The organism is Paenibacillus mesophilus (assembly GCF_005938385.1).
GTDB lineage: Bacteria > Bacillota > Bacilli > Paenibacillales > NBRC-103111 > Paenibacillus_AB > Paenibacillus_AB mesophilus.
The window spans coordinates 1-57671 of the sequence record NZ_VCRA01000024.1 but is presented as its reverse complement, the minus strand read 5'-3'; the positions used below and the strand labels follow the sequence as shown (position 1 = coordinate 57671).

Annotated in this window: 35 protein-coding genes (1 of these 35 running past the window's edge); 22 read left to right on the top strand and 13 right to left on the bottom strand. The window is 55.3% G+C overall.

The genetic code is table 11. The features are described from left to right. The 4 genes from FE783_RS28950 to FE783_RS28935 all read left to right on the top strand — a co-directional run. A protein-coding gene (locus tag FE783_RS28950; protein ID WP_138882876.1) for an amino acid adenylation domain-containing protein crosses the window boundary here: on the top strand, positions 1–5135 show its 3' portion. It extends 2095 nt beyond the left edge of the window; the window shows 5135 of its 7230 coding nt (coding positions 2096–7230); its start codon lies beyond the left edge, outside the window; the stop codon is at positions 5133–5135. Continuing rightward, complete coding sequence (locus FE783_RS28945) at positions 5119–5337, top strand: MbtH family protein (protein WP_138882875.1); 219 nt, start codon at positions 5119–5121, stop codon at positions 5335–5337. The genes FE783_RS28950 and FE783_RS28945 overlap by 17 nt, the downstream gene beginning before the upstream one ends. A gap of 455 nt (positions 5338–5792) precedes the next feature. After that, positions 5793–6110: a helix-turn-helix domain-containing protein gene (locus FE783_RS28940; protein ID WP_138882874.1), complete on the top strand. Its 318-nt coding sequence runs from the start codon at positions 5793–5795 to the stop codon at positions 6108–6110. Continuing rightward, positions 6077–6973 carry an IS3 family transposase gene (locus FE783_RS28935; protein ID WP_138882873.1) on the top strand — a complete coding sequence of 299 codons (897 nt, stop codon included), beginning with the start codon at positions 6077–6079 and terminating at the stop codon, positions 6971–6973. The genes FE783_RS28940 and FE783_RS28935 overlap by 34 nt, the downstream gene beginning before the upstream one ends. 102 nt (positions 6974–7075) lie before the next feature. Here FE783_RS28935 and FE783_RS28930 read toward each other — a convergent pair whose 3' ends face one another. From FE783_RS28930 to FE783_RS28920, 3 genes are read right to left on the bottom strand one after another with little or no spacing between them, the layout of a single operon-like run. Continuing rightward, the gene (locus FE783_RS28930) at positions 7076–7765 is read right to left on the bottom strand and encodes a 4'-phosphopantetheinyl transferase family protein (protein ID WP_138882872.1); all 690 of its coding nucleotides are present in this window, start codon (positions 7763–7765) and stop codon (positions 7076–7078) included. A 33-nt stretch (positions 7766–7798) separates the two neighbouring features. Continuing rightward, entirely contained in the window at positions 7799–8527 is a 729-nt protein-coding gene (locus FE783_RS28925; RefSeq protein ID WP_138882871.1) for an HNH endonuclease, read from the bottom strand. A gap of 59 nt (positions 8528–8586) precedes the next feature. Further along, positions 8587–9570 (bottom strand): HD domain-containing phosphohydrolase, encoded by a 984-nt coding sequence (locus tag FE783_RS28920; RefSeq protein ID WP_238403296.1) that lies wholly within the window; start codon positions 9568–9570, stop codon positions 8587–8589. A gap of 309 nt (positions 9571–9879) precedes the next feature. On the opposite strand from FE783_RS28920, the gene FE783_RS28915 reads away from it, so the two are divergent. Further along, positions 9880–13578, top strand: a complete 3699-nt coding sequence (locus tag FE783_RS28915) for a heparinase II/III domain-containing protein (RefSeq protein ID WP_138882869.1) — start codon at positions 9880–9882, stop codon at positions 13576–13578. 107 nt (positions 13579–13685) lie between these two features. Here the strand turns inward: FE783_RS28915 and FE783_RS28910 are convergent, their stop codons facing one another. The 3 genes from FE783_RS28910 to FE783_RS28900 are packed head-to-tail and all read right to left on the bottom strand — an operon-like array spanning position 13686 to position 17421. Next, positions 13686–14837 carry a Ger(x)C family spore germination protein gene (locus FE783_RS28910; RefSeq protein WP_138882868.1) on the bottom strand — a complete coding sequence of 384 codons (1152 nt, stop codon included), beginning with the start codon at positions 14835–14837 and terminating at the stop codon, positions 13686–13688. Next, complete coding sequence (locus FE783_RS28905) at positions 14834–16318, bottom strand: spore germination protein (RefSeq protein WP_138882867.1); 1485 nt, start codon at positions 16316–16318, stop codon at positions 14834–14836. Before FE783_RS28905 ends, FE783_RS28910 begins: the two co-directional genes overlap by 4 nt. Beyond that, entirely contained in the window at positions 16315–17421 is a 1107-nt protein-coding gene (locus FE783_RS28900; RefSeq protein WP_138882866.1) for an endospore germination permease, read from the bottom strand. Before FE783_RS28900 ends, FE783_RS28905 begins: the two co-directional genes overlap by 4 nt. Before the next feature lie 302 nt (positions 17422–17723). Here FE783_RS28900 and FE783_RS28895 point away from each other — a divergent pair, with 302 nt between their 5' ends. Both FE783_RS28895 and FE783_RS28890 read left to right on the top strand, forming a co-directional pair. Then, the gene (locus tag FE783_RS28895; protein WP_138882865.1) at positions 17724–19052 is read left to right on the top strand and encodes an ABC transporter substrate-binding protein; all 1329 of its coding nucleotides are present in this window, start codon (positions 17724–17726) and stop codon (positions 19050–19052) included. An 80-nt stretch (positions 19053–19132) separates the two neighbouring features. Further along, positions 19133–21970: a stalk domain-containing protein gene (locus FE783_RS28890; protein WP_158302085.1), complete on the top strand. Its 2838-nt coding sequence runs from the start codon at positions 19133–19135 to the stop codon at positions 21968–21970. 84 nt (positions 21971–22054) lie between these two features. On the opposite strand, the gene FE783_RS28885 is transcribed toward FE783_RS28890, so the two are convergent. Next, a complete protein-coding gene (locus tag FE783_RS28885) occupies positions 22055–22870 on the bottom strand; it encodes an AraC family transcriptional regulator (RefSeq protein WP_138882863.1) in 816 nt (271 codons plus the stop codon). A 222-nt stretch (positions 22871–23092) separates the two neighbouring features. Further along, positions 23093–24163, bottom strand: coding sequence for a cytochrome D1 domain-containing protein (locus FE783_RS28880; protein WP_138882862.1), 1071 nt, complete (start codon positions 24161–24163; stop codon positions 23093–23095). Positions 24164–24301: 138 nt separating this feature from the next. Here FE783_RS28880 and FE783_RS28875 point away from each other — a divergent pair, with 138 nt between their 5' ends. From FE783_RS28875 to FE783_RS28860, 4 genes are read left to right on the top strand one after another with little or no spacing between them, the layout of a single operon-like run. Then, positions 24302–25267 carry a sulfurtransferase gene (locus tag FE783_RS28875; RefSeq protein WP_138882861.1) on the top strand — a complete coding sequence of 322 codons (966 nt, stop codon included), beginning with the start codon at positions 24302–24304 and terminating at the stop codon, positions 25265–25267. 13 nt (positions 25268–25280) lie between these two features. Further along, entirely contained in the window at positions 25281–25676 is a 396-nt protein-coding gene (locus tag FE783_RS28870; RefSeq protein ID WP_138882860.1) for a rhodanese-like domain-containing protein, read from the top strand. Continuing rightward, positions 25673–25933 carry a sulfurtransferase TusA family protein gene (locus FE783_RS28865; RefSeq protein ID WP_138882859.1) on the top strand — a complete coding sequence of 87 codons (261 nt, stop codon included), beginning with the start codon at positions 25673–25675 and terminating at the stop codon, positions 25931–25933. The genes FE783_RS28870 and FE783_RS28865 overlap by 4 nt, the downstream gene beginning before the upstream one ends. 31 nt (positions 25934–25964) lie before the next feature. Further along, the gene (locus FE783_RS28860) at positions 25965–27083 is read left to right on the top strand and encodes a YeeE/YedE family protein (RefSeq protein WP_138882858.1); all 1119 of its coding nucleotides are present in this window, start codon (positions 25965–25967) and stop codon (positions 27081–27083) included. A gap of 891 nt (positions 27084–27974) precedes the next feature. On the opposite strand, the gene FE783_RS28855 is transcribed toward FE783_RS28860, so the two are convergent. Next, positions 27975–28799 carry a helix-turn-helix domain-containing protein gene (locus FE783_RS28855; RefSeq protein ID WP_138882857.1) on the bottom strand — a complete coding sequence of 275 codons (825 nt, stop codon included), beginning with the start codon at positions 28797–28799 and terminating at the stop codon, positions 27975–27977. Positions 28800–28927: 128 nt separating this feature from the next. Between FE783_RS28855 and FE783_RS28850 the strand changes: the two genes are divergently transcribed. Together FE783_RS28850 and FE783_RS28845 are read left to right on the top strand one after the other, a co-directional pair. Continuing rightward, positions 28928–30229, top strand: coding sequence for an ABC transporter substrate-binding protein (locus FE783_RS28850; protein ID WP_158302084.1), 1302 nt, complete (start codon positions 28928–28930; stop codon positions 30227–30229). A gap of 139 nt (positions 30230–30368) precedes the next feature. Further along, a complete protein-coding gene (locus FE783_RS28845; RefSeq protein WP_138882855.1) occupies positions 30369–35357 on the top strand; it encodes a cadherin domain-containing protein in 4989 nt (1662 codons plus the stop codon). 119 nt (positions 35358–35476) lie between these two features. Here FE783_RS28845 and FE783_RS28840 read toward each other — a convergent pair whose 3' ends face one another. Beyond that, positions 35477–36352, bottom strand: coding sequence for an AraC family transcriptional regulator (locus FE783_RS28840; protein WP_138882854.1), 876 nt, complete (start codon positions 36350–36352; stop codon positions 35477–35479). Positions 36353–36522: 170 nt separating this feature from the next. Between FE783_RS28840 and FE783_RS28835 the strand changes: the two genes are divergently transcribed. Beyond that, on the top strand, positions 36523–37863 hold the full coding sequence (locus tag FE783_RS28835) for an ABC transporter substrate-binding protein (protein ID WP_138882853.1): 1341 nt from the start codon (positions 36523–36525) through the stop codon (positions 37861–37863). A gap of 63 nt (positions 37864–37926) precedes the next feature. Here the strand turns inward: FE783_RS28835 and FE783_RS28830 are convergent, their stop codons facing one another. Continuing rightward, complete coding sequence (locus FE783_RS28830) at positions 37927–38745, bottom strand: AraC family transcriptional regulator (RefSeq protein WP_138882852.1); 819 nt, start codon at positions 38743–38745, stop codon at positions 37927–37929. Between the two features lie 134 nt (positions 38746–38879). Between FE783_RS28830 and FE783_RS28825 the strand changes: the two genes are divergently transcribed. Then, positions 38880–40202 (top strand): ABC transporter substrate-binding protein, encoded by a 1323-nt coding sequence (locus tag FE783_RS28825; protein ID WP_138882851.1) that lies wholly within the window; start codon positions 38880–38882, stop codon positions 40200–40202. Positions 40203–40264: 62 nt separating this feature from the next. After that, on the top strand, positions 40265–43921 hold the full coding sequence (locus FE783_RS28820; protein ID WP_138882850.1) for a cadherin-like beta sandwich domain-containing protein: 3657 nt from the start codon (positions 40265–40267) through the stop codon (positions 43919–43921). A gap of 125 nt (positions 43922–44046) precedes the next feature. Here the strand turns inward: FE783_RS28820 and FE783_RS28815 are convergent, their stop codons facing one another. Then, positions 44047–46278: a helix-turn-helix domain-containing protein gene (locus FE783_RS28815; protein ID WP_158302083.1), complete on the bottom strand. Its 2232-nt coding sequence runs from the start codon at positions 46276–46278 to the stop codon at positions 44047–44049. A 319-nt stretch (positions 46279–46597) separates the two neighbouring features. Here FE783_RS28815 and FE783_RS28810 point away from each other — a divergent pair, with 319 nt between their 5' ends. From FE783_RS28810 to FE783_RS28800, 3 genes are read left to right on the top strand one after another with little or no spacing between them, the layout of a single operon-like run. Next, complete coding sequence (locus FE783_RS28810; protein WP_158302082.1) at positions 46598–48250, top strand: extracellular solute-binding protein; 1653 nt, start codon at positions 46598–46600, stop codon at positions 48248–48250. 39 nt (positions 48251–48289) lie between these two features. After that, positions 48290–49243, top strand: coding sequence for a carbon-nitrogen hydrolase family protein (locus FE783_RS28805; RefSeq protein ID WP_138882847.1), 954 nt, complete (start codon positions 48290–48292; stop codon positions 49241–49243). A 37-nt stretch (positions 49244–49280) separates the two neighbouring features. After that, on the top strand, positions 49281–50603 hold the full coding sequence (locus tag FE783_RS28800) for an ABC transporter substrate-binding protein (RefSeq protein ID WP_138882846.1): 1323 nt from the start codon (positions 49281–49283) through the stop codon (positions 50601–50603). Between the two features lie 594 nt (positions 50604–51197). Here the strand turns inward: FE783_RS28800 and FE783_RS28795 are convergent. Continuing rightward, complete coding sequence (locus tag FE783_RS28795; RefSeq protein ID WP_158302081.1) at positions 51198–53510, bottom strand: helix-turn-helix domain-containing protein; 2313 nt, start codon at positions 53508–53510, stop codon at positions 51198–51200. 169 nt (positions 53511–53679) lie between these two features. On the opposite strand from FE783_RS28795, the gene FE783_RS28790 reads away from it, so the two are divergent. The 3 genes from FE783_RS28790 (at position 53680) to FE783_RS28780 (ending at position 57184) form a co-directional block, all read left to right on the top strand. Beyond that, a complete protein-coding gene (locus FE783_RS28790) occupies positions 53680–54669 on the top strand; it encodes an ABC transporter permease (RefSeq protein ID WP_138882844.1) in 990 nt (329 codons plus the stop codon). Positions 54670–54685: 16 nt separating this feature from the next. Further along, positions 54686–55552: a carbohydrate ABC transporter permease gene (locus FE783_RS28785; protein WP_138882843.1), complete on the top strand. Its 867-nt coding sequence runs from the start codon at positions 54686–54688 to the stop codon at positions 55550–55552. Between the two features lie 105 nt (positions 55553–55657). Continuing rightward, a complete protein-coding gene (locus tag FE783_RS28780; RefSeq protein ID WP_138882842.1) occupies positions 55658–57184 on the top strand; it encodes an extracellular solute-binding protein in 1527 nt (508 codons plus the stop codon). Positions 57185–57671 lie beyond the last annotated feature (487 nt).

Below are 57671 nucleotides of genomic sequence, written 5' to 3'. Positions count from 1 at the left end.
AGCGGATCGCGGGCAGCGGGGCGACGATCATGCAGGCGACGCCGACGCTCTGGCACGCGCTCGTGTCACACGATCCCGAGTGCATTCGGGGACTGCGCGCGCTAGTCGGGGGCGAGGCGCTGCCGATCGGATTGAAGCTGGCGCTGGAGGCTGTCGATTGCCGGGTGACGAATTTGTACGGACCGACCGAGACGACGGTTTGGTCAACCGCCGCACTGCTGCTTGCCGAGCGGGCGGGAACGCCGCCGATCGGCCGGCCGATCCACAATACGCGAATGTACGTGCTCGATGGCGGCCTGCTGCCGGTTCCTCCGGGTGTCGTCGGCGATCTGTACATTGCCGGCTCCGGTTTGGCCCGCGGTTATTTGGGGCGGCCGGACTTGACCGCCGATCGGTTCGTGGCCGACCCGTTCGGACCTCCGGGCACGCGGATGTACCGGACGGGCGATCTGGCCCGCTGGCTTCCCGACGGCTCGCTGGACTATGCCGGACGATCCGACCATCAGATCAAAATCCGCGGCTTCCGCATCGAGCCGGGCGAGATCGAAGCGCTTCTCGCGCGGCATCCGGCTATCGCGCAGGCTACGGTTGCGGTGCGCGAGGATCAGCGCGGCGACAAGCGTCTCGTCGCCTATGCCGTTCCCGCCGAGGGGGCGGTGATCGACCCGGCCGAGCTGCGCCGCCGCGTCTCCGCCGGTTTGCCCGACTATATGGTGCCTTCCGCGTTCGTGATACTGGACGAGCTGCCCTTGACCCCTAACGGCAAAATCGACCGCAAGGCGCTGCCTGCTCCCGACATGTCCGCCGCGGCAGCCGGCCGGGCACCGCGGACGCCGCAGGAGGAAATGCTGTGCGTCCTGTTCGCCGAGGTGCTCGACTTGCCCAAAGTCGGCATTGACGACGGTTTTTTCGATCTCGGCGGCCATTCGCTGCTTGCAGGACGGTTGACGGCGCGTATTCGCGAGGCGTTCGGCGTAGAGTTGGGTATCGGCCAGCTTTTCGAAGCGCCGACCGCGGCTGGCTTGGCCAAGCGGCTCGATCAGGCGCATGCGGCCCGGCCGGCGGTGAAGCCCGCGGTGCGGCCGGAGCATATTCCGCTTTCGTTTGCCCAGCGCAGGCTGTGGTTTCTGTATTGCATGGAAGGGCCGAGTCCGACCTACAACATTCCGCTCATCGTCCGTCTGACCGGTCCGCTGGATCGGGAGGCGCTTGCCGCCGCTCTCGTCGATGTGGCCGGTCGGCATGAACCGCTGCACACGATTTTCCCGCAAACGGCAGGCACGGTACGACAGCATGTGCTGCCTGTTGATGTGGCGCGGCCTGTTCTGCACGTATCGGATATTGCCGAAGAAGGACTGTCCGAGGCGCTTGCCGCCGCCGTGCGCTACAGCTTCGAGCTGTCTCGGGAGCCGGCGTTCCGCGCCGAATTGTTCGAACAGTCCGGCAACGAGCGGGTTCTGCTTTTGGTCGTGCACCATATCGTCGGCGACGGCTGGTCGTTGACGCCGCTCGCCCGCGATTTGGCCGCCGCCTACGCGGCGCGCCGCCGGGGCGAGGCTCCCGCGTGGACGCCGCTGCCCGTGCAGTACGCCGATTATGCGCTCTGGCAGCAGCAGCTGCTCGGCAGCGAGAACGATGCGGACAGTCTGATCGCAAAGCAGCTGGCCTTCTGGAGCGGGGCGCTGCGCGGCCTGCCGGAGCAGCTCGAGCTGCCTGCCGACCGTTCGCGGCCGTTAGAGGCTAGCTATCTCGGCGGCACGGTCGATTTCCGGATCGAGTCCAAGCTGCACGATCGTCTGCTCGGGCTGGCCCGCGACGGCCGTGCGAGTCTGTTCATGGTGCTGCAGTCGGCATTGGCCGCCCTGCTTACCCGGCTTGGCGCAGGCACCGATATCCCGATCGGCTGTCCGATCGCCGGCCGCAGCGACGACGCGCTGGACGAGCTTGTCGGATTGTTCGTCAATACGCTCGTGCTCCGTACCGACACGTCCGGCGATCCGACCTTCCGCGAGCTGATCGCCAAAGTACGGGAGGCGGACCTGGCCGCCTACGAGCATCAGGACGTGCCGTTCGAACGACTCGTCGAAGTGCTGAACCCGATCCGTTCCCGTTCCCGGCATCCGTTGTTCCAAGTGATGCTGGTGCTGCAAAATACGCCGGACGCCGTACTGGATATGCCGGATCTGGATACAAGTCTGCGCATCGGCGGCGTCGGCTCGGCGAAGTTCGATTTGACGGTTGAGCTCGGCGAGCGTCGTACGGCGGACGGGGCAGCCGACGGTCTGGACGGTCTTGTCGAGTACAGCGCGGATCTGTTCGAGCCCGCCACCGCCCGGACGATGGCCGAGCGGTTCGTCCGCCTGCTGGAAGCGGCCTCGGCCAACCCCGATGTGCCGATCGGAAGTCTGGACATATTGGCGCCCGATGAGCGCGCGCATATGCTCGCCGAATGGAGGGAATGCGCCGTGTCCCGGCCCGATGCGAACCTGCCGGAGCTGTTCGAGGCGCAGGCGGCGCGCAATCCCGAGTCGGTCGCTGTCGTATGCGGAGACGAGGCGCTCAGTTACGACGAGTTGAACCGCAGTGCGAACCGGCTGGCTCATCGGCTGATCGCGCAAGGGGTCGGACCGGAACAAGTCGTCGCACTCGCTCTGCCGAGATCCGCGGAGCTCGTAATCGGACTGCTGGCCGTGCTGAAGGCCGGGGCGGCGTACTTGCCGCTGGACCCGGAATATCCGCAAGACCGTCTGGCTTTCATGCTCCGGGATGCAACGCCAGCTTGCATGATCGCTGACAGGCAGACCGTCACCAAGCTGCCCGGGGACAGGGCGGTTCGGGTGCTCGTGCTCGACGAGCCGCAGACGATCGCCGAACTCGGCAATTACCCGGACACCGATCCGACGGATGCCGATCGCACGGACCGTCTGTCGCCGCTTAGCCCCGCCTATATCATCTACACGTCGGGCTCTACGGGAGTCCCGAAGGGCGTCGTCATCCCGCATGCGAACGTCGTCCGGCTGTTCGGCGCGACGGAAAGCTGGTACGGCTTCGGCCCCGACGATGTATGGACGCTGTTCCATTCGTATGCGTTCGATTTTTCCGTGTGGGAGCTTTGGGGCGCGCTGCTGTACGGCGGCCGTCTCGTCGTCGTGCCGCATACGCTCAGCCGCTCGCCTGCCCAGTTTTTGCGCCTACTCGCGGACGAGCGCGTAACGGTTCTTAACCATACGCCGTCCGCGTTTTATCAGCTGATGCAGGCCGATTCCGAGCATCCGGCCGTAGGCCGGGAGCTGTCGCTGCGCTATGTCATCTTCGGCGGCGAAGCGCTCGAGCTCGGTCGTCTGGCGGACTGGTACGGGCGCCATGAGGACGACGCCCCGACGCTCGTCAACATGTACGGCATTACCGAGACGACAGTGCACGTCAGCTACAAGGCGCTCAACCGGCACGCCGCCGAACTCGGGGCATCGAGTCTCATTGGCGTGCCGATACCGGATTTGCGCGTATACGTGCTTGACGGTCGCCTGCAGCCGGTACCTAGGGGTGTTGCCGGAGAAATGTATGTCGGCGGGAGCGGGCTGGCTCGCGGCTATTCGGGGCGGCCGGGCTTGACGGCCGAGCGCTTCGTCGCCGACCCGTTCGGCCCCCCGGGCTCCCGCATGTACCGGACCGGCGATCTCGCCCGCCGTCTGGCCGACGGCTCGCTCGACTATATCGGGCGCGCCGATCAGCAGGTGAAAATCCGCGGCTTCCGGATCGAGCCGGGCGAGATCGAGGCGGTGCTGTCGCGCCATCCCGCCGTCGCCCAAGCCGTCGTCGTCGTGCGCGAAGACAAGCCCGGCGATAAGCGTCTGGCCGCTTATATCGTTCCCGTCCAAGGAGTCGTTCCCGATCCGTCCGAGCTTCGCCGGCATGTCATGGGCAGCTTGCCGGACTACATGGTGCCTTCCGTGTTCACAACGATTGCGGCATTGCCGTTGACATCCAACGGCAAGCTGGACCGCAAGGCGCTGCCGGCACCGGATATAAGCGTGACCGCCGGCGGCCGAGGTCCCCGCACGCCGCGCGAGGAGGTGTTGTGCGACCTGTTCGCCGAAGTGCTGGACCTGCCGCGGGTAAGCATCGACGACGGCTTCTTCGATCTCGGCGGCCATTCGCTGCTCGCGGTTCGCCTGATGAGCGGCATCCGCGATGCGCTTGGCGTCGAGCCGGGCATCGGCCTGCTGTTCGAATCGCCGACCGTAGCCGGTCTTGCCGAACGGCTGGAGACGGGAGATAGCCAAGGAGCGCTCGACGTGCTGCTGCCGCTCAGGACGAGGACGAACACGGAGCGCCTCCCGCTGTTCTGCGTTCACCCGGCAGGAGGCTTGAGCTGGTGCTACGCCGGTCTGATCAAGGCGCTCGGCTCGGACGTGCCGATCTACGGGCTGCAGGCGAGGGGCATTGGCAGGCGGGAGGAGCTTCCCGGTACGCTTGAGGAGATGGCGGCCGACTACATCGCCCACATCCGTGCCGTTCAGCCGGTCGGCCCCTATTGCTTGCTCGGCTGGTCGCTCGGGGGGAATGTCGCCCAGGCGATTGCCGTCCAGCTGCAGAGCGAGGGCGAGGAGATCGCTTTACTCGCGATGCTCGACGCTTATCCAAGCCATTTTCTGCCGCTCAAGGGAGGACCGGATGAGGAGGAGGCGCTCATTGCGCTGCTGGCGCTAGGCGGCTACGATCCCGACGGGATGGGGGACGAACCGTTGACGCAGGCGGCGGCAGTCGAAATTCTTCGCCGCGACGGCAGCGCGCTCGCCAGTTTGGAAGAAGCGACGATCATGAATTTGAAAGAAACTTACGTCAACTCGGTTCGCCTGCTGGGAGCATACATTCCGGGCAACTACAAGGGAGACCTGCTGTTTTTCCGCTCGACCGTCATTCCGGACTGGTTCGAACCGATCGAGGCGGAAACGTGGGCCCCTTATATCGAAGGGCGCATCGAGCGGCACGATATCGAGTGCAGGCATAAGGATTTGTGTCAGCCGGGGCCGCTTGCCGAGATCGGACAGGTGCTCGCCGCGAAGCTGAACGGCTTGCAGGGCGAAACATCGCGACCGAATGGGAGGGAAATGATCTATGAGCAATCCTTTTGAACAAGTGGATGGCGTGTATCACGTGCTGGTCAACGCCGAAGAACAGTATTCGCTGTGGCCTGCTTTCGTGGACGTGCCGGCAGGCTGGACCGTCGTCTGCGAGCGGCAAAGTCGCCAAGCCTGTCTCGACTTTATCGGCGCGCAATGGACCGACATGCGGCCGCTCAGCTTGCGGCAATCTTTAAATCCTTTACAGAACTAAAGCGTAAGGGATCCTATTTACTGGAAATTTGGATATTAGCGTGAACGAACCAAACTTCAGTATTACTGAACTCTGTTTCGCTAATCGCTTGCCAGATGGGCGGATTCAGCAAATAGCGATCCAAATTTCATTAATACCGAACCTATGTTCAGTAATAGTAACTCCAGGTTCATTGTTCCTCCAACAGCCCAAGTAGTGGAGCCAAATAGCGCAATGAGGTTTGCTAATAAGCAAATTTGGTTCATTGTTTACCTGAACGAAAGGGGCTTTGGGAGTAGAAGTCACTTCGAGGTAACTCCAAGTAGGAATGGGGATTTAAACGCAAAATTTACGGAAATTAAATTACCATTCAGTAGTTTTGCACACCAAAGGACCGTCCGGGGGTTTTGATATTATCCCCTTTAAGTAGACAGTGTTAAGAATCGACACTAAAGTCTACTTAGGGGGGATTTTTTATGGCTGAAAAAAAGAAAACTTATACGGTAGAAGAAAAGAGAATTGCTGTAGAGCTATATACCCGGGATGGGCTACCCTTTAGAGAAATAGCAAGGGAACTTCATATACCTCGTACAAATATAAGACACTGGGTAAGGCTATATGAACGAGAAGGCTTAGAAGGGCTTGAGGAGAAGAGAGGAAAGGCTAGGGGTCTACATAAAGGGCGCAAACGAAAGGACCCGCTTAGTCTGGAAGAAGAGTTAGTCAGACTGCGTGCGGAGAACGAATACTTAAAAAAGTTATGGGAACTGCAGAGGGGGAAGAGCCAAAAGTAGATTACAAGTATGTAACGATCGAGCAATTAACTGACAAGTATCCTGTTTCAATGTTGTGCGCTATTGCAAATGTATGTCGGAGCAGCTACTACAAATGGCTCAGGAGCACGCAGAACCCTTCTGCTAAGAAGCTAGAGAATGAGGTAATTATGGAGAAGATCTTGGAATGCCATAGACGATTAAAGGGCATCTACGGCTATTTGCGAGTTCGTGTGTGGTTGCAAAGAACCTACGGCCTAAACGTAAATCACAAGCGGGTATATCGTTTAATGAAGGCGCTGGGGATACGTTCAACCATCAGACGTAAGAAACCCTATTTCGGTTCCAAAGAGGCTACGGTAAAGTCGGACAATGTATTAAACCGTGAGTTCAATGCAACAAGTCCGAATCAAAAGTGGGTTACGGATATTACATTTCTGCCCTATAACCAAAAGAATCTTTATTTGTCCGCCGTGCTCGACATCTACAACAATGAAGTTATTGCCTATTGTATTGGCAAACGTAATGACCTTGATCTTGTGTTGGAAACTGTACAGAAGGCCACCTACAAGCGTAAAACAAAGAAAACCCTACTTCATAGCGATCAAGGATTTCAGTACACGCACAAGACTTACAATCGCCTTCTAGAGCAAAAGAAAATGGTTGTCAGCATGTCTCGTAAAGGGAACTGTTGGGATAATGCATGCATAGAAAGTTTCTTCAGTCACCTCAAATCGGAATGCTTCCATCTCCACGCCTTTGAATCGGAGGAACAACTTATTCAAGCCATAGAACAGTATATTCTCTTCTATAACAATGAACGTTTTCAGAAGAAATTAAACAACCTTAGCCCAGTTGAATTTCGGACTAAGGCTGCTGCCTAATGGCGGTTCTTCTATAATGTCTACTTGACAGGGGTAACTTCATTTTCTCCCGGACGGCTTTTCTTGCATTCGGAACCGGCAGCAGTCGGGTGACGGCGCCAATCAGAAGGAGACCCGCTCGATAAAGCTGCACCAGTCCAGAATGCAGGCGGTATCGGGAAGCTCATCCGATGTACTGCATGCCGCCACGAGATGTACGGCGTCTAACCGGAAGCTGGTGAACGAAAAGTCCGGGGCTTCCGGCGAATGCCAGCCTCCCTGTGCCGCCGGCGCAACCGTGAATCGGTCGAGAGGCATCGACAGCCCTTTGCCTATAGCCTTGATATAGCTTTCCTTCAAGGTCCACAGCCGGTAAAAGTAATCCAGCCGCCCGTCTCCCTCTCTGGCGAACAGATCCACCTTCTCCCGGGAAGTAAAGAAGCTTTCGGCGATGCGGTAATCGATGGGAACGATTTGCTCCACATCAATGCCGAGCGGGAGCGCGGTTGCGCTCCAGGCGAGAACGACCCAGCCGCCGGAGTGGGACAGGTTGAACGAAAAGGCCGCATCGCCTTCGAGAGCGGGCTTGCCGTACTCGTTGCAGGCGAAGCGGATATCGTCATTCGTCATGCCTGTATGGCGGACTATTGTCGAACGGACGAGCAGCTCGCCGATCAACGAACGGTACTGGTCTTCCTTGCGCACGAATTTGGCGATTTTGCGACGCTTGTCCGCCGATATTAGGGACATCCAGGCGCTCATAAGTTCCGGGGGAATCGATTCCGGCACTTGAACGGCACTTATCGATACCATGCTCCATCACCCGCGCTTATTCGAATTGGCGGTTCAATCGTCGTCGAAGCTTTCCATAAACTCGTCCAGACTGAGCGAGGCCTTAGTCTGGTTGCACACATTGCAGGCGCAGACGCAATTGGCGGGCGTCGTATGGCCGCCTTTGGCGCGGGGCAGCAAATGATCGATCGTATCGCCATATTCCCCGCAGAAATGGCAAATGTTCCGATCGCGCTGCAGGATGTACCGGCGAAACGATTTGTTGCTGTATACGCGGCGAATCGTGTGACGGTTGACGACGACGGCGGCGTGTTCGCGAACGAGCGTGACCGCGGTTTCCAGATCGGTCTCCTGCTGCCAGCGTCGCCCTTTGTCCGTCCTTCCGCGCATTCGGATAATGCCTTGCCGGGTCGGCTTCAGCACGGAGGCGTCGGGACCTTCCGGCTTGGGCGGAAGGTCGGGCAGCGGCCGTTTCGTTCTCCGCTTCGGTATTTCGGCGGGAGGCGTCACTTCCGGCGGTATCCCGGATTGCCCGGGAGGCAGCATCGCTGCCGGGGAATGGGGAACATCCGTCGCCTCGTCCGAGGAACTCTCCAATTGTTTTCTCAGCCTGCGGCAATCCCGGCAAGCCCCGCGGCGCGACGATTTGCCCGCCCGCCTGCCCGTGCGCCGCAAAAATTCGCCGGCAGGCTTCTGCTGCCGGCAATGGGCGCAAAGCTTCGTCTCCGGAGTATCGTTTTCCCGTATAGGATTGTGATCTGCATGATGCGTTTCCGGACCCATTTATGTACACCCCGTGTATAGTTTGCGGCTTCTGAACTTCTGCGTATAGGATGACTATATCATGAACCGTGCAGAGAAACGAACGTATCGATCAAATCCGGATCGAATGAGGTTCCTTTATGCTCCTGCAGGAAGGCGAGAGCTTGTTCCTCCGGCCATATTTCTTTGTAAGGCCTTCTCGATGTGAGCGCATCGTACACGTCCACGATGCTGACGACCCGGGCCTCGAACGGGATGTCAGTCCCCCGAAGCTTGGAAGGATAGCCGGAGCCGTCCCATTTCTCGTGATGATGAAGGATGATGTTTCTCGCGACGGAGAGCTCATCCTTGAAGAAGCTGTCTTGCAGCTCGCTGTTGATTTTCTCGAGAATGTCCACGCCGATCAGCGGATGCATCTCCACGATCAACCGCTCGTAGCTGGTCAGTGGTCCGGGTTTGTACAGAATTCCTTCGGGGACGCCCGACTTCCCTATATCGTGCATTATGCTCGAATGGATGACGCTTTGCATATAATCGTCCGAAAGCCGCAATTTCAACCGGTCATTGTGGCGGAGCAGAAAACTTTCGGTAATTTGCTGGACTCGGGTCAAATGGTCCTCGATGGCCGGGTCGCGAATTTCGCATGAAATGGCAAGCACCTTCAGGAGCACGCCCTGTATGTTGTTCCTTCTGTCTTCCGCGATGTAGATGCCTTCCTCCAGATGCTCCAGCTCCCGGAAGATGCCGACATAGTAGGTCTCTTCGTCGATAAGGTAGGGTGTAATCGAGATGGAGGAGTGCCATAGATCGCCGTTGCATTTTTTGTTAATAAAAATGCCGGACCAGCTTTCCCCTTTGTTTAAAGCTTCGTTCATGCTTTTGTATGTCGCTTTGTTCGTATATTTGCTCTTCACTACGCTCGCTTTCGCGCCGAGGATCGTTTCGCGGTTATAGCCGGTAATATGCTCGTAGGCGGAATTGACGTCCACGATATGATGGCGGGAATCCGTAATAATAACGGCGTCCGATAAGGTGAGGAACATGCGCAGCGATTCTTCGGTCATCTTTACTTCCCCCATTCTTCAAAAGGCAAAACTACAAATAGTTTATCATATCTATTCTGCGGCATGACACGCGTATAACGGCCCGGCGCCCCGCGACTTATGACAAATAAAGAACAATTATCGTCCTTGTACCGTTTAGAAGATTATGGTTAAATGACGGTGGGATGACGAGGTCGGCCTGCAAAATTGGATGAAAGCACTTTCTTTGATGCCCGGCCTAAAAGTCTGGTAAATAACGGAGCGTAAAGAGGCAGAGACGATGCGGTGGAAACGTCGGCGGCCGAGGTTGGTTCCGGAGGGAGAAAGTCGATGAGGAGTCGTGTTCGATATGGTACAGGTATTGGACTGGTTGTGTGCTGTCTTATGATCATAACGGGGATCGGACTAGGAAAAGGAGATGGCGGCGAAAATCGCGGCAGCCAGACCGCCGCCGACGTGCAAAGCTACGCCGGACTATGGGCCGTAGCGCCGAAACGGGGGCAAAACGTAACGGTAGACGGCCGGCTGTTGGAGCCGGTGTGGAAATCCGCCTTTCAAGCAAGCGGATTCGTAACGATGTTCGACAATAAGCCGGTCGAGGCGGATACGGATTTGTATGTACTGTACGACGAATCGAACCTGTACATCGGACTCGAAGGTCACCGGGACAAGACGGGTTCGGAGCCGGATACCGAGTTCGTCGAGGTGCTGCTTGAGCCGCGACAAGACGGCGGAGCCGTATACCGGTTGAAAATTCCGATCGCGACCGGCGAGCGGCCAATCAGAACGGATTGGGGAGCCGGAGTGAAGGAGTTAACGGGCGCCGACATCCATCTTTCCCGTGGAAGCGCCTCTTGGAAGGCCGAGGCGAAAATTCCGTTCCGGATGCTAGGCGTGGAGCGCGTATCCGAGGGCGAAGGTTGGCGGTTCAACGTCATGCGCTATTACGGCGTCGATTCGCTGCCGTTCAGCTCCTGGGTCCCGATCCGCAACTCGTATACGACGGACGTGGGCGATAAAACGGTCGGTCTCGTAGCGCATGCGCTGAATCAAGCCCGGATGGCGCCGTTATATTTCTCGCGTCCTCCCATCGCGGCAGGCGTGTCGGGTAACGTTGCAGTTCCCGGACATACCCGGCTCGTCTACCGGGACTTTCAAACGAAACAACTCGTCCTGAACGGCAGCCCGATTCCAGAGGGGATGGAGGTACAGCTGACATGGGTGTCTCCGGACGGAAAGTCGGCTCGATTGGATGACGTTCGCGTCGAAACGGACCGCGCGAGTACACGCATCACGTTCAGTCATCCGAAACCGCTCCAATTCGGGCTGTACCGGCTGCAGGTCGGTTTCCGCCAAGCGGACGAACCGGGTTCCTATTTCGAGCTGGCGTTCGACCGCGACGCCTTGATCGACGCGGGGAACAAGCTGGCCGTCCCGCCGGCGGCTGCGGGGACGAGAAGACAAGTGTCGTCGTCCACCTCCTCCGCGCAAGTGGAACGGCTTATGAAGCTGATACCCGATAAGGCCGGTTTCCTATTTACCGGTCTGCCGGAAAACCCGAGCCTCGGTCCGCATGAATTGTACAGCTGGAGCGCCGCAAGCCCGGAGCGGATCGTATCCAAAACGACGGGGACGGCATACCCGAACGCGAAATATCCGGAAACGCACAAGCTGACCGTCAAGAACCGGTTAGGTGCGACGGTGGAATACCCATACTACGAAGACGGGAACGGGCGCAAATATTTTTTCTCCGCCCACGCCTTGTATTTCCAGAAAGACTACGCGCTCCGTGAAACGGCGAAGCTCGCTTCGGCCGACCCGCTCGGTACGGCCCGGCTGCTGAACCGGTGGGCGGATGCTTATGCCGGTTACTTGCCGACCAACGACTATTACTGGACCAACTATCCGATTGAGGGCGGGGCGCCGTATCCGTATTGGGGAGGCGTCTGGTACCGGTGGTACACCGGTGAAATGATCAACTTGAGCTACCTGATTAACGCCTATGGCGATGTCCGCAAAACGAACGCATTCGAGCTGCTGAGCAAGGAACTCGGCTTCGATGTGGAGAAGAAGCTGGAAGACGGGCTGTTCAAGCCTTCCTTCGATTACGTCCGGTCGTTCCCGATACTCGACCATAACATGGAGTACACGACCTGGCTCGGTCTCATTCGTATGGCCAAAGCTTCGGGACAGCCGGCGTATATGCACGAGGCGGTGGAGCGGATCGAGCAGTTCGCCGCGAACAACTTCTTGTCCGACGGGTTCTGGAAAGAAGTAACATTGTCCTATCATAACCAGTCGATCAACGGACTGCTGCAGAGCATGACCGAGGCGAAAGGCTGGAGCGACCCTGCGGGCTACGTATCGCCGCGTAACGGCCGACGACTGGACAATATCGACTTGGCCGCGATGTATCCGGCATTGAACGGCGCCAGGACGATGCAGCATGTCGTCTCCTACCCGAACGGCAGCTATGTGCCGGTGCAGGATACTTGGGCGAGCGAGAAGACGGCGCAGCCGCGAACCGATCTCGGCTCCTACCTGCTCACCGGCTCGGGCATCTCCCGTCTGACGCTGGGCAGCGGGGCGGAGCAGCAGCAGCTATACTTGAATTTCGTGCCGAAATACGGGCATAACCATCTCGATCCGTTGAACCTGACCGTATTCGCCAAAGGGCAGGAGCTGCTCCCGGATATCGGTTATACGCATACGTTTTACCGGAGATGGGCGGCCTCGACATTGGCGCACAACACGGTTGTCGTGGACGGCAAAGATATGTCCGCGTCCGGGGAGGCGCGGCATGGCGGTACAATCGAGGCGTTCGTCGCCGCGACGGATACGGGCGTCGGTATCGTTAAAGCGAGCCAGAATGCCGCATACCCGCAAACGGACGAGTACAGCCGGGAGCCGTGGCTGATCGGGTTCGGCGATAAGCCGGGAGAGAGCGGCGGTTATGTTGTCGACATTTTCCGGGTATCGGGCGGCAACCGGCATGAATATACGCTGGGCGGAGACGCCAACCGGGACGGCGTATTCGCGACGGACTTGAGCATGACCCGATACGGGGACTATTTACTGCCGGAAGGAACTAAAGTCCGGATGCCGGAGTCCGAGAACGACACGGGCAGCGCCGACGGCCAATATTACGGCTACATGTACGTGCAGGATGTGAAGCGCGCGGAAATTCCCGACGGACGCTTCAATGTCACGCTTGAAACGACAGAGAACGGAACGGGCAAAGCTAAGCTCGGCATTACCGGGTTCATGGACACGGGCGGCGGGAACGAGCTGTTCATAGGCAAATCTCCTTCTATGCGGGCTACGAGGCTGTCGGGCACGTCCAAGGATATCAATACGGAAGCGGTCAAATATTGGCTCCCGAAGCTCGTCGTGCGCCGAAGCGGCACGAACTTGTCCAGCACGTTCACGACCGTCTTGGAAGCCTATGAAGGGACAGGCAAACCGAGAATCGAATCCGTGGTCAAGCTAATACCCGACGAGTCGGCCGAAGGCGATGTGGCTTTGCAGATCCGATACGGTACGACTACCGACATCATCTTGAGCTCCGCCGGAATCGGCCGGACGTTGAAGGTCGGGGATTTCGAGCTGGTCGGCAAGTACGGCTTGATCCGGATAGAGAACGGGGCGGTCGTGAAAATGGTGCTCGCGGACGGCAAGCTGCTGCGGGCAGGCGGCCAATTGATAACCGGAACAGGCGCCGTAACCGGAAACGTAACGGACGTGCTGCGGACTCTGGACGGCGATAAGGTCGACGCTCTCGTGACGGATGCGGACGTACCGGTCGATATGGCGGGCCGCTACGTAGTGGTCACCCATCCCGACGGCAAAACGAACGGCTATGCCGTGAAGGAAATACGCCGCGAAGGTTCGAGGACGCTGCTTGTTCTGAACAATACGGACCCGGGCTGGGACATCGCCGCCGACGGCAGCTCGAGCATGACCACTTATCCTCATACCGGCTGGCGCGGCAATCATACGCTTCGAATTGCGAATGTAATCATAAGATAGCAATATGAAAGCCCCCGGAGTCCGGGGGCTTTGTCACCTTAATTTCGGGGTCCCCGCAAAGTAATTGGAATAAGCTTCGAAGCTAGGCTTCACTTTGTGGGGTTCTCTCAATCGATTCTTCCTTTGTACTTGCCGGTATGCAGCAAATTCACTTTCACATCGATGCGGTCCAAAGACGATTCGTTCAATATAAATTCCCCGGTCGAATGCATATCGTGCCACACTTTCGGATATTTCCGGTACAGGCATTCTCCCAACTGCAGCACATCCACCTTGATTTCCAGCCCATTAAGGAAAGTGGCGCGGATTTGGTCGCTTATGACTTTGGCCGACATTTCCTCTATTTCCGCTTTCGGAATATTCCTCGTAAGCTCGTCCACGTAAGCCTTGATACGCAAGCTTATGTTGAAAGTTACTTTGCCGTCCCGGACAACGGGATGAATCCGGGGCTTAGGCTTGATCAAGACGATCGCCGCGTCCGGGGCGCTGTTATCCGGAATATGGATCGGGGAGCGCTCCAGTTTTTTCTGCAGCCAGCGGTAGCCTTGAAGGTCTCCTTCGGAAAGCCATCCGATCAATGAAGAAGCGTGAAAGTAATAGGAGCCGTCGATTTTGAACATCGGCTTCGCCTTCTTATCCTCGGTCCACGATTTCTTGTCGATGGAGATGGAAGGTAGCATCGCGGATTGGGCCGGTTCGTTGAACTGCGCAATAATTTTGTAGCCGTATACCGGCACGATGTAAGAGCGCTGCGAATAAATTTGCGACGGCGTATCCATGATCGTGTCCAGCGGGGACAAATTCAGGAGCGATTTCTGGGTGAAAATATCGCGCAGCGACTCCTTCGTGCCATACATCAGGACGTTATACCGGATTTCGCGGTAACGGTTCAGCATATCGTAGGCTTCCTTGACCCGTTGGCCGTTTTTCAAAAACGTTTCGGTGCACACGATCGACTTTACATGTCCCCAGAAGACGCGCAATTGCGAGGTCGAGTAGATGGAGTTGAGCGATTCGGTAACGGTCACGCCTTCCCCTCTGCCGATCCATACCGGAATATTTTTGCCCACCTGTGCCGATTCGCTTTTGGCTACGTTGGAAAAATTGAGCACCTGGATGTAGGTTATATAATGTTCGTTCTCGTAATCGAGTCCGATCGCGGTCACATAGGCCATATTTTGAATATCTTTGGAATTCCAGCAACCGGCCGGCAAGAGAAGGAGCACGCAAATGAACAGCAGGACTCCCGCTCTCTTCATTGGTCGTCTTTTCCTTCGTGGTCCGGGTCGATCGGATTCAGGACATGCGGCCGGCTTTTCATCTGGCTCCACGGAAGCCGGATATGGCTTCTGAGCATGTCTTTAAAAATGGGCGGAGACAAGGGCGACCAATAAGGGACTCCGAACGATTTAAGCTTGGACATGTAGTAGACGACCAGAATCAAGCCCAAGATGAACCCGTACATGCCGATCACCGACGAAATAATGAAAATCGCCAATCGGATGACGCTGATCATCGTACCCATCGACTGGTTGACCAAGGTCGCCGTCGATACGGCCGTTATGGAGCCGACGACGACTACGGCCGGCGAGACCAAGCCTGCACGTATCGCGGCATCCCCGACGATGAAGCCGCCGACGACCGTAAGCGTCTGTCCGATCGAGCTCGGGAGCCGGACGCCCGCTTCCCGGAATATTTCCAGAAGCAGCAGCAGCAGGAACATTTCCATCTGAATGGATAGCGGCAAGCCGATGCGTGCCATCGAGATGGTCGCCATAAGCCGGAACGGAATTTGATCCTGATGGAAGCCCGATAAGGCCACCCAAAATCCGGGGAGGAGAATCGCCAGCCAGAAGCTCACGAGACGGATCAAACGAGTCAATGACACGTATTGGAAGCTGAAATGAACGTCCTCGGGCGATTTCAGGATGAGCGCGAACGTCGCCGGACCGATCAGCACCATCGGATTGCCGTCTATCATGATGACGAACCGTCCGGCGAGCAGACTGGTGACAGCATAATCGGGGCGTCCGGTAAAATCGAGCAGCGGAAAAAGCGTATATTTGATGTCCGACAGCGCTTCTTCGAGTTGACTGATGCTGTAAATGCCGTCTATATCGATTTTGTCGAGCCGTTTGCGGACCTCCGTCAGCACTTCGGGGGCTATAATGTCCCGAATGTACAGAAGCCCGATCTTCGTACGCGTTCTTCTTCCCAAAACGGAAGTTTCGCAGCATAACGTATTGGTGCGGAGCCGCTTTCGGACGAGCGCGACATTGATCGTCAAGTCTTCGACGAAGCCGTCCTTCGGACCTTTGATGGAAATTTCGGTCGTCGATTCCTCGGGTGTCCGATCCGGCCGATTGGATATGTTGAGCTTGTACAGGATGTTCGTTTCCTGGAACGAGATGACGAGATCTCCTTGAAAAACCGCATCCATAATCTGCTCTTCGGATACGTCGGAGCCAAACGATATAAGCGGCAGCACGCCATGAACGTGCCCATGGCTCAAATGCTTGAACCCGTCTTTTTCATAGGCGCGGCTCAGCTCCGGAAGGACGATCTTGCCAAGCTGCGAGCTGTCGCACAGTCCTTCGGAATATATCATGAGCAGAAACGAGCCGGGATTGTTATCGGCGAAGCGATAAGCTTGGATTTGCACGTCGGCGGAATTGTCGAACAGCTGCCGCAGCCTATGCTCCGACCATGGCTCTGCCTTCGCATGCTTGCTGTCGCTCATGCCGTTCCCTCCTTGGCGGGTTTCGCGAACCATGCTAGGACGGCCCACGTGGTCGTGATGATCAACGTAATGATCAAGGAAATGGGGAAATAATACTGGAACATCTGCAAGTAAAACGTGTTGTACTGGCTGATCAGAACGGCCATCGCGAGAAAGCTCAGCGTGATGATCGTGATAAAACGGCCGCGGGACTTCGGTGTGCGGAACGGCAAAATATCGGCCAGCAGAAACTGAGCCAAGCTGATCCGCACGCTCGCTCCGGCTAGCCACTGGAAGACGGACAAGAAATCGACGTGCTCGATATAATTGCCCAGCTTCACGAGGCGCCATTGCTCATAAGGCGATACCATCTGCTTCGCGGCTTCCTTGGGACCGAACTCCGTAATCGCGCCGACAATCGGACCGAGCGTAATATAGACGAGAACAAGGCCGAGCAGCATGACCTGCCATGCCCGAGCCTTCTTCTTCAGCCGATGCTGCAGCAGAAGCAGCAGAAAGAGTTCGACAAATGCCCCTCCTGCATAAACGGACCCGTCGATTACGGGACTCCATCCGTTCTCCAGAATAGGCCTCAGCAGATTATAGTCCTTCTCGGTATGATTCGCTATGGAGACGAAATATCCGAGACAAACGACTACGGGAAGCAAAATTCCGGCTCCTACTGCAATCGTGCCGAGCCCGTATTTGGCACAAATGTGGCAAACGACGACCAAGGCGATTATAAGCACATATTGCGGTGTCGCGGGCAAATAATTGGAGACGGTCCATATCGTCGTGTGCAGGATCGTCATGATGCCGATCAAATACAATTGGATGCACACCGGTATGAGCAGCAGCCAAGCAACGAATGCGTTCGTTTGCCGGGTCAGCCACGTTTGGAGCTTCTGCCCCCTCGATTTATTCATAATATAAACAAGCACGGCGCACCATGGGACATACAAGGCGCCCGTCAGCAGCACTGTGATCCAGGCATCCCTTCCCGAGGCGTCCAGCAGCATCGGATTCACGATAACATGGCTCGTCAGTCCATTGAATAGCATCATGACCATAAACGCTTGGATGAAGGTGATCTTGCCGATCCGATTTCCGTTCGATTGTTCCATATCGTCTTCCCATCTGCGGCAATGAAGTTATAGCGGCGGGACAAGCATCAATATGTACCATTTCCTAGATTAGGCAAGGCTATGCACGGATAATAAGTCCCTTGGCACATTATGAAGCGACAGCCGCCACATGCTTACAATCACAAAAAAACATAAATTTTTTCAATAAAGTTACGTAGAGTCGTGAAAAGCTTCTCTGTTATAGTGTAAATGTTAAACGGTTGCAAGCTCTTGAATGGAGCAAGGGGGAAAGCGCTTTATTGCAAGCTGCACGACCGATTACTTTCCAGGAGGAGAGGCAGATGAGAAGAAGTAAAACGATAACCGCTTTATTCGTGCTCGCCGCGTTTGCGGTGGTGACCGGGTGCGGGGGGACCAAACCGGGAGCCGGCGGCGATAACGGCAAGACCGCGGATGCTCCCAAGAAGCCGGCCGTCAATACGACTCCGGCGACGCTGAAGCTGTATTTGTCCAACAGCTCGCTGAGCGATCAGGATGTAACGATGCTTATCGCGGAACCGGTGAAAAAAGTATTCCCTCATATCACCATTGAAACGGTCCGAAACGGGAAAGGGGCGACGATCGAAGAACTGCTCGCCACGGGGCAAACGCCGGATATTTTCTATACGAACATCGCCGATATCGGCAAATACAAGAGGCTTGGCCTGCTGGGCGACATTACCCCGATGCTGAAAACGAACGGGGTGGACTTGAGCCGCTTCGATCCGCAGATGCTTGCCGGCGCTTCGTCGGAGCAGGGAGAAGTATACGGATTGCCTTTTTTTGCGCACTTCAACGCCAATTACTACAACAAAGCGATTTTCGACAAGTTCGGCGTTTCCTATCCGCAAGACGGCATGACATGGGAGGATACGATCGAACTGGCTAAGAAAGTGTCTCGCGTGGACGCGGGGGTTACGTACAAGGGTCTTGATTTCGATACGATCGCCCGACTGGCGATGCCTTTGGCGATTACGCTTGTCGACGCTAAGACAAACCGGGCATCGGTCAATACGGACGGCTGGCGGACCGTTTTCACTCTGGCCAAAGAAATTTGGAGCATCCCGAACAACAAACCGGATAAGTTTAACACATTTCAAGCCCGGAACTGGTTTATGCAAGATCAAAATATAGCAATGCTGCCCTACAACAACTTGTTGAATATCGGTCTGGAGGAGGCGACGAAAAACGGATTGAACTGGGATTTGGTTCAGTATCCGAGCTACAAAGGGAAGCCGAACCAGTATGCGTTCGTCGATGCACAAATATTCAGCATTTCCCAAACGAGCAAATACAAGGAGCAGGCGGCACAATTGCTTAGTGTCGTGACCTCGGACGAGGTGCAGCTGCTGAGCGCGCGCAAGACGGCCCGATTCTCCTCGTTGAAAAATCCCGCGATGAAGGAAGCGTTGGGAGCGGATATGCCGTTTCTGCAAGGAAAAAACCTGAAGTCCATCTTCAAAAGCACCGCGCCGGCCGCTCCCGCTTTCTCGCCATATGATTCTTCGGACGTACGAAATATCTCGTTCAAAAGCTTCGAAGACTATATGAAAGGCAAAGACTTGAACACCGCCTTAAGAGAAGCGGAAGAAAAAATCAATCAATGGATCGAGACGAACAAGATGAAGTAAGTAACCATGAGGCTGGCAGCTCAAGTGCATTCACAACAAATGAAAGCGCTATCTCCAATTCGGGAAAGGAGCTTCCGCGAATGAATCGGGTATGGAACAGTCAATATGGACGCCGGATGAGCTTTATTCTGATCGTATGCCTGCTGCTGCAGACGTTCGGTGTCGTCTCTGCGGCGGCGGAGGAAGGCGATGCGGAATCGCCCATGCCGGGAGTCAGCATCACCTTCGACATGTATTCGGATATTTCCGAGGCGAACCTGGTCCTCGGCGGCGGATCGTCCGTGCTCAGTCTGGATTCCGCCGTTTACCGCGGCGATACCGGGAAAAGCGTCAAAATCAGCGGACGGACGCAGCCGTATAACCGGGTGAAAATCCCGTACGCTTTCGACGGCCTCGATATGCAGGCAGGCAAGCATTACAACATCTCCATGTGGGCCAAGGTCGGCGCGGGCAGCAGCGTGACGAACGGATATTTCTTCCTGTCCGTCGTTACGTATCCGGGAACGAAAGGGCCGTCGGACCCGCCTTATTATTTCGATACGGCGAATAATAAATTTTTGGTCGGCCAGGACGGATGGACGAAGCTTACGCTTCCGTACATGTCGACCGGAAGTGCGGTGTATGGGATTGCCGTCGAGCAGATTGCATCCGGAAGCTGGACCGGAACGGTACCGATCCTTAATATTGACGATGTGGAAATCGTTGAAGTGCCGCCGCCAACCTCGAAGCGAATAACGTTCGATAACGCCTCCAGTTGGCAGCAGGCGAATATCGGAGTCGGCGGCGGACAGCCTACTTGGGGTTTGTCTCTCGACAATACGGTCGTGCACGGTGTATATGGCGGCAAAAGCCTTCATGTCGGCGGACGGACTCAGCTCTATAACCGGATCAAAATCAATGATGCGTTCACAGGGATTGACGTCACCCCGGGAACCCAGTACGACGTGTCCGTGTATGCGAAAGCAGGCGCGGCCAGTCCCGTGAAAGCCGGAACCTTCTATATTTCCGTCATCGATATCGACGGCGCCCTGACCGGCAGCATGTCCTTCTACAACGACAGGGCGAACTACCGGACCTTGGTCACCGATCAGGAATGGATCAAAATTACGCTGCCCTATACGGTCGGAGTCGATCCCCTGTACGGAATTGCCGTCGAGCAAATATCGCTTCCCGGATACACCGGAGTTGTCGGCGATGTGTATTTCGACGATGTAGAACTTGTGAAAACTGGGTTTACGACGGAAATCCCGCCGTCGAGAATACCTCCCAAAGAGATGCAGATCGTCATGGACGGTAAGCCGGTCGTCTACCTGAACGCCAAGCCCGAGGTCAAAAACGGCGTCCCGTTCCTGCAATTACCCAAAACATTTGCCACGTTGAGAGCGGATGTGTCCTGGAACGAGCTGACCCAAACGGCGACCGCCGTGAAATATGGAAGTACGAGCGTGATCGCCGCAGGCGAGTCATATGCGCAAGTGAACGGCGCGGCTGTCGCCTTGGACGCTCCGCCGTATATGAAAGACGGGGTGCTGATGGTGCCGGCGTCGTTCGTTGCGGATGCGCTGGAAGCGACCTTTTCGTGGGATGCGGAAGAGAAGATCGTGACGATCGAATCCAAGAAGGTGAATGTCATCGAGGTCGACACGAGCGAGGTTCGGCAAGAAATATGGGGATTCGGCGCAACGGCCAATGGTCCGGTTCACGATTTGATGAATGCCGATACGCCGACCCGGGAGTTCCTTCTCGATCAACTGTTCGGCATGGAGGATGACCAAGCCGGTCTCTCGATCGTCAGACTGGAGGTGAACCCGTTTACGAAAGATGATCCCGAACCAGGAAATGCGCAGCAAGCCACGATATTGCCGGCGCCGGGAGTGTGGGACTTCGATACGGATCAGCATCAGAGGTGGTTCGCCGATGAAGCCGTCAGCCGTTATCCGGACATGCGGTTCGCCGCCTCGGTATGGAGTCCTCCGGCTTGGATGAAGGACAACGGGTCCGCCGTTCGCGGAGGGCATCTGAAGCCGGAGCACTATGACGAGTTTGCCGAGTACTTGTTGACCTGGGCCAAAACATATAAGGAAGATTACGGATACGACGTACGATGGCTCAGCATCCAAAATGAGCCCGAAGCGTTGATGGACTACGCCTCGGCCATTTATACGGGGCAGGAGATGGGCAGTGTAGTGTCTGTCGTATACGACGCTTTCAAGGCGGATGGAATCGATGTGGGGCTGGGCGCTCCCGAAGGCGGACATCTGGGCTCTTCGTTGAAATTATTGAATCAGATGGACCCGGCGGCGGTGCAAAAGCTGGACTATATCGGTACCCACTTTTATACATGGAATACGTATGACGCGTATAATTACGATTTGCGTTCGTTCCACAAACCGTTGTTCATGATGGAGTACAGCATGCCGAGTCCGAACGATTCGATGATGAACGGGGGACTTGAGGTCGCGGATCAGATCAATGCCGCCATGGAGCAAGGCTATAGCTCGTATCTGTATTGGCTGTTCGTCACAAAGCCCGCCGCGCCGACTTCCGTCGCTTTGCGGGAAGCGCTGGTCAACCTGATGCTGGACGGCACTTATGTGATCAATAAGAGGCTGTATACGATGGGGCAGTACAGCCGGTTCATCCGTCCCGGGGATTACAGCGTGAAGGCGGAAAGCGGCAATAGCAAGGTCACCGTGACTGCGGCCAAAAACACGACAACCGGCAAAGCGGTGCTCGTTGCCGCCAACAGCTCTACGGAGCCGGTAACGGTGACGATCAACGGGATGACCGGACCTGCGGTCTCGGTATTCCGGACGAGCGACACGGAAAACATTGCGGCTATCGGAAGCTTAGCGACAGGCGGCGGCAGCTTCGCCTACACGCTTGCGCCGAAGAGTGTGACGACGTTCGTCGAGTAGACAGCGACGGTGCGATACGAGAAGGAGACTGCCCATTATCCGGCAGTCTCCTATTTGTTGTCCGTTAGCGATTCGTCTGCGGCTCTACTCTTGTCGGACATAACGCTTGCGAAAATCCATGGGCGTAAATCCGTTCTTTTCTTTAAACACTTTGTCGAAATAATTAATGTTGCAAAACCCGCAAAGCTCGGCAATCTCGGTGATGGATCTCTCCTCGTCGAGCAGCAGGCGCTTGGCGTGGTCGATGCGCAGCTGGATCAAATATTGAACGGGCGGCAGGCCAAACACTTTTTTGAACAGGCTCGAAAAATAATAAAGGTTCATGTTCACTTTTTTGCAGACCGTTTCCATGTATACTTTATCGGCTAGATGCTCTTCCATGTAGTCGATCGCCGGCTTCAGCCGCATGTATTGGTTTGCGTATTGGTGAGGAGGGTTACTGGTCAATTCTTGCTGATATAACCGCAGCATGGGGACGATGATCCTGAACAGGCAAGAAAGAATGCTGTATTCATACCCGACTTGCCCATGCGTGTATTCCAGGTAAGCCTTCTCCATCTCGACATTCAGTTCCGTCCACAGCGGATGGGAGTCGGCATACCGGTTGGCAACCTTATTCGATCTGAGAAATAGGGACAGCAAGTGCCGGATTTCCAAATTTTCCAAGGAATACAATAGCGCTATATCGAAAACCATCCCTTGAATGGCGCAGTTGATTCCGGGAGAAGAAGTAACGGAATGAATCTGACAGCTGTTGATAAAATAGATTTCTCCGGTCTCGGCGGTGAAGCTATGTTGATCGATTTGGAACTGCACCGGTCCTTGTATAATTTTGATCAGCTCAAAATGTTCATGCCAATGGGAAGAGACAAGAACCGAGCGATCACGCTGTATGCTCATTTTGAATGGAAAACGCTTTCCTTCAAACGTCTCGATTTTCTTGTTTGCCGCTGAAAGAATGGGGTGACCTCCTCTCGCTTACGAGATACAGGCAGCATTTCTTTATTATATCACGAAATAACCGGTTATTTAATGAAAAAAACCTTCGAAGCCGCCATTGATGCGGAATCGAAGGTTTTGTGCCGCCAAGCGTTGACACGCGGACGGGGCAGTCAGATTGGGTCAGCAACTGCCGCCGATCCCGGGCAGTGCTTTGATTTGGATCCCGTGAGGAACGGTGCCGACCTTGATCCGTTCTACGGCTTGACGGGTTTGCGTGTCGATGACCGCAACCTCGTTCGAGCCGCTGAGGGTGACGTAAGCTTTCGTCTGCTGCCGGTTGTAGGAAATATGCCTCGCTCCGGCCAATTTATCGATCGTTTGAACCGGCTTGCCGTTCGCCAAGTCTACGAAGGTGACGGCGCTGCCTTCCATCGACGTAACGATCGCGCTTTGACCGTCCTCGGCGACGACGACATCGGTTGCACCCGCAGCAACGGCGATTTTGGATATAAGCTTGCCGTCTTGCGTATTGTACGTCTCCAGCGTACCGTCGCCCGCGCTCGGCACGAACAGCTTCTTGCCGTCGTCGCTTACTTTGACGGCGCGCGGCGTTTTGCCGGTCGGGATCGTCAGGACGGTCTGCTTCGTCTTCACGTTGACGACGTATACTTTGTTGTTCTCGTGGTCGCTTATATATAACCGGTCGCCGAACAAGCTCATATAGTTCGTCTTGGCGCCAGTGCCGAGATCGATCGTGCCGGCTTCTTTCCGTTCCTTCGTGTCGACGAGATAGACGAACTGGTCGGCCACGGCGGCTACATAGAGCGTCTTGTTGTCCGGAGACAGCACCATGCCGTGCGGCATCGGACCGACGGGCACTTCCTTCTCCACCTTGAGCGTTTGCGTATTAATAATGGAAACGGTGCTGCTGTTCATATTGGCCGCGTACGCTTCCCGCATCGTACTGGAGAAAACTACGGTCGACGGCGCCTCGGATAGCTTGACGGTACCGACTACTTTACCGGTAGGCACGTCGATGACCGACAAATTGTTTTCTTTCTCGCTTGGCACATAGAACTGGACGGCCGTCAGCTTGCCCGCTTCAGGCTGCGCCGCCGCCGCCGATTCGCCCGTTTTGCCGCCTCCCGCAGCGAGCCTCGCCTTCGCCTGTTCTTTCGTTTCCATGGCGCAGCCGCTTAGCAGCATCGCCATAATGACTCCCGCCGCAATTAGCTTCTTATTCGCTCTCATTCGAATTCTCCTAACCCGCTCTTTGCTGAAATGTTCCCGAAAAATTAAACCTTGTAAATCACTAGGGATAGATGTATTATACAGGTGAACTCATAATTGTTGCAAGACGCTTCAGACACGGAGGGGAGAAAGAAACACATGAAAAGTAAACTGGCCATTCTGTCATTAGTACTTCTGGCAGGAATAACCGCCGCTTGCGGCAACAAGCCCGAGAGCAGCCCGACGAACGCATCCGGGGGCACAGGCGGCAATAAAACGGCGCAAGAAACGAAAGCGTCCGATACGTATGCGAACGCGCAGCTGCTCGCCGACGTGAAATGGGTAGAGGAGCATTTGAAGGACGGGAAAGTCAAAATTATCGACGCGCGGTCCAAAGGCTACGAGCAAGGACATATTCCGGGAGCCGTATCGGTCAGCTCGGGACTGCTCAAAGATCCGAAAAACCCGACGATTATTTCCAAAGAAACGTTTACCGAGCTGTTCCAAAAAGCCGGCATCAACAGCGATACTACCGTACTCGTCTACGATGAAGGCGGGGCCGGGAACGCCGCTACCCGCATTTTTTACGGCTTGGAATATTACGGCATGAAGGATAAAGTCAAAGTGCTGAACGGCGGAATACTCGCTTGGACGACAGCCGGCAAGGAGCTGTCGACCGAAACGCCTACCGTAGCCAAAGGCAACTTCACGGCTCAGCCGAACGACAAGCTGATCACGACGAAAGCCCAACTGCTCTCCGCTAATCTGGCGCAATGCACGCTGCTCGACGCGCGCTCGGCCAAAGAATATTCCGGCGAAGATTTGCGCGGCAACAAGAACGGCGGTCACGTGAACGGTGCGATCAATACGGAGTGGAGCGAAGCGATCGATCAGACGCCGGCGGACGGGGTACCGAAGTTCAAGAACAACAAAGACTTGAGTGCGATTTATACGAAAGCCGGAGTGACCGACAAAGAAAAGACGATTATACCGTACTGCCAGACGAACATTCGTGGAGCGCATTCCTATTTTACACTACGTCTGCTCGGATTTAAAGATATTCGTCCGTATGAAGGCTCGATGCAGGAATGGGCAAACAGCGACGACGCACCGTTGGTGAAGTAAGGAGGATACAGGCATGGCTGAACGGATAGAAAACGTATCCCACCTGGACTGGCGGGAGCTGAAGGAAGCATTGACGGATACGGAAAGGGCGGCGATCGTGATCGACGTCCGGGAGCCGGAGGAATACGAGGAGGCGCATATCGCCGGTCTTCCGCTTATTCCGATGGGCGACATCATCGACTGGACGGAGAAGCTCGACCCCGAGCGGGAGTACGTATTCGTCTGCAGGAGCGGCCGGAGAAGCTTTGAGGTCGCCAAATATTTTCAGAACAACGGCTTCGGCAATGTGCACAATTTCGCCGGAGGGATGCTCAGCTGGGCGGGGGAAGGAAATCCGACGGAAGGCGGACCCGCCGAGCTGATCGAAAGCTACGGGTTGGACAAAACGGAAGGGGAGAACAAATCATGAGCTTGAGCGAACAACAGCTTCTCGAATTGAAACCCGATCATGTCGTCGATGCGGTCGGTGAAGTATGCCCGCATACGTTGAACTTGGCTTTGGCCGGTCTGAAGAAAGCGAAACCGGGGGAAATCGTCGTGGAGATTACGGACCACAGCATCGCGACGAAGACGATTCCGGCCGCGGTGAAGATGAACAAGATCGGCGAGTTTTTGGGTGTCGCGAAGAAAGGCGGCCAATATCACATTTTCGTCAAGAAATCATAACGCATAACGTACAAAAGGAAGGTTGGCCGTAATGGCATATACTTGGGACGTCTTTTTGCTGGCTGCTTTCTTCGGCTTCGCATACGGCTTCTTGCTGCAAAAGGCGGATTTTTGCTTTGTCGCTTCGATCCGCGACTGGATCAGCGTCAGGGACACGCGCATTTTGAACGGCGTGCTCGTGCTGATGGCAACGGCGCTGCTCGGCTGGGCGATCGTGCTGACGACCGGCGCCAAAGGGATCGCGGACGTATGGACGGTCCCGATCGGCGGCGCCAACCTGCTCGGCGGCATCTTGTTCGGCATCGGCATGACGATTGCCGGCGGCTGCGGCTCCGGAACGCTGTACCGGTGCGGGATGGGGTATGTGCAGTTCTGGATCGTGCTTGTATTCGCCATCGCCGGCAATCTGCTGTTCGCCCTGCTGTATGATCCGTGGGGACGCGACGCGATCGAACCGATGACGGTTGTCGATTCGGGCTATACGCTGTACAGCTTGCCGCTGCCGGTGTACGCGATTCCGCTTGCCATCGTCGTTATTATGGTTGGAATTGCCATCGCCCGCTTCGGTATACGGGGCTTCGCACAGGGCTTCAAGAGCGCCCTGACCGATTGGGAAGGCAATCCGTTCAAGCAGTCGCATTGGGACATACGTCTCGTCGCGTTTCTGATCGGGGTAGTCGCAACAGTACAATTCGCCCTCATGTCAAATGTGGGCATCACCGGGCCGGAGACCCGGATCGGAGCGGTAGCGGTCGCTCAACTGCTCGGGGACGATTTCGTCTTCAACAACACTTACTTGAACGCCTTGTTCGCCGATTTTCCGAAGGTCGGTCTCGGACCGGAGGAAACGCTGGTCATTTTCCTCGTCATCGGTTCGATGTCCGCCGCCCTTCTGAGCGGCAGCTTCAAAATCCGCCTCCCGCGGAAATCGCGTCTGCCGGCCGCCATCTTCGGCGGGCTGCTGATGGGCGTATCGTCCCGGATTGCGCCGGGCTGCAACATCGCCAACGTTATTACCGGCGTAGGCGGGTTGTCGATCAGCAGCGTGCTCGTGCTTGTCGGGATGATCGTAGGCATATTTATCGTCGTGGCGTATGTGTTCAAGATGCCTCTGATGTTGTTCCAGAAGGACGATTCTTTCGGCGCTTGAGCGGACCCGCTTTCGTTCCGGCAGCCGTCGGCTAGAAACATAATCGAAATCCCCGGATGCTTGGGCGTCCGGGGATTTTTGTCGCTAGAATGGTAAAGGTCGGAAAAAAGGTGCAACTGCCCGCCGATAAGGTACATTTGAACATTATTTTGCCACAGAAGCGGCAATCCCGCCGATATAGTGCTCATTTGTACCTTATTCTACTTCCCGAAGTCCCTATTTTGATGAAATGGTGCAACTACGGGATGATAAGGTACATTTGAACATTATCTCGCCGCAGAAACGGCACTCCCGCCGAAATAGTGTACTTTTGAGTCCTATGCAACAAGATCGCATCAGATCTCTTTTTTCAGCCTACCTCACATTCGTCCATAACTGGAAAACGTGCAGCTAAAAATGGCCTAAACGGCAAGATTCACGCATTCTACTGGAAAAGATGCAGTTATTTCGCTGCGAAAACGGGGAATGGCGCCGATACGAGAAAAATAACTGGACTTTTTCCAGTTGGAGAATAAAATAATCGTAGTTTCGCGAAATTAACTGCATCTTTTCCATTTGCTGACGAGAGCGATGCGGGTGGGAATGAACCTGCGGCGCTCTTCAAACGAGATGGCGAACAAAACGTTGGACGCTCTGGGCAAAATAATCGGCAGGGGCAAGGCGCAAGATGCCTCCAGACATGTTGTGCGGCGGAAAGGCCCTTAATTTTGTATACAATAAGATTTAATAGAAGGTATTTCAATACGCAAATCTGTTCTTTATGATGGAGGTAGGCATACGGCGGACAGCGCGCGGCCGTCCGATATGCGCGCGATCATTATGATGGGAAAGCGCTTTAATCGGAAATGGACACGATCCGGCACCAGCGAAGATGGGTATTTGCTGCCGGCCCTATACTCTGTGCGTCCTCCTATAGACGGACGGAGTCAAGTTCAGATGCTTCATGAAAATGCGGCTCAAATAGTAGCCGTTCTGGTAGCCGATGCATTCAGCGATTTGGTCCAACGTCATATTCGTTTCGAGCAGCAAGCTTTTCGCCCGCTCCAGACGGAGCGACGTTAAGTATTGAAGCGGATTGACGCCGAAATCCGCCTTGAATTTTTGCGTGAACCGGACAGGGCTGAACCCTAGGGCGGCGGCGATTTCCTTCAGATCGAACGGATGAAAGGCATGCTTCTGGATCAACATGGCCGCTTTCGTCATGGCCGGGTCGGGCTGCTTGAGCCGGGCGAAGCCGGACGTTTCTCCGAGAGCCGCCTCCAGCTCCTCGGCATAGTGCAGCCACAAGTCCTGCATGTAATGATTGAGAAGCCGTATTCTGCGGGTGTGGTCCAGCAGGCAGGCCCTTCTCATTTTCTCGTAGTTGGCTGAGAGCCGACTTGTGTTTTGCAGACTGATTTTACCGAAGAAGCCGCTTAGCGTTCCGGGGTCCGCCGCTTTCCCGCTCAAGTCCGACCAGTGCAATCGTAAATGGTAGAACGTAAGCGGCGTAATGACCACTCGCCGAAACACCGACTCCGCCGGGCAGAAGACGAGGTCGCCGAACGCGGCGGTACCTTTCTCGCCGTCGATCTCGTAGTAAAAGGAGCCGTCCTCCACCGCGAACACGGTCCAATCGTCATATCGATCCTCGTACAATAAAAATTTGTCTTTGGATGGCCAGTAAATCGAAAAAGTCAAATGCGGAACGTAATCGCTTAACGGAACGGAGCTCATGCGGGCGGCCTCCTGTCGTTAACGGGTTCGTCCGGAACGCGCAAGCCCGGCTTGCGTTCTCCGAACGGGTTGGTTGATTGGCATTGTATCATGAAAGCGTTTAAATGAAAATAACAGGGGGGAATTCGATGAAACGAATCGCGCTTGCATCGATTACCGCATTATCCGTACTTGCCGCCGCAGGCTGCGGCAATCAGGCCGCCGGACCGTCCGGCGACGGGAAGAAGCCGGCCAAAGCCGAGCCCGTCACGCTGCAAATCGCCAGTCAAGGCGCGAGCGTTACGATCGACGATGTGTTCCAGAAGATCGCTCAAGAGCATGTAACCAAAAAATATCCGCACATCACGCTCAATTTCTTGCCGGAAAGCGGACAAACGACACTCGACAATTTGATGGCAAGCGGAACGATTCCGGACATCGTCATCACCTTCAACGGAAACTTGGCTTCCTACAACGATAAAGGGCTTACGTTCGATATGACGCCGTTGTTCAAAACGCATAACGTGGATTTGAGCCGCTTCGAGCCGAACTATATCGATGACGTCAAAAACGCTTCCAGCAAGGGCGAGATGTACGGGCTTCCGTTCAACGTAAACTACCACGCGCTTTACTACAACAAGGACATCTTCGATAAATTCGGCGTGGAGTATCCGAAGGACGGCATGACGTGGGAGCAGCTGATCGCGCTGGCGAGACGCGTGACGCGGACGGAAGGGTCGGTTCAATACCGCGGGCTCGATCCGGGTTCTACCGTCATCTGGATGTCCCAGCCTCTCGGAATCGCAACGCTCGATCCGGTTACGGATAAAGCGACGATGACGACCGACAAGTGGAAGCGGGTGTTCGAGCTGGCCAAGTCGATCTACGATATTCCCGGCAACGGCTTCATCTCCACCGGTCCAAGGGATCAGTTCTTGAAGACGAAGACGCTCGCCATGCTGCTCGAGCTGAACATTTTGACCCAATTGACGAGCGCCGACGCGAGCGGAATGAACTGGGACATCACCCAATACCCGAACTATACGGAGAAGCCGAATACGTATGGGAACGCCAGCGTCTATGTGATGATCGCGAGCAAGACTGGCAAATATTTGAACGAGGCGACGCAGGTGATGGATCTCATTTCCTCCGAGGAAGTGCAGATGGCTTTGTCGAAGAAAGGCAGGCTGTCACCGCTTAAGAGCGAGCAGGTGAAAAAAGCTCTCGGCTCGGACAATGCGCAGCTGAAAGACAAGAAGCTGCCGAGCGTATTCAAAAGCAATCCCGTCCCGTATCCGAAAGCTTCGGTATACAGATCGAAGGCCGAAGGGCTCGTCAGCACGAAGTTCCGGCAATTCGTAAACGGAGAATTCGACGTCAACACGGCATTGAAGCAAGCCGATGAGGAAATCAACAAAATGGTCGAGGCGGAGAAGGGGAAGACCAAATAACGTTCGATCCCGGCAGGCGGATAATCCGTCTGCCTATTTTGTTTAGAATTTGTAGAGTGCCTCTCTGGTATGATGATCGGTGATGCGGGTCTTAAGGACTAATCGTGTCGAAACCGAACAACTTAAGAGGTGAAAGTGATTGAAGAGAAGAAATCGATATGATCTCAAAAAGGCGATAGGCATGCTGCTGCTCGCCGTAGTTGTTGCCGCAAGCGGACTGGCTGTCGTGCCTTCCGGGGGCGTTCAGGCTATCCCTGCGCCGGCTCCGAAGCTGCAGACGCTCGTATTCTCGGACCAAAACAGCCGAGATTTGCCGTTCAGAGGCGTTACGCTCGTATCATCACCGAATGAAACTACATTCAATATCCGGTTTTTCGAGGATACGCAGACCGCCCGAATTACGGCGCTTCCCGTCAATCCCGGAGATACGGTGAAGGTGACGCTGGACAATACCGATACCGTCACTCAGCAGGGCGGTGTGACGAACTACGACATCCCTGTGACGCTGGATTCGAGTCAATTGAAAATAAAAGTTATCGATGCGTCCAACTCCAGCAATTTCGGGGAGTACACGGTAAACTTGCACGTATCGATGTGGGGAAACGGTACGGTCGACGATCCGTTTCGGATCTGGACGGTGAAGCAATTCCTGTTGTTGAAAGATTACCCTTGGCCTCATAACAACAATTCTGCCTACAAGCTGATGGCCGATCTCGATCTGTCCAGCTATATTGGATCCAAAACGCCCATAAATAGGGGCTGGCAGCCGATCAATTTCTACGGTAATTTCGATGGGAATGGAAAAACAATCAGCGGTCTATGGACCGATCGCTCCCCCTCCGATTCTAATGTAGGATTATTCGGGCAGATCGGAGGTTCTGCGGACATCCAAAATATGAAGCTCATGATCGGCCTATACGGGGTCAACGGATATAACACGGTCGGCGGACTTGTCGGAAGGATGGATTCGGGGGCCAAAGTATCGAATGTTTCCGTAATTGGAAATGTTACTAATTCAAGTATAACCGAAGGCTCCTATACCGGCGGGGTCGTAGGTTCAAATAATTCCGGAACGATCGACAAAGCCCTCTTCAATGGGATTGTTGTAGGCGGAGGGAATGTTGGCGGCATCGTTGGCTATCATACAGGCGCCGGGCCGATGACCCGAAGTGCGGCTATAGGCAATGTTTTGGCTAATGGCGATAATGCTGGAGGCTTAATCGGCAGGATGCAAACAGGTACGGTCTCGGAAAGCTTTTCCGGTGGCACTGTTCAAGGTGTAAATCAGATAGGCGGCTTGATCGGGCTAATTGAAAACGGCACAATTACGGATGCATACTCATCAACAAGTGCCTTTGGTTTCAACTATGTGGGAGGACTGGCAGGCAAGATGGCTAGCGCTACTATAAGCAATGTTTATGCTACCGGTTTTGTGCAAAGCCTCGGTTCCCCTAAGGGCGGGCTAGTAGGAGGCTCCAACAGCGAGCCGGACGCTCCCGCCGGGTCGATAACATCCAGCTACTGGAATAAGGATACGACTGGACAAACGACGAGCAGGGGAGCCGGAGATGCCAAGACGACGACGGAGATGCAGCAGCAAAGCACGTTCGAGCAATGGGATTTTACGAACGTATGGATGATTCGGCCGAATCAATCTCCCGTATTGAAGTGGCTGTTCCCGAATCAAGCGCCGACCGGGTTGAATTTGTCTGCGGTGTCGATAACGGAAAATAAAAGTTCGGGAACCGTAATCGGCACGTTCAGCACGACGGACCCGGACGCGAGCGATACATTCGCCTATAGCTTGGTTCCGGGTACCGGAAGCGACGACAACGGCAGCTTCTCGATTTCCGGCGGCGCGCTCGTTACGAATGCGGTGTTCGATTACGAAACGAAAAAGGAGTACAAAATCCGCGTTCAAACTATGGATTCGGGGAACCTCACCTTCGAGAAAGCACTCACGATCACCGTCGCCGACGTGAAGGAAGCGCCGACCGATGTGACGTTGAGTGGCGCGACAGTTGTAGAGAATGCTCCGATCGGTACTCCTGTCGGCACGCTAGGAAACGTCGATCCGGACGCGGGCGAGACGTACATATACCAACTGGTAAGCGGCACAGGAGATACGGACAACGGCAGCTTCACGATTGTCGGCAATATGCTGCAGACGTCCGAAGCTTTCAACTATGAAGCGAAAAATTCGTACAGTATTCGCGTCAGCGTAAGCGATGCGGTGTACACATACGCGAAACCATTCACGATCACCGTCACGGATGTGAAGGAAGCGCCCACGGATATTACGCTATCAGGTGCGATCGTTGCGGAGAATGCCCCGATCGGTACGCCGGTCGGAACTCTTGGCAGCGTCGATCAGGATGCAGGCGAGACGTATACGTACCAATTTGCCAGCGGCACAGGAGACACGGACAACGGCAGCTTTGCCATCGTCGGCAATATGCTGCAGACGACAGCCTCTTTTGATTACGAAACGAAACAGTCGTACAGCATTCGCGTCAGCGTAAACGATGCAGTTTACAGCTACTCGAAATCGTTCGCCATTCTCGTACAAGATGTGGCCGAATCGCCGACCGAGCTTATGCTGTCGCATGCATCGACAGCGGAAAACGCCCCGATCGGTACGCCTGTCGGTACTTTCGCCTCATCGGCACCCAATGCGGGCAGCGTCAATCTCGTTGCTTTGACAGCGGGAGCAGGCGATGCCGACAATGCCAACTTTACGATCGACGGGACGATCTTGAGAACGAACGCTTCTTTCGATTATGAATCCAGAACGAGCTACAACATTCGCGTACAAGTGTTGGATTCCGTGTACGGTGCCGTCTACAGCTACGCGAAACCGTTCGTAATCTCGATTACGGATGTGAAAGAAGCACCGACGGCCCTCGCGCTGGACGGAGCAACGATAGCGGAGAACGCGCCTATAGGCACCCGAATCGGAGCATTCAGCGCGACCGATCCGGACCAAGGAGAGACATACACGTACCAACTGGTAAGCGGCGAAGGAAGTGAAGACAACGCCGGCTTTACGATCGACGGCAATGTGCTGCGTGCAGCGGCTTCGTTCGATTACGAGACGAAATCGTCCTACCGTATACGAGCAAGTGTAAGTGACTCCGTCTACAGTTATGCGAAACCGTTCGTAATCTCCATTACAGATGTGAAGGAAGCACCGACGGCCCTAGCGCTGGACGGAGCAACGATAGCGGAGAACGCGTCTGTCGGCACTCGAATCGGAGCATTTAGCGTAACCGATCCCGACCAAGGAGAAACCTACACGTACCAATTGGTCAGCGGTGAGGGAAGCGAAGACAACACCAGCTTTACGATCGACGGCAATGTGCTGCGTGCAGCGGCTTCGTTCGATTACGTGATGAAATCGTCCTACCGTATTCGAGCAAGTGTAAGTGATTCCGTCAACAGCTACGCAAAACCGTTCGTGATCTCGATTACGGATGTGAAGGAAGCGCCGACGGCGCTCACTTTGGACGGAACGACGATAACGGAGAACGCGCCTATCGGCACCCGGATCGGAACCTTCAGCGCGACCGATCCGGACCAAGGAGAGACGTACACGTACCAAATGGTCAGCGGCGAAGGAAGCGAAGACAACGCAAGCTTTACGATTGATGGCAATGTGCTGAAGGCAGCAGTAACGTTCGACTATGAGACGAAGAACAAGTACACGATTCGAGTATGGGTAAGCGATGGTACGCTCTTCTATGAGAAACCATTCACGGTAACAGTTACCGATGTGGTAGAAACTCCAGGAGGTTCGGGCGGCGGAGGCGGCGGTCCTACGGAAGAGCCGGGCAATCCTCCCGAGACACCTACGCCGTCGACTCCTGCACCCAGCAATCCGGGAGTCGAGGTGATCGTAAACGGAGACCGCCAAAACCAATTGGCCCAAGCGAAGGTAGAGGAAAGCGGTGGACAGCGGACGATCGTCGTCACGCTCGATCCGGACAAAATCGCTTTCCGCATCGGGCAAGAGGGAACAGGTGCAGTCATTACGATTCCGGTCACCGTACAAGCGGATAAAGTAGCCGGCGAGCTGAACGGCGCCATCGTCAAGCTGATGGAAGGCAAGCAAGCCGTCCTCGTGATCGATACCGGCAGCGCCAGCTACACGCTGCCTGCCGCGCAAATTAATATTGACGACGTATCCAAGCTGTTCGGCGAGCAGCTGTCGCTTGCGGATATCCGGGTGAGGGTGGAAATTTCCGCAGCGTCGGCGGAGCAATCCGGGCTGTTAAACCGGACGGCGGGGGAGCAAGCTTTTACTCCGATCGTAACGCCGGTCAACTTCACCGTTACGGCTACCTACGATGGCGAAACTGTGGAGATTAAGACATTTACGGCGTATGTCGAGCGCGAAATCAAGCTGCCGGACGGCATCGATCCGAGCAAGATTACGACCGGGATCGTGATCAACCCGGACGGCACCGTTACCCACGTGCCGACGTACATCGTCGAAAGAGACGGAAAATGGTATGCGAGAATCAACAGCTTGACGAACAGTCCGTATTCGGTCATCTGGAATCCGCAGTCTTTCGCTGACACTGCGCGCCATTGGGCCGAAAGCATCATCAACGACATGGCGTCGCGCAAAGTCGTGAACGGCGTTGACGGCCGGAGATTCGAGCCGGATTTGTCCATTACGCGTGCCGAATTCGCGGCGATCGCCGTACGGGCGCTGGGACTCGGAGACAATGGCGGCAGCAGACGGTTCAGCGATGTGTTGGAAGGCGATTGGTACTACGGGGCAGTGAGCAAGGCATGGGAATACGGACTCATCGAGGGATTCGAGGACGGAACGTTCCAGCCCGGGCAGATGATTACCCGCGAGCAGGCGATGGTCATGCTGCGCAAGGCGATGAAGCTGGCCGGACTGCAAACGGCCGTTCAGGATGCGGAACGTGTGCTGGCATCGTATCCGGATTCGAATCAGATTGCCACTTGGGCCAAAGACAGCGTAGCGGCTGCCGTGTCAGCCGGTTTGGTCCAAGGCAGGGAGTCGGGAATTGCGCCGAAGCAGACGATCACCCGCGCGGAAACGGCAAAGCTCGTTTACGAATTGCTGATAAGCGCGAAGCTGATCAATAAATAAGACATATAGCCGCAAGCCGGACGATCGTCTCGACGATTGTCCGGCTTGTACGTTTTGAAGGCTGTATGCGAGGCGGCTCGTATCATCTCCTCCAGGGCTCACCCTGGCTACGGACTGGATTACGAAGAGCCGGACCGGTACTTTTCCCGATATTGCTTCGGTGACATTCCTTTCAGCTTCTTGAACGCCCGGCGTAGCGTTCTGGCATGATCGAAGCCTACTTCGACGGAGATGTCGACGATGTCCATATCGGTTGTCGCAAGCAGACTGGCTGCCCTTCCGACGCGCAAGGAATGGAGATAGTGGATGAACGTTTGACCGACATGCTGCTTGAACAAGCGGCTCGCGTAGGATGCATTCCAATGATAATGATCGGCCAAATTCGTCAAGGACAGCTCCTCGTTGTAATGCAAGTGCATGTAGTTCAACAGCTCCAGCACGCTGCTCTGCGATTGGACGGCCGAGGAGTCAGGCTCCGTAGTCGTGACCAACGTCCGGGTCAAAAAAACCAATGTCTCCAGCAGCTTAGAGCGGAGAGAGGTTTCTTTGGCGAAAAAGTTGCTTTCATATTCGCGCTTCATGGTCTCGAAGCAGCCGATCATATATAACGTTTGCTCTTCATTCAAATCGTAGTGGGAGGGAAGATTTTGGCCGGTTTGCAGCAAATAGTTGCCGAACTCCTGATCGGATGAGCTCAAGAACAGCAAATGGATGTCGAACATGCAGTTGAATTTATGGACCGTTGGCGTTTCCAACCGGATTTCGTGAATATGGTGCGGCAGCAAAAAAGAGACCGTACCCCGCTTGAAGCGGTGGGGCTTTCCGTTTAAAATCTCCGTACCCGTTCCGTCGACAACAAGACTGAGCTCCGCGAAATTATGATGATGAAGCGGATAATGTCTCGGCATATGCTTCTCCATAATAAAAAGGGGCAGCCGGCTTTTTCCGTAAAGATCGTGCTTCAAGGCGTCTTCGTATCGAGGGGAGAATACCATGAGCGTCTCCTTCGCAACTGTTTTTTGTTATATTGTAGCATACCTGTATTCCTCCGGTATAAATAAAAGTGACCTCTGCAACCTCAATTATTGACCGTCACATAGCGCCGCTCTCCTATATAGTGGAGTAGAGTCGATTCATTACGATATACGAAGGAGACGAACAAAGAATGAACAAGGGGAAAAGTCGGTTTCATGGATCGCGTTGTTTTCTTGCTGCTGCCATAGCGGCGACGACGCTGGTATCGGCCTGTTCATCCGGCGGGCAGACGGGCGCTGCGGGTGATCAGACGGGGCAGAAGCAGGAGAAAAGCACCCCCATAGAAAAACTCGAGCCGGTCGTACTGAATATTTACGGGGGGCGCTACGTTTCAGAGGAACAATTTATGGAGTCTTACGGGAGCTACATCCAGAAAAAGTATCCCCATATCAGCTTTAACGTCTACGGGAACAAGAACGCCGCCGATATCGTGTCGGCCGGTCAGCCGATCGATATTTTTTACGCCGATCCGATCGCGTATCCCCGGGATGTGGGGCAATTCGGACTCGCTTACGACATGTCCGCGCTGATCAAGGAGTTCAATTTCGATCAAACCCGGCTGTACCCGGGCCCGATCCAGGTCATGCGGGACACCTTCAACAAAGGAGTAACGGGATTGCCTTTGGCGATGAGGAACGTCGTCCTGCATTATAACAAGGATTTGTTCGATAAATTCGGCGTGGCGCCGCCGCGGGACGGAATGACTTGGGACGAGGTGTACGAGCTTGCCCGCAAGATGACTCGTACGGAAGGCGGAGTGCAGTATCGGGGGATGGATTTCTCGGTTCATGTTATCGACTACAACCAGCTGTCGCTCGGATGGATCGATTCGAAGACGGAACGGGCCAGCGTCAATAATTCGCAATGGAACGAGCTGATCCGGAACTTCTCCCGCTTCTACCAAATTCCCGGCAATGAAGTGGGCACTCCGGCCGCCAAAGAGATTATGGACTGGAACCGGTTCGGCGTGAAAGGGATTACCGCGATGGAAGCGACGACCTTTTATCCGGCTACCGTCACGAAAGATTTGTTCAATATGGATTACGCCTCGCTCCCCTCGTTCACGTCCAAGCCGGGGGTGGGCTCCCAATCTCCCTCTACGTATATCGGAATTACGTCCAGCGCCAAAAATCCGAAGGAAGCGTTCCGCGTAATCGAGTATTTGCTGTCCGACGAGTTCCAGACGATGCAGTCGCGCAAAGGAACGATCTCCGCCCTGCAAAACAAAGCGGTAAACGATGTGTTCGGGGCTGACGTACCGGAGCTGGCGGGCAAAAATCTGAAGCCGGTCATCCCGGCCAAGTCCGCCGCTCCCGCTCCGTTCCACAAATGGTCGGGCCAAACCCAAGCGAGCTATTGGACGCCGCTGTTGAAAGTGTTTACGGGCGAGACGGACTTGAATACGGGATTGCGGAATATGGAAGAGTCGATCAACAAGAAGATCGACGAGCTGAACTCGTCGGCCAAATAGCATAGGAAGCGAAAGAGGCTCGGCCAATCATGGCCGAGCCTCTTTCGCTTCCTATGACGGCATTCAGTTTTGATCGCGGTACTGTTTCGGCGATATGCCGTATTTGGAACGGAACACCCGGTGGAAATACGTATAGCTTCCGAAGCCCGCCGATTCGGCGATCCGCTCCAGATTCGTCATCGTGAACTTGATGCGGTCGCGGGCGATCGAGAGCCGCACTTCCAGCACATACTGCATGATCGTCTGGTTGAAGGCCGATTTGAACAACGACACGGCCCGGGGCACGCTGATTCCCGCATCTCTCGCCACATCTTCGAGCCTGAGAGGAGACGTGGCATGCTCCATGATGTACTGCCTCATGCGCTGAACGAGCAAGGACGGATTTTTCCCGTGCTTGTCCAGATCGTCCATATTGCGCTCGATCATCAGGCAGAGGACGCGTAGCAGGTAATCCGAAACTTCCGGCTTCTTATCCTTCCATCTCCGCTGCTCCTGCACGATTTCCTTGAATATTGTAAGAACGCTTTCGCTAAGCGGAATTTTCAGCTTCTGCGGCTTGCTTGAGCGGGACCACCATTCGTCGAGCCATGCCCCCCTGCACGACATATAGTAATTGCCGCTGAGTAGCGCCTTGCCCGCGGGCTGCTCCGGCGGCCGCACGAATTGGATCGCCGCAATGTCTCCGGGGCGGTACAGCAGCAGGTCGCCCGGATGAATCGGAGTCATTTCCCCATGCACGATCGCCTGGCATTGTCCTTCCACCTGCAGCCGAAAGTAGTAGTAGTTTAACTTCCTTCTAGACGTCTGATACGGTTTGAAATGGTAGGCATAATCCGCTTGAAGCACTTCCGCGAGCGGCCCCGTATTCGCTTCCGGCGTCAAATCCGATCACTCCCGACGATTCAATCAGATTGTTCATCTTGATAGCACATAGTTCATACCTAGTATAATCGATTTTCGCTACAATAACGATTGTTACTGAACAATGACGGTGCAGAAAAAGGGAGGAAATCGGTATGAGAAAAACAGGAATGCTGCTCATCGCCGCGATGCTGGCAAGCGGAGCTGTTGTGACGGGCTGTGCCGGCAAGCCGCAGCAGGCGGCGGACGGAAAGGCCGGGGGAACGCAAGGGGGAGAGGTGAAGCGCGATCCGGTCGAGCTCGTCTTTTATTCGACTTCCGGGGATTTCGATGAAAGCGGATTCAATAAAACGTTCGGAGGCAAAATCAAAGAGAAGTTTCCGCACGTGACGCCCAAGTTTATCGCTTTGACGAAAGATACCGCGCTGGATAAGCTGATTACGGCCGGACAGCCGATCGATATCATGTTCAACTCGATCGGGCAAACTTCGGAAACGCTGCTCAATTACAAGATGGAATACGATGTTTCGGATTTGATCAAGAAAACAAATTACGACCTGTCCCGTCTGGAGCCGGTGACGGTCGACATCGGACGGCAAATCGCCGGCGGCGGCCTATACGGGCTCCCGGTGTTTACGACGACAACCGCACTGTATTACAACAAAGATTTGTTCGATAAGTTCGGCGTGGCGTATCCGAAGGACGGGATGACTTGGGACGACTTGTACGAGCTTGCCAAGAAAATGTCCCGCGCGGACGGACAGCTCCAATACCGGGGACTCGGCATATCGTTCTCGCATACGTCGCTGTTGAATCAGAAATCAATCCCGTATGTCGATCCGAAGACGAACAAAGCGACGTTCACGGGCGACGCCTTCAAGGGCGTATTCGACATGCTGACCAAGCTGTACGATATTCAGAACAATGGCGTCGACAAGGATACGGTAGGCTATACGAAGCAGCTGCAATTTTTCGAGAAAGACCAGACGACGGCGATGTTCCTCGCACTCAGTACGCTCGGCTCGGTTCGTTTCAAGGAAGGACTGAATTGGGACGTCGTCTCGTATCCGGTTTATAAAGATCAGCCGAATGTCGGGCCGCAGTCTTACCCTACGTACTTCTATATCAACAACACGAGCAAGCACAAGGACGATGCGTTCTCGGTCATCTCCTACTTGACCTCGGACGAATTCCAGCGGCATTTGGCCATGAACGGCATATTCCCGGTATTGAAAAACCGCGATGCGATGAAAGTGTACGGTCAGGAAATTCCGTTCATGAAAAATAAAAATACGCAGTCTTTCCTTCCGAAGCAGTTCGCTCCGGCGGCTCCGGTCAGCAAGTTCCAGAGCATCGCCTTCAACAATTTGAACAACGCCTACAACGCCGTTCTGCTCAAGCAGAAAGATATCAACACGGCGCTCAGGGAGCAGGAGGAGAAGACGAACAAGGACATCGAGGCGCAGCTGAACAAATAACACGAATGACGGATCGAAGCGTATCGGTGCAAGGAATAAGATGGAGAAGGGGTGAAGCTCTCATGCGGAATGCTCGGATCAAGCCGTCCCGCATGGCGGCCTTCGGGCTGCTCGTCGTTTTGCTTACGGCAGCAAGTATCATTCAGTTGCCGGGTGACGCTTATGGCGCTTCTTCGGCTGTATCGATCGACTCGCCCTCGGACGGGGCGGTCGTGACGGCCGGAACGGTAAGAGTGTCCGGAACATTCGCCGGACTTTACGACATCAAGCTCGTCCTTAACGGGGCGAAGCAGGCGGATGTCGTTACGGTCGATCCGGACGGGGATCAATCCGGCACGTGGTACTATGATTTAAACACGAGTCAATACGGCGGGGAAATCGCCATGCGTGCGAGAGGAACGGACACGTCGACCCGTGCAAGCGTATGGTCGAATACCGTTACGCTGCAGGTCGATCACGATCCGGTCCATAAACCGGTCGTAACGGTGGCAAGCCCGGCGGACGGAGCGACGGTAAGCGGCATCGTAACGGTTCAAGTGGCGGTCGAAGCGAAAAATCCGCTGAACAGCGTCCAAGTCCGGATCAACGGCGGACCGTGGCAGACGGCGTCGCAGAACGGCGCGTTTTATGAGCTGCCCTGGAATACCGCCGGATTGGGCGACAAGACGACGGCCATCGAAGCGAAAGCGACCGATACCGCGGGAAATACCGGTTTCAGCATGACGACTTATGCGAAGACGGGAGCCGGCACGAACGAGCCCGTCGTCGTCCGCAATCAAGACCGGGCGATGTGGTTATGGGAACCGGCGTCCTACAACTTGTTTTTGAACCCCGGATCGAGAATCGTCCTGGATGCTTTCTCCAAAGATACCGCCACGTTCGGCTCCGAGCCGGTGAAGACCCTTTATGTGGCGGTGGGAGCATTCGGCGGCGTCAATATTTTGGAGGACGCCCCGGATAAAGTAAGGGATTTCATATCGTGGGCGCATCGCAGCGGGTATCAAGTGCACGCCCTGATAGCGGGCGGCACGACGCCGGCCTACTTGGGGGCTTACGCCAAATACCACGATAAGGCGACGCAGCAGTTGGAGAGAGTGATCAATTACAATCTCGCTTCGGCGCCGGAGGCCGGTTTCGATGGCGTGAACGTCGATATCGAGCCGTACATTTCGCCGGATTTCAAGAGCCCGGACCGCTTTTTGCAGAAGCAATATTTGGACGGCTTGAGCAAAATGATCGAACGGCGGAATACGGCGGGCACACGCCTCGCGATCGGTCCGGCGATACCGAGATGGTACGATACTTCCGTCGACGCGAAAGAGATCGACTGGAACGGGTCGGTAAAATGGTTGTCCGAGCATGTTCAGGATATCGCGGATTATATTTCGATCATGGACTACAGGGACACGGCTGACGGCTCGAACGGCATTATCGCCAGCGCTACGGGAGAGATCGCTTACGCGGAGTCGATCGGGAAGCCGAATTCGGTCGTCGTCGGCGTAGAGACGATCGATGTGGCGAACAGCGCCGATCCGTACGATGTCACCTTCAGGCAAAAAGGTCGCCTCGCGATGGAGCAGGAGCTGGACAAAGTATATTCCGCCTTCGCCGGTCGTACTTCCTTCGGCGGAATCGCTGTTCACCAATACGATTCGTACCGAGCGCTGCCGTCCTATTGGGGACCGGGAGCGACGTTCTGGAATCCGCCGGAAGATACGGCTCCGCCTACGGCCGTCAACGCAAACCCGACCGCAGCAACGGTCGATTACCGCCAAATCACCGTTCGTTACGGTCGAGCTTACGACAATATGGAAGTGGATCGATATAACGTTTACCGAAGCACGGTCAGCGGCTTCGCGCCGGCCCCGTCCAATTTGGCAGGCACATCGAGAAATTTAACGTTCCAAGACATCGGTCTGCTGGCCGATACGACGTATTATTACAAGGTGGCTGCGGTAGACGTGCGAGGCAATATCGGCCCGTTATCCACCGAAGTGTCGGCCAAGACGGCGGCGACGACTTTGAAACCGCTGATCGTGAACGGGATGAAAGTCGCCTATACGGGCAGCGGCGCGAACGTGACGTTAAAGGTGGCCGAGCTTGCTACGGGCGCGCCGGTAACCGCAACGGTCGGAGGCCGGTTTACTTATTCGGGCGGAAAATACGTTACGGCGGCAACCGGCACGAACGGAGTCATGACGGCGGATTCGGAACCGATCCCCGCCGGAAGGCAAGTCGGCTTCATGGCGCGCACAATAGACGCCCCGGGCTATTACTGGGCCAAGGCGTACGACAAACCGCCAGCCGCCTCGCTGTATCCCGAGGAAGGGGCCGGGTTGACCGGACTCGCCGTCAGCGGCGGCGTATTGGACCAAAGCTTTGCGCCGTACGTGTCGCTGTATAAAGTCAACGTGGAACACTCCGTCTACGGAATTTCCGTAACGGCTACGGCGGCGTCGCCGGAAGCTTCGGTTACGGTAAATGGAACATCGGTCGTGAGCGGCTCCGCTTCGCCGATCATTCCGCTCTCGGTAGGGCGCAATACGATCAAGGTCGAAGTAACGGAGGCGAGCGGCAGCACTGCGGTTTATACGTTAGCGGTATTCCGGGCCGGCGATCCGGGGAACGTGTTTCCGATTACGGAAGCTTCCTATGTCCATGAGAAACGTCCGACCGAACGTTTCGGCAGCGCTCCGCTGCTGGAAGTGATCGATATTCCCGGCGCTTCAGGGGGCGGGGATCGGATCACGTTCATGAAGGCCGATTTCGGGGGCTTCCTGGATACCGAGGTGAACGAGGCCAAACTGTACTTCTACGTAGATGAAAATGTGCCCAAATCCGTAACGTTATCTGTCGACGGGTACGCGCAAGCTGTCTGGAGCGAGTCGACTATCGATTGGAATAATAGGCCGAAAGCGGGCTCCGTCCCGCTCGGAACAGTCGCCGTCACTTCGGCCGGCTGGTATTCCCTCGATGTTACCGGTTTCGTCCAAGCGCGGATGGAGGGCGACCGGACCGGCACGTTCCGGATTATGGACCCGACTACTAAAAATACGCTCGTTCGCATTCGCGGCAAATCGTATGAGCATTTCCAGCCTTATTTGATCGTCAATCCGTCCCGGAGCGCAGACCTGAGCGGACTTGCGATCAGCGGCGGCGCATCGCTCGCCCCGGCGTTCTCCGCGGACGTTACCGAGTACAGGACCAGCGTAACGAATAACGTGTATGCGGTTCGCCTGACGCCTACGGCTGTGGATAAATACGTCCGCATCGCGGTGAACGGAGCCGTCGTGTCAAACGGCCAGCCGTCGGCGGACATTCCGCTGCAAGTCGGAGACAATCCGATTGCCGTTAACGTCACCGCTCAGAACGGTCAAACGAAGACGTATAACGTGACGGTGACGCGTGCGGCCAACTCCTCCTTGAGCAGTCTGACTTTGAGCGAGGGCGGCTTTACGCAGGCCTTCTCGCCGGAACGAACCACGTATACAGTCGATCTGTTCGCCGGCGTCCCGAAAATCAAAATTACTCCTGTCGCTGCTGACGAGGCGGCAACGGTAACGGTCAACGGCGAACCGGTTGCGCGCGGGCAAGTCTCGCAAGAAATCAAATTGAAAATCGGCGGCAATACGATAACGACCGTCGTTACGGCGGCGGACGGCACGACAACTGCCTATACGTTACAAATCAACCGCAACCCGCCGGGACAGTTAGACTAGTAACGTAGAGCGGGAGCGGACGGCTCGGCAGGCTTGCCGCTGCTGCTGCTGCGCTGAGGTGCGAAACAAAGCCCGGTCCAACGCTTGCGAGCGTCTCGGCCGGGCTTTGTATTTTCGGTCGACCGTCACTCTCCCGTTCCGGCCGTATTTCCCGCTTTGCGGAAGTCGCTCGGCGTCATGCCGGTCACTTTCTTGAACATGCGGATGAACGAAGTGACGTTGACGTAGCCGACCCGGGTGGCGATGTCGCGGACTTGGGCGTTCGACGTGCCGAGAAGCTCCTTCGCTTTTTTGATGCGTACTTCATTCAGGCAGTCGGAGAAGTTGCTGCCGGTTTTTTCCTTGAAGTATCGCGACACGTAGCTCGCGGTAAAGCCTAGCCGGTCGGCGACCATGTCCAGCGACAAATCTTCGCTGTAGCGCTGACGGATCGTCTCGAGTACGAACTCTACGACAGGGTCCTTCTCCTCCAGCTTGGCCGCTATCCGCGATCCGGCGTCTCCCAGGAATCGTTCCAACATTTGTCTGTATTCCTCGACGCTGGCACATTCCTTCATCTCCTGATACGGCGAGCTGCGGTCCAAGACGGCGCCGATCTCCACATTGGCGGCTACCAGCAGCTTGACCGTTTTGGCCACGACCTCTCTCGCGAACGACTGAAACTGCTCTCCGGTCGCTCCCTCCTTATCCATCCGCTGCAGGACGCGGTTCATCAGCGTAACGACCCGTTCCGCCTGTCCGGCCTGCAAATTGTCGTAAAGCTCCTGCTCCTGCGACGGCGCAAACCCGATATAGGGTGGCTCGGGCCCGAGCGATGTAATGATTTGCGTCTCGGCCGAAAGCTTGCGCCGCTTGACCATTTCCACGGTCTGCTCGTAGGCTTCCGCGACCAGCTCCGGGCTTTGCGCATGAGGCTGGAACGCCACCGTCAAATAGCAGTATTCTTTGTCGCGGTCGAATACTTGGCGTAGCCTTTCCAACACCTTCCAAACTTCCTGCACGTCCTTATCCGTAAAGACGAGAGACAAGATTTGATCTTTCTCCACCTGCAGCGTTACCGACTCGGGAAATGTGTCGGACAGCGAGATGCTTATATATTCTTTAATATAATTCGCCGCCTTTTCCTGCTCCGCGGCCAGCAGATCGCGGAACCGCCGCGTTAGCGTAAGGTGGAACAAGATCATGTAGAACGGCTGGTCGTCGAGCGCAAGCTCGTGCGGCCGGGTATAGATGCTTTTCAGCTTGCGGATGTACCCGAGATGCGCCAACTGGGATTGCTGGCTGCGCATATTGCGGCCGTACTCGTTACGCGCCTGCAGAAACTGCTTGATGTTCTCGTTAATATAGTGCAGCTCGTCGATCGGGCCGGGAGCGCCGCTTGCCGATTGCGGGCTGTGCCGCTGGATCGTCTGGATAATGTTCTGAATCGGCGTATAGAACCGGATGCTGACCGCGACCGACAGCAGGATGCCGACGACGAGAGCCAAGGCAAGCAGCAGGAGCAGGACGAGATTGATCCGCGAGATTTGGCTTGCGATCTTCTCGTTCGGAATGACGAGCACGTACGACAGCCCGGTAACATCCCCTTTGCGGTAAAAGAAATACTGATTGCCGTCCTTGACGAAATCCCGGCTCCAATCGAGCCGTTCGGGCCGCGGCTGCTCCCCGGCTTGCGGGTTTGAGCGGAACACGGCTGCGCCGCTAGCGTCCAATATATGGAATTGAGCATTGGACAAGCTGCTGAATGCCCGAAACATTTTATCCGCATCGAGCAAGGCGGTTATATAAATGTCTTCGACGGTAGCCGATTTCAGCACGAACGGAATGAAGCTGCCGGATTTGCTGTTCTGGGAAGTGTAGAAATCGGCGGCCGGGAACACCCTCATCTTGTAGCGAAGCCCGAACTGCTCCTTCCAGAAGGCGGCGTCATATATATCGCTGCGGTAAATTTGCGCGTACAGCGAGTCAAGCCGGTCCGGACCGCCCTGGTGGATCAAAAAAGAATCATGCTCGTATTGAATGATGATATCATGGAGGTAGAGCATCTCGTTCTCACGCAATTCCCGTACGCGCTTGACGAGCTGGTTGACGGCGTCGTTCGCGAGCGCCCGGTCCGTATCGCGCCAATAAGTCAACTGGTTATGGAAATATAGCCCGACGAGCGACAATTGGACGGCCTGGAACTGCTTCTCGTACCGCTCGACGATGTGAGCCAAGTTTTGCGTGCTGTTCGTCGTAATTTCCTTATGAAGGTTGCGGTAAAAAAACGTATACGAGAGCACGTTGAACGACAGAAGCAGCGCGATAACCGCCAGGAACCCGGACAGTATCTTGATGAAGAGCGAGTTCGTTCTCAATGCCGTCACTCCTTGCCGTTTATCGTGGAAGCGTTTTCTATAGAAAGGGGTAGCAGCCATGGCGCGTATGCCGGAAAGATCCGCACATCCCAATAATCGTATTACGCCGTCCCGATCCGAGTCAATAACGGCGAAATTGACATTTCATGCACTAATATTCATTTTTCGCACTGGGGCGACAACGGGAAAAAATCGCAAAACGGGCGACTGGCGCGAAGAAAGCCGCAGACGTATCGTAAAGGCAGCGCTCCGGATTTTACAGTGTCCGGGAAGCCGGTTCCGGAAGCGCCGCTCGGATGATCCGAAGGGGAGATTGCGGATGAGAGGAGGTAAAGCGGGAACGTTGTCCCGTATCGCGGCTGCAGTTATAGTATCGGCCATGCTTGCGGGCTGCCGGGAGAACCAAACCGAGACGCCTGCGATTCCTGTCGCCGACCGCAAGGAGCAGAAATTGTCGGTGAAATACGTTCCGCCGATCGAGCTGACTACGGTCGGGACGACTTTAGCGGCGCCGGTGTATGCGCAGGGCGACGATATGAACAACAACGAATGGACGCGTTATTTGCGCGACAGCATGGGCATTATCGTCAAGAAGCGGTGGGAGGTGCCGAACGACCAGCTGGAGCAGAAGACGAATCTGATGATCGCTTCCGGCGACATCCCCGACTTCTTCATCGCTACGCCGACGCAGCTCGTTCAATTGCAGCGTGCAGATATGATCGAGCCGCTCTCGGACATTTATGCGCGGTACGCGACTCCGGCCGTTAAAGCGGTGGTCGAGCAGGCCGGCCCGGAAGTGCTCGAGGCCGCGAAAATAAACGGCAAGCTGATGGGCCTCCCTTTCACGGGAGTAGCCAAGGAATCCGTATCGGTGCTGTGGGTCCGGGAAGATTGGCGGCGCAAGCTCGATTTGCGCGAGCCGCGGACGATGGACGATTTGCTGGCCATCGCCGAGGCGTTCGCCCTGCGCGATCCGGACGGCAACGGGATCAACGATACGTTCGGTTTCGGCTTGGACAAGATGCTGAACTTGGCCGTAGGTTTATTTAACGGCTACCATGCTTACAAAGGAATTTGGATTCGGGATAATGACGGGAAATTGGCGTACGGCAGCATCCAGCCGGAAATGAAGAATGCGCTCGCCAAGCTGCAGGAGATGTACCGGTCGGGTCAAATCGATCCCGATTTCGGCATCCGGGAAGGCGCCAAGGTGTATCAGACGATCGGTGACGGCAAGCTCGGCATGATATTCGCCAATATTTCCGCATCCAGCTTGTACCTGCAAACGCCCGACAGCCGCTGGTTCGCTTACGCGGCGCCTTCTTCGGATACACGTCCCGCCATGGTGCAGCACGGACTGAATCTGAATACCGGGTTTTGGGTCGTCAAGAAAGGCGTGCGGAATCCGGAAGCGGTTATGCGGATGGCGGACGAGTTCGTGAGCAAGTTTTACGCGAATACGGACGACGACGTGTACAGGAAGTTTAACTTCGATATCGCAAGCAAGAGATCGATTTGGCAGCAGGCTCCGGTCAAACTGTTCAAATCGTACAAAAACGCGGAAATATCCATCCATCTCGAACCATATTTAAGAAGCGGCCAAGACCCGACGGACGCGGAGAAGGCAAAGCTTACCCCCGAGGAGCGGGAGAAATACGGACAAATCATAGACTATATGTCCGGCAAGTCCGCCGATTGGTCCGTTATCGCGCGAAACGGCATCGACGGAGGCGGCACCGTCATCCTCGATTACGTGAAGAACGGCCGGATGATTCCGGACCGCTTCTACGGCTCCCCGACGAAAACGATGGTGCAGAAGCAGGCGGGCTTGGTGCGGCTCGAGGAAGAAGTATTGACGAAAATCATTATGGGTGCCCCGTTGGATGAATTCGATAAGTTCGTCGAGGAATGGAAGCGGCTTGGCGGCGACGAGATGACGAAGGAAGTCAATGAGTGGGCGAAATCCAAATAATGCGGCGCGGTGGAATCCGCGGCGAGGAGGAAGACGAAGATGGCCCGTTATGTGAAAATCAGCTGCTTGTCGGCACCGCAGCTTAGAGTGGACCCGAAGACCGAACTGCAGGAGGCGGTCGGACTGATGATCCGTTATTGGGAGCGACAGCTCGAGCAGGTGCTGCCCGACCGCCCGGATATCGTCGTGCTGCCGGAGTGCTGCGACAGGCCCGAAAAATCGGGCTACCCGCTCGAGCGGATGAAGGAATACTACCGGCACCGCGGCGATCAGATCCGCGATTTTTTCGCTGGAATCGCCAGCAAGCACCGGTGCTATATCGCGTATTCGGCCGTACGCGAGCTGCCCGACGGATCGTTCCGGAATTCGACGCAGCTGATCGACCGGCAAGGTCAAGTGGCCGGCATTTACAACAAAAATCATCTCGTGGAAGGCGAACGGACGAAGGGGGACATGCTGTACGGCAAAGAAGCGCCCGTGTTCGAAACCGATTTCGGGCGTGTCGCCTGCGCCATCTGCTTCGATTTGAACTTCGACGAGCTGAGGTTGAAATATGTCGCCCAGAAGCCGGAGCTCATCTTGTTCTCGTCCGCGTATCACGGCGGGCTGATGCAGCAATATTGGGCGTATAGCTGCCGGGCCCATTTCGCCGGCTCCGTATACACGCATGCCCCGAGCTCGATCATATCGCCTGTGGGCGAGATTATCGCCACGAGCACGAACTATTACCATTACGTGACCCGGACGATCAATTTGGATTGCAAGGTGATCCATATCGATTACAACGAAGCCCACTTCCGGAAAATGAAAAACAAATACGGAGACAAAATCCGCATCCACGATCCCGGCTTGCTCGGCTCGGTAGTGATCTCGAGTGAAACGGATGAATTTACCGTCGACGACCTGATCCGCGAATTCGGGCTGGAGCCGCTGGACGATTACTGGCAAAGAGCGCTCGCGCACCGTTGTGCGCCGGGCAACCTGGAGCAGTAAATGAAATCGCACTGAATCATATCGCGGGGGGATCGCTTTGAGAAAATCAACGTTGATGATGAACACGGCGGCCGTACTGCTTGTCGGCCTCGTCGCAGGTTGTGCCGGCAGCGGCACGAAGGATACGGCGTCAGGGCCCGCATCCGCCAAGCCGGAAGGGAACTCGCCCGCCGCGGCGACGGCGAAGCCCGAGCCGGTCACGGTCAAAATCGCCGCCAACAAAGCGGTGCTGACGGCCGACGAAATCAAGCTGTATATTACCGAACCGCTGGCGAAGAAATATCCCCACATCACGGTGGAGATGATCGATACGGCGGAGAAAGGCAAGACACTGACCGATCTGGTGGCGGCCAAAGAAATTCCCGACATATACGCCAATTTCCCGCTCAATTTGAACGAGCTCGTCGACTTGAAGCTCGCGTCCAACATGGAGGAGCTGATCAAAACGTATAAATTCGACCTGAGCCGCGTGCAGCCGGAATTCGTCGAATCGATCAAAATCGGCAGCAGCCTCGATTATTTGGCCGGCCTTCCGATGTTCAACCAGACGTTCGCCTTGTTCTACAACAAAGATTTGTTCGGCCGGATGGCCGTTCCGTTTCCGAAGGACGGCATGACGTGGGAGCAGGCGAGAGACTTGGCCGTGAAGATGACGAGAACCGAGGGCGGCGTCCAATATTGGGGCTTTTGGCCGGACGGCGTATACAGGGGAGCTTACCAGGCGAGTCTGCCCTGGGCCGACTTCAAGAGCAACAAAGCGGTATTTCAGACCGAGGGCTGGAAAGACTTGTTCAATATGTGGTATGACCTGTATAAAGTGCCGGGTTATGCGCCGAAGGGAACGAATTACACGAAAGAGTTCAACGAAGGACGGCTGGCGATGATGAGCGGCTCGACCTCGACCTTGAAAAACATGCTTGCCGTCAAAGACTTGAACTGGGACGTCGTCACGTATCCGCAAAATTCGAAAGCGCCGGGAGTCGGTCAACGGGTCGATTCGTTCGTGCTCGCGGTCACTTCGCAGAGCAAGCAGAAGGAAGCGGCGTTCCGGGTCATCGAGGTCATCTTGTCCGACGAGGTGCAGACGCTCATGTCGCGAAATGCGCGGCTGTCCGTCCTGAAGGATGCGAAAATTCAAGGCGAGTTCGGCAAAAACATAGCCGAGTACCAGTCGAAAAATGTAATCGCTTTCACGAAGCCGAAGCTGGCGATTTTGCAAACGTTCAAAAATCTTCCCGCCGTGACGATCATCAACCAATCGTTCGACTCGATGCTGTACGAGGGCAAAGACGTCAATACCGCACTGCGCGAAGCCGACGAGAAGATGAACCAGGAAATTCAGAAGCTGTTGAGCAAGTAAAAAAGGTTGGACCGGCCCGCCCGATGCAAGTCATCGGGCGGGCTTTTTTTTATCGATTCAGAAAGTTTAACTTCGCTAAAGTGTTAAAGCGAAGTGCGAGTTTCTGAACCAAGAATAAGCTACCGCTAAAACACGAATGCACATCATCGAAAGGCTTCGATCAGAAGCTTTTCTTACTATCAGAATGTTTAAGTTCTTTACCGAACTAAAGCGAAAGGGTGACCCTTTTGCATGGGTAATTTGGGAATGAGCTTGAACGAACCAAACTTCCCTATTACTGAACTCTATTGCGCTATTTGCACATCAGATGGCCGATTACAGCGAATAACGAACCCCATTTCACTATTACTAAACTTAAGTTCAGTAATAGTTACTCTAGGTTCATTGTTCGTTGAATTACCGAGAAGTTGAGCCAAGTAGCGCAGAGAAGTTCACTAATAAACAAATATGGTTCATTCATGACGAAGGGTCCTTTGGGAGAAGTCGAAGTCATTACGAAATAACTCCACTCTCCTAACGTACTAATGTTTGGTTTGCATGACCGTCCGGGCGTTTTCCCGGACGGTTTTTCTTACCGCGATACGGCTTTCATCGTTACCGCTCGCTCCCCTGCTGAAGCGCGATGCGCCGGAACTCGCCCGGCGTCAGGCCGCAGATCCGCTTGAACATGCGAATGAACGAGTTGACGTTCTGGTAGCCGACTTCGGTCGCGATATCCTGTATGCGGGAATCCGTCGCGCTCAGCATTTCTTTGGCCCTCTGCATGCGAAGCCCGTTAATGTACTCGCTGAACGTCCGGCCCGTTTTCTCATGGAAGTATGTGGACACGTAGCTGCGGGACAAATTCAGCTTCTCCGCCACGTGCTCGAGCGAGATGTCCTCGCCGTAGTGCTTCGCGACATAATCGAGCACGAAGTCGCGGATCGGGTCCTGCTCCGCCTTGCGCTCGCGGACAAGCTCCGCCGCTTCGCCAGTAAATCGGCGGAAAAAGGCGACATATTCGTCCACGCTCCAGCACTGCTTCAGCAGCAGGAACGGCGATTGTCCGTCAAGCAGGCGGCTGATGTCGTAATGATGCTCGAGCAGCAGCTTCATGATACTGGCCGCTGTATCTTTGCCGAACTCGGCGAACCGGCGGGCGCTGGCGCCGCGCTGCGCCATCTCGTTCAGCAGCTGCGCTAGCAGTGCGCATCCGTTATCCCCGCATCCGGCAAGCAGGCCGGACAGCAGCTCCTGCTCCTGAGCCGAAGTCATCGGCGCTTCGAATTGTTCGGCCGGGACGGCCGTGATGATCTGCGTTTCCCGGCCCAGTAGACGGGAGCCGATCATCAACTGCGATTCCTCATAGGCGTACGACAGCTCGTGCGGGTGCCGCTTGACCGGTTGGAACGCCATCGTCACGAAGCCGTAGTCTTTGTCACGATCGAACACCTGCTTCAACCTGTGCAGCGTATCGGTTACGGCGGAGGCGTCCTCTTCCGCGAAGAGGAGCGACAAGATTTGCTCCTTCTCCATCTGCAGCGTTACCGATTCCGCGAATCGGCCGCTCATCTGCACGTTAATATATTCATGGATGTAGTAAGCGGTTTTCTCTTGATCCTCCTGCGCCAGCAGGCCGAATTTCTCCGTGAACGAGAGCTGGAAAGCAACCAGATAGAACGGCTTGCTCGTCTCGATCAGATCGCGGACGTCGTTCCAATGGTGGATGCTTTTGATCCTGCTCATATAGCCATATGTTTGCAGCAGCTTGTTTTTGCGGCGCAAATCTTGATGGAAGCCATGATTGGCGTGGATCATATCAGAGATGCTGCGACCGAGCCAGTCGAATTCGCGGATATTCGTGTTCAGCCTGTGGGGCTGGCCCGATTTCTGCAGCAGCCGGATCATGCCCTGAATCGGGCTGTTGAACCTCATGCTGAGCCAGACCGAAATGAGCAGGCTGACGACGACCGCGACCGCCATAATCCCGAACAGGAGCAAATTAAGCCGCTCCACCTGCGATGCGATCCGGACGTTCGGAATGACATTAACGTAGATAAGGTCCGAATTCGCTCCTTTCTTATAAAAGTAGTAGCGGTCATCCCGGAAGCTGTAGCCTTCGCTGCCCGTAAAGGCCAGATCGCCGGGCAGAGCCCCGTTCCAGACGGATTCCCCGTCCGCTTCCTTCGCTGGCTTCGATTGAAACAACGGTTTGCCGTCCGGACCCAGAATGAAGAAGCGGTCTTCGCCGTTATAATGCAGCGAGCGGAATAGGCTCTTCGCATCGAGCAGCGCGGCCACGATATATTGACTGTTGAATTTGTTCTTGATGACGACGGGGAGCAGCTCTCCTTTGTCGGCGACGGATTTGTCGTATTTGTATTCGCGGAAGCCGGCGGCGGGGAAGACGCGGAACGTATAGTTTTCCGCGAACTGTCTTTGCCAGAATACGGGGCCGTAAGGCTCGCTCACGTAAAATTTCGTAAACATGTTGACCGTATTCGTCGTACTTTCCTTCTCGATGACGAACGTATTGTCGCGGAACAGGATGAATAGGTTTTCCAGGTAGAGCAGCTTGTTGGACAGCAGCGCGTTCATCTCGGTTTTGACCGCGGCGACCGCATTGTAGTTCGGCTGATCGTTGCCGGCGACAAGCGTGGTGAACCGCTCGTTGAAATAAAACCGCATCATGTCGCTTTCGACGTGCCGGAATTGCTGCTCGTAGCCGTTCACCGTATTGTTCAGGTTGAGCGTATTGTGGTCGATAATTTCTTTCTGGATATTCGTCTGGAAGAAGGCGAACGAGAGGACGTTAAAGGAGAGCAGCAGCGCGATAATGAGCAGAAATCCGCCGAGCAGCTTGACGAACAACGAATTCCAGCGCACCGAAGCCGTTTTCTCGACCGCATGTTTCCATACACCTTTCATCCGTGCATCCCCTTCCCGATATGCATATCGTCCGGAATTATTCATTTCGTCCGGTTCCATAAGAGCGCTTACAAGAAGACGTATTGGCGATAGCGGCGGCGCGCCCCGCTGCGGTAATGTCGACGTAAGCCCATTGTAGCAACGCGCAAGATCGTTATGCAAGGAGAAAATGGCTAAGGAGGGGAACCGCCTGGATGCGAACCGGATAACGGAAACGCTGCCGCCGGGAGCCGCGCGGGCGAACGCCGCGACGCGGACCGGGCTCGGCAAACGATTTCGCGAGAGCCGCTTTCTGCTGCTGCTCGTGCTGCCCTGCATCGTCTATTTCATCCTGTTTCACTATGTGCCGATGTTCGGTATCGCGATCTCGTTCCAGAAGTACAATTTGTTCAAAGGCATTTGGCACAGCGAATGGGTAGGCTTTCACTATTACGAGATGTTCTTCAGTAACCCGGACTTTTTCAAGCTGCTGCGCAACACATTTCTGCTCGGGCTGTACCGGATCGTCTTCGGGTTTCCCGCGCCGATCGTGCTCGCCCTGCTGCTGAATGAGCTGAGGAGCGCCGTGTTCCGGCGGCTCGTGCAATCGGTCAGCTATTTGCCGCATTTCATCTCCAACGTCGTCGTCGTGAGCATGATCATCGTCTTTCTGTCCCCGTCGGGCGGTCTGGTCAACCGGCTGATCGAAATGGTCGGCTTCGAGCCGGTCAACTGGCTCATGTCGCCGGATTGGTTCCGGACGATCTACGTAGGCTCGGGCATATGGCAGGGTGTCGGCTGGTCCTCGATCATTTACTTGGCCGCTTTGACGGCGATCGATCCGCACTTGTACGAAGCCGCCGAGATGGACGGAGCGGGAAGGTTCCGCAAAATGTTCCACATCTCGCTTCCCGGCATTATGCAAACGGTCGTCGTGCTGCTTATTCTGGACATCGGCCACGTGCTCGGCATCGGCTTCGAGAAAGTGTTCCTGCTGTACAACCCGGCGACCTACGAGACGGCCGACATCATCAGCACGTACGTGTACCGGGTCGGCTTGGTGCAGGGCAATTACAGCTACGCGGCCGCGATCGATCTGTTCACGGGTGTGGTCAATCTGGCGTTTTTGCTCGGGGCCAACTACGTGAGCCGGAAGCTAGGCGAGAACAGTTTGTGGTAAAGGGGGAGCGGCGGACATGAGAAGGAAGGCAACCTTGTTCGACGTAATGAACGTTGTGCTGATGTTCCTGCTGTTGATCGTGACGGTGTATCCTTTCGTGTACATGATTGCCGTTTCTTTCAGCGACAGCGTGTCGGTCATGAAAGGAAATGTGTTTGTTTGGCCGAAAGGTTTTAATACCGACATGTACCGGATCGTGCTGAACGATCCGCGCATATGGAGCGGGTACCGGAATACGCTGCTGTACACGTCTGCGGGGACGGCCGTTTCGCTTGTCTTCACGTCCATGGCGGCCTATGCGCTTTCCAAGAAAAACATGCTGTTCCATAAGCAGATTACCGTCATGATCGTAATCACGATGTTTTTCAGCGGGGGCATGATTCCGACGTTTCTCGTCGTGAAAAGTCTCGGGCTCGTCGATACGGTCTGGGCGATGATCGTTCCCGGCGCGATCAGCGCTTGGTATTTGATCATGATGCGGACATTTTTCGCCGGACTGCCGCAGGAGCTGGAGGAAGCGGGGAAGATAGACGGACTGAACGATATCGGCTTGTTTATCCGCATCGCCCTTCCGCTGTCCAAGGCGGTGCTGGCCACGATCGGCCTGTTCTATGCGGTCGGAATATGGAACAACTTCTATACGCCGCTGCTCTATTTGCGCAATCCGGACCTCGTGCCTCTGCAAGTCATTTTGCGCAATCTCGTGCTTGCCGGTCAGACGAATATGGACGGTTCGTTCACGCTCGGGAAAGATCAGAAGATCGTCGAGGAATCGCTGAAATACGCCACGATCCTCGTAGGCACGCTGCCGATACTGGTCGCCTATCCGTTTCTGCAAAAATATTTCATCAAAGGCGTTACGGTGGGGTCGTTGAAAGGATAAGGAACTGTCACGTTATTATGTGGCAGTTCCCAAGATCGAGTTCGAATCCGAAGGGAGGAAGGCGTTCTTCACTGTCGCCAATGCGGGGGAGGAGCGCCGAGCGGGATGAAAAAGGGGATCGCGGGATTGACCGTATTAATGCTGGCCGGACTGACGGCCGGATGCGGCGGAGGAAGCGGAAGCACGCAAGACGCGGGCAAGAGCGGGGAAGGCGCGTCACCCGGCAAACCGGCTGCGGGCACGACCTTGTCGATGCTCGTAGGCAGCCAGTCGAACTGGACATATGCGAAAGACAAGCCGATCTGGAAGGCGATCCAGGAGAAGACGAACGTCGAGATCAACGGTCAGGTGCCGCCCGGGGATAATTATACCGAAGCGCTCAACCTGACGATCGCCACAGGCAACATGCCGGACCTGATGTTCATGAGCAGCTTCGTAACCGCCAACAAATACGGACAGCAGGGCGCTCTGGCGAACATTATGGACTACATCGACCAGATGCCGAATTTCAAAAGCTGGCTCGGCAAATACCCGGAGCTGAAGGAGCGCTATACGTCCGCCGAAGGCAAAATGTTCATGTTCCCGAACGAAGGGTTCGGCCAAGGGGAGAGGATCGGGTGGCTTTACCGGGAAGATATATTCAAGAAGCATAACCTCGCCCTGCCGAACACGTACGACGAGCTGTACGAGACGCTCAAGAAGCTGAAGCAGCTGTACCCGGACAGCTATCCGTTCGTTACGCGCGGAGCGTTCGGCACGATTTCCCGGATGGCGCCGCAGTTTGATACGTACAACGACGTCTATTACGATTTCGATAAGAAGGAATGGCGGTACGGACCGACCGAAGAAAACTACAAGAAGCTGGTCCAGTTTCTGAACAAGCTGTACAAGGACGGCTTGATGCCGCCCGACTGGCTGACGGTCAAAGGCAAGCAGTTCGACGATTTCATCGCCAACAACAAAGCGTTCGTCTTTCTCGACTATCTCGTCATGGACTATTACAACGTGCCGCTGCGTAAAGACAATCCGCAGTTCAACATGCTGTTCATGCCGCCTCCGGCCGGTTTCGCGGGAGCGAAGCGGCAAAATATCAATATCAATACGGTCGATTCCGGGATGACGGTCGCATCGACCTCGAAGAAAATCAAGGAAGCGATGAAATATATGGACTTCTTCTACAGCGAAGCGGGAAGAGAGCTGTCCAGCTGGGGCATCAAGGGCGTGACCTACGAGGAGACGAACGGCACGAAGAAGTATCTCGACCAATTCAAAACGATGTCCGATCTCCGCGAGAAACCGGGCTTGCTCAACTACGGCACGTATACGTGGATCGATTACAACGCCCTTCTGACGATGACCGCGAAGGAGACGAAGGACGCCTACGCCGTCGTCGGCAAATACGATTCCAAGCTGCAGCCGAAGCCGGCCTTGACCGAGAAGGAGAACGAGGTGCTGACGACGGTCGGGCAATCGGTATCGAAGCACCGCGAGGAGAACATTACCCGGTTCATACTCGGCGAGAAAAGCATGGACCAATGGGACGCCTATGTGAGCGAAGCGAAAAAGCTCGGAGCCGATCAAGTGGTCAAAGTGTACAAGGACGCTTACGACCGGGTGCTGAAGGCGAAGTAGTTGGGGGCGGTCGTCTCCTAATCAACCGAATAAGAGTCACAAAAACCCGCTATTTAGTTGGATTGGCAGCGAAGCGATCCCAGCACCTGTCGCCGCCATCGGTCGCCCCGCTCCCAAATCGGGCTAAATAAGCTCCGAGCAGACAAATGCCCGCCGATCGGCGGGCTATTTGTTCATGAAATCGGCTTGAACGAACCAAACTTCACTATTACTGAACTCTATTGCGCTAATCGCTTGCCAGATAGGCGAATACAACAAGTAGCGATCCAAATTTCACTAATACTGAACTTAAGTTCAGTATTAGTGACTCCAGGTTCACTGTTCCTCCAAGTGCCACATAGTGGAGTCAAATAGCGTAATGAGGTGTTACTACTTAGGTTCCATAATCATCCAAAACGAAATTCACCACAAAGAACGGAGGTTAGGGAGGTGAGGACCGGGAGGCCTTGCTTACGGAGGGTAGAGATAAAACTGCGGGCACGAGCAA

Excerpts from the sequence above, each read along its gene's own strand:
- FE783_RS28920 (WP_238403296.1), bottom strand. The coding sequence starts at position 9,570 with ATGACCGAAGAATCGCTGCGCATGTTCCTCACCTTATCGGACGCCGTT.
- FE783_RS28855 (WP_138882857.1), bottom strand. The coding sequence starts at position 28,799 with ATGAGCTCCGTTCCGTTAAGCGATTACGTTCCGCATTTGACTTTTTCG.
- FE783_RS28910 (WP_138882868.1), bottom strand. The coding sequence starts at position 14,837 with ATGAAGAGAGCGGGAGTCCTGCTGTTCATTTGCGTGCTCCTTCTCTTG.
- FE783_RS28925 (WP_138882871.1), bottom strand. The coding sequence starts at position 8,527 with ATGGGTCCGGAAACGCATCATGCAGATCACAATCCTATACGGGAAAAC.
- FE783_RS28785 (WP_138882843.1), top strand. The coding sequence starts at position 54,686 with ATGAGAAGGAAGGCAACCTTGTTCGACGTAATGAACGTTGTGCTGATG.
- FE783_RS28810 (WP_158302082.1), top strand. The coding sequence starts at position 46,598 with ATGAGAGGAGGTAAAGCGGGAACGTTGTCCCGTATCGCGGCTGCAGTT.
- FE783_RS28895 (WP_138882865.1), top strand. The coding sequence starts at position 17,724 with ATGAGAAGAAGTAAAACGATAACCGCTTTATTCGTGCTCGCCGCGTTT.
- FE783_RS28915 (WP_138882869.1), top strand. The coding sequence starts at position 9,880 with ATGAGGAGTCGTGTTCGATATGGTACAGGTATTGGACTGGTTGTGTGC.
- FE783_RS28865 (WP_138882859.1), top strand. The coding sequence starts at position 25,673 with ATGAGCTTGAGCGAACAACAGCTTCTCGAATTGAAACCCGATCATGTC.
- FE783_RS28795 (WP_158302081.1), bottom strand. The coding sequence starts at position 53,510 with ATGAAAGGTGTATGGAAACATGCGGTCGAGAAAACGGCTTCGGTGCGC.
- FE783_RS28840 (WP_138882854.1), bottom strand. The coding sequence starts at position 36,352 with ATGGTATTCTCCCCTCGATACGAAGACGCCTTGAAGCACGATCTTTAC.
- FE783_RS28805 (WP_138882847.1), top strand. The coding sequence starts at position 48,290 with ATGGCCCGTTATGTGAAAATCAGCTGCTTGTCGGCACCGCAGCTTAGA.
- FE783_RS28890 (WP_158302085.1), top strand. The coding sequence starts at position 19,133 with ATGAATCGGGTATGGAACAGTCAATATGGACGCCGGATGAGCTTTATT.
- FE783_RS28875 (WP_138882861.1), top strand. The coding sequence starts at position 24,302 with ATGAAAAGTAAACTGGCCATTCTGTCATTAGTACTTCTGGCAGGAATA.
- FE783_RS28905 (WP_138882867.1), bottom strand. The coding sequence starts at position 16,318 with ATGAGCGACAGCAAGCATGCGAAGGCAGAGCCATGGTCGGAGCATAGG.
- FE783_RS28880 (WP_138882862.1), bottom strand. The coding sequence starts at position 24,163 with ATGAGAGCGAATAAGAAGCTAATTGCGGCGGGAGTCATTATGGCGATG.
- FE783_RS28825 (WP_138882851.1), top strand. The coding sequence starts at position 38,880 with ATGAGAAAAACAGGAATGCTGCTCATCGCCGCGATGCTGGCAAGCGGA.
- FE783_RS28885 (WP_138882863.1), bottom strand. The coding sequence starts at position 22,870 with ATGAGCATACAGCGTGATCGCTCGGTTCTTGTCTCTTCCCATTGGCAT.
- FE783_RS28850 (WP_158302084.1), top strand. The coding sequence starts at position 28,928 with ATGAAACGAATCGCGCTTGCATCGATTACCGCATTATCCGTACTTGCC.
- FE783_RS28870 (WP_138882860.1), top strand. The coding sequence starts at position 25,281 with ATGGCTGAACGGATAGAAAACGTATCCCACCTGGACTGGCGGGAGCTG.
- FE783_RS28820 (WP_138882850.1), top strand. The coding sequence starts at position 40,265 with ATGCGGAATGCTCGGATCAAGCCGTCCCGCATGGCGGCCTTCGGGCTG.
- FE783_RS28835 (WP_138882853.1), top strand. The coding sequence starts at position 36,523 with ATGAACAAGGGGAAAAGTCGGTTTCATGGATCGCGTTGTTTTCTTGCT.
- FE783_RS28930 (WP_138882872.1), bottom strand. The coding sequence starts at position 7,765 with ATGGTATCGATAAGTGCCGTTCAAGTGCCGGAATCGATTCCCCCGGAA.
- FE783_RS28945 (WP_138882875.1), top strand. The coding sequence starts at position 5,119 with ATGAGCAATCCTTTTGAACAAGTGGATGGCGTGTATCACGTGCTGGTC.
- FE783_RS28935 (WP_138882873.1), top strand. The coding sequence starts at position 6,077 with ATGGGAACTGCAGAGGGGGAAGAGCCAAAAGTAGATTACAAGTATGTA.
- FE783_RS28940 (WP_138882874.1), top strand. The coding sequence starts at position 5,793 with ATGGCTGAAAAAAAGAAAACTTATACGGTAGAAGAAAAGAGAATTGCT.
- FE783_RS28780 (WP_138882842.1), top strand. The coding sequence starts at position 55,658 with ATGAAAAAGGGGATCGCGGGATTGACCGTATTAATGCTGGCCGGACTG.
- FE783_RS28860 (WP_138882858.1), top strand. The coding sequence starts at position 25,965 with ATGGCATATACTTGGGACGTCTTTTTGCTGGCTGCTTTCTTCGGCTTC.
- FE783_RS28900 (WP_138882866.1), bottom strand. The coding sequence starts at position 17,421 with ATGGAACAATCGAACGGAAATCGGATCGGCAAGATCACCTTCATCCAA.
- FE783_RS28790 (WP_138882844.1), top strand. The coding sequence starts at position 53,680 with ATGGCTAAGGAGGGGAACCGCCTGGATGCGAACCGGATAACGGAAACG.